Source organism: Corynebacterium nasorum, assembly GCF_022345765.1.
GTDB classification, from domain to species: domain Bacteria; phylum Actinomycetota; class Actinomycetes; order Mycobacteriales; family Mycobacteriaceae; genus Corynebacterium; species Corynebacterium kefirresidentii.
In genome coordinates this window covers 1-57,671 of sequence record NZ_JAKRDR010000015.1, presented here as the reverse complement: position 1 = coordinate 57,671, position 57,671 = coordinate 1, and the positions used below count along the sequence as shown (strand labels likewise).

At 55.5% G+C, this 57,671-nt stretch carries 55 protein-coding genes, 1 tRNA gene and 2 pseudogenes (1 of these 58 running past the window's edge); 23 read left to right on the top strand and 35 right to left on the bottom strand.

Features of this window, described 5'->3' with window-relative positions:
• The 4 genes in view from thiO to MHK04_RS09955 are tightly spaced (at most 24 nt apart) and all read left to right on the top strand, a layout consistent with a single transcriptional unit that may run on beyond the window.
• On the top strand, window positions 1-291 hold the 3' portion of the coding sequence (gene thiO, locus MHK04_RS09970; RefSeq protein ID WP_239208542.1) for a glycine oxidase ThiO. It extends 918 nt beyond the left edge of the window; only the last 291 of its 1,209 coding nucleotides appear in the window; the start codon falls outside the window, past its left edge; it ends in the stop codon at window positions 289-291.
• 24 nt (window positions 292-315) lie between these two features.
• The gene (gene thiS / locus MHK04_RS09965) at window positions 316-519 is read left to right on the top strand and encodes a sulfur carrier protein ThiS (RefSeq protein ID WP_200287553.1); all 204 of its coding nucleotides are present in this window, start codon (window positions 316-318) and stop codon (window positions 517-519) included.
• Between the two features lie 10 nt (window positions 520-529).
• The gene (locus tag MHK04_RS09960) at window positions 530-1,318 is read left to right on the top strand and encodes a thiazole synthase (protein WP_023021625.1); all 789 of its coding nucleotides are present in this window, start codon (window positions 530-532) and stop codon (window positions 1,316-1,318) included.
• Entirely contained in the window at window positions 1,318-2,493 is a 1,176-nt protein-coding gene (locus MHK04_RS09955) for a ThiF family adenylyltransferase (protein WP_200287554.1), read from the top strand. Before MHK04_RS09960 ends, MHK04_RS09955 begins: the two co-directional genes overlap by 1 nt.
• A 137-nt stretch (window positions 2,494-2,630) precedes the next feature.
• Here MHK04_RS09955 and MHK04_RS09950 read toward each other — a convergent pair.
• From MHK04_RS09950 to uvrA, 20 genes and pseudogenes are all read right to left on the bottom strand, one after another.
• Window positions 2,631-2,814 (bottom strand): annotated as a pseudogene (locus MHK04_RS09950) (Trm112 family protein).
• 47 nt (window positions 2,815-2,861) lie between these two features.
• Window positions 2,862-3,899 carry an ornithine cyclodeaminase gene (gene ocd, locus MHK04_RS09945; RefSeq protein WP_005323253.1) on the bottom strand — a complete coding sequence of 346 codons (1,038 nt, stop codon included), beginning with the start codon at window positions 3,897-3,899 and terminating at the stop codon, window positions 2,862-2,864.
• 19 nt (window positions 3,900-3,918) lie between these two features.
• Window positions 3,919-5,436, bottom strand: coding sequence for an amino acid permease (locus MHK04_RS09940; protein ID WP_200287555.1), 1,518 nt, complete (start codon window positions 5,434-5,436; stop codon window positions 3,919-3,921).
• A gap of 218 nt (window positions 5,437-5,654) precedes the next feature.
• On the bottom strand, window positions 5,655-7,085 hold the full coding sequence (argH, locus tag MHK04_RS09935) for an argininosuccinate lyase (RefSeq protein ID WP_239208544.1): 1,431 nt from the start codon (window positions 7,083-7,085) through the stop codon (window positions 5,655-5,657).
• A 6-nt stretch (window positions 7,086-7,091) separates the two neighbouring features.
• Complete coding sequence (locus MHK04_RS09930; protein WP_023021630.1) at window positions 7,092-8,312, bottom strand: argininosuccinate synthase; 1,221 nt, start codon at window positions 8,310-8,312, stop codon at window positions 7,092-7,094.
• Window positions 8,313-8,393: 81 nt separating this feature from the next.
• Window positions 8,394-8,876, bottom strand: a complete 483-nt coding sequence (locus MHK04_RS09925) for an arginine repressor (RefSeq protein WP_049358438.1) — start codon at window positions 8,874-8,876, stop codon at window positions 8,394-8,396.
• A gap of 3 nt (window positions 8,877-8,879) precedes the next feature.
• Window positions 8,880-9,800: an ornithine carbamoyltransferase gene (gene argF, locus MHK04_RS09920; RefSeq protein ID WP_200287557.1), complete on the bottom strand. Its 921-nt coding sequence runs from the start codon at window positions 9,798-9,800 to the stop codon at window positions 8,880-8,882.
• Window positions 9,797-10,975 (bottom strand): acetylornithine transaminase, encoded by a 1,179-nt coding sequence (locus MHK04_RS09915; RefSeq protein ID WP_239208546.1) that lies wholly within the window; start codon window positions 10,973-10,975, stop codon window positions 9,797-9,799. The genes argF and MHK04_RS09915 overlap by 4 nt, the downstream gene beginning before the upstream one ends.
• On the bottom strand, window positions 10,972-11,907 hold the full coding sequence (argB, locus tag MHK04_RS09910) for an acetylglutamate kinase (RefSeq protein ID WP_239208548.1): 936 nt from the start codon (window positions 11,905-11,907) through the stop codon (window positions 10,972-10,974). Before argB ends, MHK04_RS09915 begins: the two co-directional genes overlap by 4 nt.
• A gap of 13 nt (window positions 11,908-11,920) precedes the next feature.
• Window positions 11,921-13,090, bottom strand: coding sequence for a bifunctional glutamate N-acetyltransferase/amino-acid acetyltransferase ArgJ (gene argJ, locus MHK04_RS09905; RefSeq protein WP_023021635.1), 1,170 nt, complete (start codon window positions 13,088-13,090; stop codon window positions 11,921-11,923).
• 16 nt (window positions 13,091-13,106) lie between these two features.
• Complete coding sequence (argC, locus tag MHK04_RS09900; protein ID WP_023021636.1) at window positions 13,107-14,150, bottom strand: N-acetyl-gamma-glutamyl-phosphate reductase; 1,044 nt, start codon at window positions 14,148-14,150, stop codon at window positions 13,107-13,109.
• Window positions 14,151-14,299: 149 nt separating this feature from the next.
• On the bottom strand, window positions 14,300-16,813 hold the full coding sequence (gene pheT / locus MHK04_RS09895) for a phenylalanine--tRNA ligase subunit beta (protein ID WP_239208550.1): 2,514 nt from the start codon (window positions 16,811-16,813) through the stop codon (window positions 14,300-14,302).
• A 23-nt stretch (window positions 16,814-16,836) separates the two neighbouring features.
• Window positions 16,837-17,883, bottom strand: coding sequence for a phenylalanine--tRNA ligase subunit alpha (gene pheS, locus MHK04_RS09890; protein WP_023021638.1), 1,047 nt, complete (start codon window positions 17,881-17,883; stop codon window positions 16,837-16,839).
• A 101-nt stretch (window positions 17,884-17,984) separates the two neighbouring features.
• Window positions 17,985-18,788, bottom strand: a complete 804-nt coding sequence (locus tag MHK04_RS09885) for a TrmH family RNA methyltransferase (RefSeq protein WP_239208552.1) — start codon at window positions 18,786-18,788, stop codon at window positions 17,985-17,987.
• Between the two features lie 107 nt (window positions 18,789-18,895).
• Window positions 18,896-19,348, bottom strand: coding sequence for a TM2 domain-containing protein (locus MHK04_RS09880; protein WP_239205580.1), 453 nt, complete (start codon window positions 19,346-19,348; stop codon window positions 18,896-18,898).
• A 155-nt stretch (window positions 19,349-19,503) separates the two neighbouring features.
• Window positions 19,504-19,887 (bottom strand): 50S ribosomal protein L20, encoded by a 384-nt coding sequence (gene rplT / locus MHK04_RS09875; protein ID WP_005323264.1) that lies wholly within the window; start codon window positions 19,885-19,887, stop codon window positions 19,504-19,506.
• A 55-nt stretch (window positions 19,888-19,942) separates the two neighbouring features.
• Window positions 19,943-20,137, bottom strand: a complete 195-nt coding sequence (gene rpmI / locus MHK04_RS09870; protein ID WP_023021641.1) for a 50S ribosomal protein L35 — start codon at window positions 20,135-20,137, stop codon at window positions 19,943-19,945.
• A 36-nt stretch (window positions 20,138-20,173) separates the two neighbouring features.
• A complete protein-coding gene (gene infC, locus MHK04_RS09865; protein WP_080970442.1) occupies window positions 20,174-20,695 on the bottom strand; it encodes a translation initiation factor IF-3 in 522 nt (173 codons plus the stop codon).
• A 270-nt stretch (window positions 20,696-20,965) separates the two neighbouring features.
• Window positions 20,966-21,814 (bottom strand): serine hydrolase, encoded by an 849-nt coding sequence (locus MHK04_RS09860; RefSeq protein WP_239208554.1) that lies wholly within the window; start codon window positions 21,812-21,814, stop codon window positions 20,966-20,968.
• Between the two features lie 8 nt (window positions 21,815-21,822).
• The gene (gene uvrA, locus MHK04_RS09855) at window positions 21,823-24,663 is read right to left on the bottom strand and encodes an excinuclease ABC subunit UvrA (protein ID WP_239208556.1); all 2,841 of its coding nucleotides are present in this window, start codon (window positions 24,661-24,663) and stop codon (window positions 21,823-21,825) included.
• Between the two features lie 65 nt (window positions 24,664-24,728).
• Here uvrA and MHK04_RS09850 point away from each other — a divergent pair, with 65 nt between their 5' ends.
• From MHK04_RS09850 to MHK04_RS09835, 4 genes are all read left to right on the top strand, one after another.
• Window positions 24,729-25,331, top strand: a complete 603-nt coding sequence (locus tag MHK04_RS09850; RefSeq protein ID WP_239227054.1) for an MBL fold metallo-hydrolase — start codon at window positions 24,729-24,731, stop codon at window positions 25,329-25,331.
• Between the two features lie 77 nt (window positions 25,332-25,408).
• On the top strand, window positions 25,409-26,425 hold the full coding sequence (locus tag MHK04_RS09845; protein ID WP_200287573.1) for a DoxX family protein: 1,017 nt from the start codon (window positions 25,409-25,411) through the stop codon (window positions 26,423-26,425).
• 157 nt (window positions 26,426-26,582) lie between these two features.
• Window positions 26,583-28,808: a HelD family protein gene (locus MHK04_RS09840; protein WP_239208560.1), complete on the top strand. Its 2,226-nt coding sequence runs from the start codon at window positions 26,583-26,585 to the stop codon at window positions 28,806-28,808.
• A gap of 20 nt (window positions 28,809-28,828) precedes the next feature.
• Window positions 28,829-29,845: an App1 family protein phosphatidate phosphatase gene (locus tag MHK04_RS09835; protein WP_023021648.1), complete on the top strand. Its 1,017-nt coding sequence runs from the start codon at window positions 28,829-28,831 to the stop codon at window positions 29,843-29,845.
• A 67-nt stretch (window positions 29,846-29,912) separates the two neighbouring features.
• On the opposite strand, the gene MHK04_RS09830 is transcribed toward MHK04_RS09835, so the two are convergent.
• From MHK04_RS09830 to rpsA, 7 genes are all read right to left on the bottom strand, one after another.
• The gene (locus MHK04_RS09830; protein WP_005323273.1) at window positions 29,913-30,353 is read right to left on the bottom strand and encodes a universal stress protein; all 441 of its coding nucleotides are present in this window, start codon (window positions 30,351-30,353) and stop codon (window positions 29,913-29,915) included.
• An 83-nt stretch (window positions 30,354-30,436) separates the two neighbouring features.
• Window positions 30,437-30,889: a universal stress protein gene (locus MHK04_RS09825; protein WP_023021649.1), complete on the bottom strand. Its 453-nt coding sequence runs from the start codon at window positions 30,887-30,889 to the stop codon at window positions 30,437-30,439.
• 131 nt (window positions 30,890-31,020) lie between these two features.
• Window positions 31,021-33,114 carry an excinuclease ABC subunit UvrB gene (gene uvrB / locus MHK04_RS09820; protein ID WP_200287577.1) on the bottom strand — a complete coding sequence of 698 codons (2,094 nt, stop codon included), beginning with the start codon at window positions 33,112-33,114 and terminating at the stop codon, window positions 31,021-31,023.
• 40 nt (window positions 33,115-33,154) lie between these two features.
• Window positions 33,155-33,517 carry a DUF4259 domain-containing protein gene (locus MHK04_RS09815; protein ID WP_051138343.1) on the bottom strand — a complete coding sequence of 121 codons (363 nt, stop codon included), beginning with the start codon at window positions 33,515-33,517 and terminating at the stop codon, window positions 33,155-33,157.
• A gap of 67 nt (window positions 33,518-33,584) precedes the next feature.
• On the bottom strand, window positions 33,585-34,193 hold the full coding sequence (gene coaE / locus MHK04_RS09810) for a dephospho-CoA kinase (protein ID WP_239208562.1): 609 nt from the start codon (window positions 34,191-34,193) through the stop codon (window positions 33,585-33,587).
• 81 nt (window positions 34,194-34,274) lie between these two features.
• Complete coding sequence (locus MHK04_RS09805) at window positions 34,275-36,323, bottom strand: glucose PTS transporter subunit IIA (protein WP_239208564.1); 2,049 nt, start codon at window positions 36,321-36,323, stop codon at window positions 34,275-34,277.
• Between the two features lie 298 nt (window positions 36,324-36,621).
• Window positions 36,622-38,082 (bottom strand): 30S ribosomal protein S1, encoded by a 1,461-nt coding sequence (gene rpsA, locus MHK04_RS09800; RefSeq protein ID WP_023021654.1) that lies wholly within the window; start codon window positions 38,080-38,082, stop codon window positions 36,622-36,624.
• Between the two features lie 249 nt (window positions 38,083-38,331).
• Between rpsA and MHK04_RS09795 the strand changes: the two genes are divergently transcribed.
• Window positions 38,332-39,063, top strand: a complete 732-nt coding sequence (locus tag MHK04_RS09795; RefSeq protein WP_023021655.1) for a class I SAM-dependent methyltransferase — start codon at window positions 38,332-38,334, stop codon at window positions 39,061-39,063.
• Between the two features lie 9 nt (window positions 39,064-39,072).
• The gene (locus tag MHK04_RS09790) at window positions 39,073-39,543 is read left to right on the top strand and encodes an RDD family protein (RefSeq protein WP_200287585.1); all 471 of its coding nucleotides are present in this window, start codon (window positions 39,073-39,075) and stop codon (window positions 39,541-39,543) included.
• Here the strand turns inward: MHK04_RS09790 and MHK04_RS09785 are convergent.
• The 3 genes from MHK04_RS09785 to polA form a co-directional block, all read right to left on the bottom strand.
• A complete protein-coding gene (locus MHK04_RS09785) occupies window positions 39,507-39,863 on the bottom strand; it encodes a hypothetical protein (protein WP_200287587.1) in 357 nt (118 codons plus the stop codon). The two genes, MHK04_RS09790 and MHK04_RS09785, sit on opposite strands and share 37 nt — an antisense overlap.
• A 74-nt stretch (window positions 39,864-39,937) precedes the next feature.
• Complete coding sequence (locus MHK04_RS09780) at window positions 39,938-40,792, bottom strand: DNA glycosylase AlkZ-like family protein (protein ID WP_239208566.1); 855 nt, start codon at window positions 40,790-40,792, stop codon at window positions 39,938-39,940.
• A gap of 88 nt (window positions 40,793-40,880) precedes the next feature.
• On the bottom strand, window positions 40,881-43,529 hold the full coding sequence (gene polA, locus MHK04_RS09775; RefSeq protein WP_239208568.1) for a DNA polymerase I: 2,649 nt from the start codon (window positions 43,527-43,529) through the stop codon (window positions 40,881-40,883).
• Window positions 43,530-43,678: 149 nt separating this feature from the next.
• Here polA and MHK04_RS09770 point away from each other — a divergent pair.
• Window positions 43,679-43,752: transfer RNA gene (locus MHK04_RS09770), tRNA-Leu, on the top strand.
• A 128-nt stretch (window positions 43,753-43,880) separates the two neighbouring features.
• Here the strand turns inward: MHK04_RS09770 and MHK04_RS12300 are convergent.
• Entirely contained in the window at window positions 43,881-44,783 is a 903-nt protein-coding gene (locus tag MHK04_RS12300) for a tyrosine-type recombinase/integrase (protein ID WP_367404181.1), read from the bottom strand.
• 201 nt (window positions 44,784-44,984) lie between these two features.
• Window positions 44,985-45,404, bottom strand: a complete 420-nt coding sequence (locus MHK04_RS09765) for a hypothetical protein (RefSeq protein WP_239208570.1) — start codon at window positions 45,402-45,404, stop codon at window positions 44,985-44,987.
• Window positions 45,405-45,639: 235 nt separating this feature from the next.
• Here MHK04_RS09765 and MHK04_RS09760 point away from each other — a divergent pair, with 235 nt between their 5' ends.
• The 12 genes and pseudogenes from MHK04_RS09760 (at window position 45,640) to MHK04_RS12220 (ending at window position 54,613) form a co-directional block, all read left to right on the top strand.
• Window positions 45,640-46,002: a hypothetical protein gene (locus MHK04_RS09760; protein WP_239208572.1), complete on the top strand. Its 363-nt coding sequence runs from the start codon at window positions 45,640-45,642 to the stop codon at window positions 46,000-46,002.
• A gap of 10 nt (window positions 46,003-46,012) precedes the next feature.
• On the top strand, window positions 46,013-46,222 hold the full coding sequence (locus MHK04_RS09755) for a helix-turn-helix domain-containing protein (RefSeq protein ID WP_238801830.1): 210 nt from the start codon (window positions 46,013-46,015) through the stop codon (window positions 46,220-46,222).
• Window positions 46,219-46,596, top strand: a complete 378-nt coding sequence (locus tag MHK04_RS09750; protein WP_239227052.1) for a hypothetical protein — start codon at window positions 46,219-46,221, stop codon at window positions 46,594-46,596. The genes MHK04_RS09755 and MHK04_RS09750 overlap by 4 nt, the downstream gene beginning before the upstream one ends.
• 57 nt (window positions 46,597-46,653) lie before the next feature.
• Window positions 46,654-46,983, top strand: coding sequence for a hypothetical protein (locus tag MHK04_RS09745; protein ID WP_238801829.1), 330 nt, complete (start codon window positions 46,654-46,656; stop codon window positions 46,981-46,983).
• Window positions 46,976-47,845, top strand: a complete 870-nt coding sequence (locus MHK04_RS09740) for a helix-turn-helix domain-containing protein (RefSeq protein WP_239208574.1) — start codon at window positions 46,976-46,978, stop codon at window positions 47,843-47,845. Before MHK04_RS09745 ends, MHK04_RS09740 begins: the two co-directional genes overlap by 8 nt.
• A complete protein-coding gene (locus tag MHK04_RS09735) occupies window positions 47,845-48,201 on the top strand; it encodes a hypothetical protein (RefSeq protein WP_239208576.1) in 357 nt (118 codons plus the stop codon). The genes MHK04_RS09740 and MHK04_RS09735 overlap by 1 nt, the downstream gene beginning before the upstream one ends.
• A 97-nt stretch (window positions 48,202-48,298) precedes the next feature.
• Window positions 48,299-49,000 carry a hypothetical protein gene (locus MHK04_RS09730; RefSeq protein ID WP_239208578.1) on the top strand — a complete coding sequence of 234 codons (702 nt, stop codon included), beginning with the start codon at window positions 48,299-48,301 and terminating at the stop codon, window positions 48,998-49,000.
• Between the two features lie 68 nt (window positions 49,001-49,068).
• Window positions 49,069-49,458, top strand: coding sequence for a single-stranded DNA-binding protein (locus tag MHK04_RS09725; protein ID WP_239208580.1), 390 nt, complete (start codon window positions 49,069-49,071; stop codon window positions 49,456-49,458).
• Window positions 49,455-49,727: a hypothetical protein gene (locus MHK04_RS09720; protein ID WP_239208582.1), complete on the top strand. Its 273-nt coding sequence runs from the start codon at window positions 49,455-49,457 to the stop codon at window positions 49,725-49,727. Before MHK04_RS09725 ends, MHK04_RS09720 begins: the two co-directional genes overlap by 4 nt.
• Before the next feature lie 106 nt (window positions 49,728-49,833).
• Window positions 49,834-51,405 carry a replicative DNA helicase gene (locus MHK04_RS09715; RefSeq protein WP_239208584.1) on the top strand — a complete coding sequence of 524 codons (1,572 nt, stop codon included), beginning with the start codon at window positions 49,834-49,836 and terminating at the stop codon, window positions 51,403-51,405.
• An 831-nt stretch (window positions 51,406-52,236) separates the two neighbouring features.
• Window positions 52,237-52,620 (top strand): hypothetical protein, encoded by a 384-nt coding sequence (locus MHK04_RS09710; protein ID WP_239208586.1) that lies wholly within the window; start codon window positions 52,237-52,239, stop codon window positions 52,618-52,620.
• A gap of 651 nt (window positions 52,621-53,271) precedes the next feature.
• A pseudogene (locus MHK04_RS12220) lies at window positions 53,272-54,613 on the top strand (IS256 family transposase).
• 115 nt (window positions 54,614-54,728) lie between these two features.
• Here MHK04_RS12220 and MHK04_RS09700 read toward each other — a convergent pair.
• From MHK04_RS09700 to MHK04_RS09690, 3 genes are read right to left on the bottom strand one after another with little or no spacing between them, the layout of a single operon-like run.
• Window positions 54,729-56,441, bottom strand: a complete 1,713-nt coding sequence (locus MHK04_RS09700; RefSeq protein ID WP_239208588.1) for an ABC transporter permease — start codon at window positions 56,439-56,441, stop codon at window positions 54,729-54,731.
• A gap of 41 nt (window positions 56,442-56,482) precedes the next feature.
• Window positions 56,483-57,121: an ABC transporter ATP-binding protein gene (locus MHK04_RS09695; RefSeq protein WP_239208590.1), complete on the bottom strand. Its 639-nt coding sequence runs from the start codon at window positions 57,119-57,121 to the stop codon at window positions 56,483-56,485.
• A complete protein-coding gene (locus MHK04_RS09690; protein ID WP_239208592.1) occupies window positions 57,114-57,578 on the bottom strand; it encodes a glycoside hydrolase family protein in 465 nt (154 codons plus the stop codon). The genes MHK04_RS09695 and MHK04_RS09690 overlap by 8 nt, the downstream gene beginning before the upstream one ends.
• Between the last annotated feature and the right edge of the window lie 93 nt (window positions 57,579-57,671).

Below are 57,671 nucleotides of genomic sequence, written 5' to 3'. Positions count from 1 at the left end.
ACGCTTCTTCGAGACGCCATCCGCGTGGTTCCTGGGCTAGAGGATTGCGAGTTCATCGAAGCCATCGTCGGCGCCCGGCCCGGCACACCAGATGATCTGCCCTACCTTGGCAAGGTGCGCGACGGGCTGGTGATCTCCACCGGCTACTTCCGCCACGGAATCCTGTTGTCCGCCTTTGGGGCTAAGGTAGGTGCCCAGTTGGGGTTGGGCACCTACCCCGCCAACGGGTTGGAGATAGACATCTCTGCCTGCGATCCACTACGCCAGGCCCGATACAGCCCACCCCGATAGCCACAAAAGAAAGGAATAAGCACCATGGAATACACGCTTAATGGAAAGCGCCGCAGCAGCGAGGGGCATATCACCGTGGCTGCCGTCGTAAAAGCAGAGACCGGCGATGCCTCGCCGAAAGGCGTCGCCGTGGCCGTCAATGGCGACGTGATCCCAGCCAGCGACTGGTCTTATGAAGTTACCGACGGCGATGAAATGGATATCCTGATCGCCGTGCAGGGCGGGTAGGGCTTTACTCATGCTTTCTATCGCAGATAAACAATTCGATTCGCACCTAGTGATGGGAACCGGCGGGGCAAGTAGCCAGGCTATGTTGGAACAATCCTTAGTTGCCAGCGGTACACAGCTGACCACCGTTGCCATGCGTAGGCACAGTGCCACGAGCGCTAGCACCGGTGGGGAATCCATCTTCGAGCTCTTGCAGCGATTGGGCATTGACGTGCTGCCCAACACTGCTGGGTGCCGCACCGCCCGGGACGCAGTAACAACCGCCAAGCTAGCCCGCGAGGCGCTGGGCACCAATTGGGTGAAGGTGGAAGTTATCGCGGATGACCATACGCTTCTGCCCGACGTGGTAGAGCTCGTGGATGCCTGCGAGATGCTGGTTGCTGAAGGATTTGTGGTGCTGGCATATACCAGCGACGATCCGATCGTCGCCAAGCGTCTAGAAGACGTGGGCGTGGAAGCGGTGATGCCTTTAGGCTCGCCCATCGGCACGGGCCTAGGCATCCTGAACCCGCACAACATCGAGCTGATCTGTTCGCGCACCCATGTTCCCGTGCTGCTGGATGCCGGTGTGGGCACGGCCTCCGATGCTGCACTGGCCATGGAGCTGGGCTGCGATGGCGTGCTTTTAGCGAGTGCTATTAACCGCTGCCAGGACCCCATGGCGATGGCCACTGCAATGAAATACGCCGTGGAAGGTGGCCGGTTGGCCCGGCAAGCTGGCCGCATTCCGAAACGGCAGCACGCCGTGGCCTCGTCATCATTCGAGGGGTTGGCTAGCTGGGAAGACAAAGTCCTGTAATGAGCCCACTGCCCCGTGAAGAGTTGTACAGAGTAGCCCGCCAAACCCTATTGCCTGGCTTCGGCATCCCCCAGCAAGAGGCGCTGCACGGCACCCACGTGTTCGTCATCGGCGCTGGCGGATTGGGCTGCCCCCTGATGCAGCAGCTAGCTGCCGCCGGTGTTGGCGAAATCTCTGTGATCGATGACGACACGGTGGATCTCACTAACATCCACCGCCAGATCCTGTTCGGCACCCACGATGTGGGAAGGCCCAAGGTGGACGTCGCCGCCGAAAAGCTCCGGCAGCTGCAGACCGGCATCGTAGTACATGCGATTCGCGACCGTTTTACCGTCGACAATGCCGTGGGCTACCTTCGTGGGGTGGACATCCTAGTGGATGGTTCTGACACGTTTGCCACCAAGTTCCTAGCAGCGGATGCTGCGGAGATCACAGGCACCCCGCTGGTGTGGGGCTCGGTGCTTCGCTACCGGGGCGACTGCGCAGTGTGGTGGTCTGGGCCCGGCGCCGAGTCCGGCGTGGGCATGCGCGACCTCTATCCCCTGCAACCCGACCCAGATTCCGTGCCGGATTGCGCCACCGCCGGTGTGCTGGGCGTAACCACCAGCGTGGTCGCGGGCTTGATGTCCACCGAGCTAATCCAGTTCGCAACCGGCATGAACCACGACCGGGTGGGCTTGTTGAGCATCTACGATGCCCTGACCGCCTCCATCACTCACTTCCGCGTGCCCCACGACCCGGCACGCGAGCTAACCATACAGCTGCAGCAAGACTACGGTAGCGCAGCTTGTGCCGTGCCGGATGCCGATGCTGCCGCTGCCGCTGCCACTGCCCCCGAGATGTTCGAAGATCTGCGCGACGGTGCCACGGCCATCGACGTGCGCGAGGCCGGGGAGGCTGCCATAGATGATTTCTTTTTTGCTGCCGGCACAGAGCATTACCATTTACCAACCTCCGTGTGGCAGGACGATCCAGAGGTGGCGCGCTGCCTGCTCGATTCCCTGCAGGCCGAAGGGCAGCGCAAAGCGTGGGTATACTGTGCTTCCGGCAAGCGATCGGCCAACTTCATCTCGACCTTCGCCGCGGATGCAAAACAGCGTGGTATTAATATGCTAAACGTCGCAGGCGGCATAACAAGCCAGCCCGCAGCGTTCCACGGAATACCTAAGCACTAGCTAGACAATGATGTCGATGACAAGGTGATTCGGGTTTTCCGGTAGGTCCACCTTGAACTTCGCGTTGGATTCATAAAAAGGTGCTGGGGAGTCACCTGTTTAGCACAGAGTATCCAGACTTTACATAGAATCCAGATTCAGGAGGGCCATTTCATCGCGTGGCCTACCAGAATTACTGGAACGTCATCTTCAATGGGATAGGCAATGCTAGGAACGCTCATTGACAAGGACTTGCTTATCTTCCGGATATATCAACAGGCCCTTGTCCTGCGGACGGACAAGTACCTCGAGCAACTTTGGGTCAAGACTCTTACATCTAATCCCAGCGGGTAGAGGGAGAAGTAAAATCCCTCTACCCCACCTTTGCTTTAAAGCAAGGACGGAACGTTAGCAACCAAGGAGAACAGATCCTTAGGATCGTCCGGGTTGGCAATGATGTCGATCTCGGACTCCAAGTCGGTTCCCTTGACGGAATCACGCAGGTAACGCAGCGCGGAGAAGTCGTTGATTGCGAATCCGACATCATCGAAGAGGGTGATCTGCTCATCGTCATCGCGGCCGGTGGCCTGGCCGGTGAGCACCTGGTAGAACTCGACAACCGGGAAGTCTTCGGGCTTCTGCTGAATTTCGCCCTCGATGCGAGTCTGCTCCGGGAACTCCACGAAGACCTTGGACTTGTCCAGAATGGAGCTTTCCAGCTCGGTCTTACCTGGGCAGTCACCGCCAACAGCGTTGAGGTGGACACCTGGGGCGACGTGGCGCTCGGCCAGAATCTGGTTTTGTGCCTTGTCTGCAGTGCAGGTGGTAATAATGTCTGCGCCAAGAACTGCCTCGTCGACGCTAGAGCAGGCAGTGATATTAAAGCCCAGTGGCTCCAGATTGCGCTTGAACTTCTCTACCGCCTCAGGGTCAATGTCATAAATAGTGATGTCCTCGATGCCCATCACGCCACGGAAGCCCAAGGCCTGGAATTCAGACTGGGATCCGGCACCGACCATGGCCATGCGCTTGGAGTCCTTGCGTGCTAGGTGCTTTGCCACCATGGCGGAGGTTGCGGCAGTACGCAGTGCGGTAAGCAGCGTCATCTCGGCTTCGAAGGTGGGGTAGCCATTGTCGACGTCGGCAAGCACGCCAAAGGCGGTAACGGTCTGGAAACCACGGGCCGGATTGGACGGGTGGCCGTTGACGTACTTGAAGGAGTACTCCTTACCGTTAGAGGTCGGCATGAGCTCGATGACACCGAATGGGGTGTGGGAGGCAACGCGCGGAATCTTGTCAAAGCGCTCCCACTCGCGGTAGTCAGCCTCGAGGTAATCCACCATTCCGGTAATGATGTTTTCAACGCCCTCGCGCTGAATCCAGCGCGCCATATTTTCTACGTCTACGAACTTAACAGCGTGGTTCATAAGAATTCCTTTCCTAGTTTTAATTCTTCGGGTGAAGGTCTGTTTGCGGTGCGGCCGGGAAGCTGGAGGTTGGCAGGTGCTTGGCCTTCCTCTCTTCCGCGATTGTACGAATACGGTCGCGCCATGCGTACCACATTGCCATAAAGACCGGAACGAGGAGCAGAGTGGAAGCAAGCGCATAGGTTCCGATTGGATAGTCAAAGGCCATCAGGATAATGACTAGGCCAATGAAGATGAGTACGGCCCAGTCGCCGCCTTGACCGAATGGTGATCGGTATCCCGGCCGCGTGTAGCGTCCACTCTTAGCCAGGTGTACAAACTTGAGGTGCGAGAGCGCAACTGCCGCCCAGGACGCCAATGTACCCAAGGCTGCCAGGTTGAGCACGATTTCAAACGCCATCTCCGGCACCACATAGTTGAGGAAGACGCCTACCAAGCCCACCATGGCCGCCATGACGATGCCGCCGTAGGGAACACCAGACTTGGACATGCGAGCGCCAAACTTCGGGCCGGAGCCGGAGGTGGACATGTTGTACATAATGCGGCCGGTGGAATACAGGCCAGCGTTGAGCGAGGAAATCGCAGCGGTGATAACGACAAGCTGGAAAATCGGAGCCGCCGCGCCAACGCCCAGGGACTCAAAGAAGGTCACGAACGGCGAAACATCTGCGACATAGTTAGTGTATGGCAACACCAAGGTCAGCAATAGCACGGAGCCGAAGTAGAAAATCAAGATGCGGAGCAGCACATTGTTGACTGCGCGCGGGATATGCTTTTCTACATTTTTAGTCTCACCGGAGGTGGTTCCAACAAGCTCGATGCCGGCGTAGGCAAAGACGACACCTTGGACAACGATGACGGCAGGCATGAGGCCATTGGGCAGCCAGCCACCGTTATCAGAAAAGAGGCTAAAGCCGGTGGGATCGCCGCTCGGGTGGCCAAGAATAAGGACACCGATGGCCACCAACATGAAGATGATCAACGCGACAATTTTGATGAGGGAGAACCAGTACTCCAGCTCGCCGAAGATCTTCACCGAGAGCATGTTGAATACAAGGATGCCGCAGATAACAACGAGGGCCAGTGCCCACTGCGGAACGGCGTCGAGCCACGACGTGTACTGGCTAAACCACTTGATGTAGATAGCTACGGCTGTGCCGTCCGCCACCAAGGTCATCGCCCAGTTTCCCCAGTACAACCAGCCTGTGACAAAAGCGGTCTTCTCACCGTAGAACTCACGGGCATAGGAGACGAAGGAACCGGAGCTGGGGCGATAGACAATGAGCTCGCCAAGAGAACGCAGGATGATATAGCCAAAGAAGCCACAAATAAGGTACAGCACCGCTAGGAACGGTCCGGCGTCTTGCAAGCGGCTACCGGTACCCAAAAGAAGACCGGTACCAATGGCAGAACCGATGGCGATCATCTGGAGCTGGCGATTGCCCATCCCCTTTTGCAGGCCGTGGTCTTCCGAAGCGTAGACCGCCTTCTCGTGCTCGTGCGGCCCCGCTGTGGGCGGCGGCGAATTTACTGTCATGGGAGAGATCGTCCTTTCATTGACATGAATGCGTCTGTTAGGTCACATTCTCTGCAAGGATAGTACCGCACCACATTGTAACCCACGTCACCGGCACCCCCATTGTGTTCAACAATGCAGTTGGGGGGTTGGGAATAGGGGCTAATCCCCTACCCCCACATCTAGGCATAAAAGAACCGCATGGCCTACGGCCATGCGGTATTCCGAGGGAAAACTAGTTAGCGCAGTGGAGTCTGCGCCCAGGTACGGGCAGCGGCGGCCCGTTCACGTACCTTTTCCCGTTGCTCAGCCACCCGAGCGCCGGCCGTGCCACCCTTGGTGTCACGAGAGGCAACTGCTCCATCGATGGTGAGCACTTCACGGACGCTTGGTTTTAGCCGCTTGTCGACGCCCGCTAGGTCCTCGTCGCTGAGGTCGATTAGGTCCACCCCACGTTCCTCAGCAATCCGTACGCAGGCGCCGGAGGCTTCGTGCGCTTCACGGAAAGGAACACCTTGGCGGACCATCCATTCAGCCAAATCGGTAGCCAGCGTAAACCCGCGCGGAGCCAACTCGCGCATGCGGTCCTCATGAAACGTCAGCGTCGATACAAGACCGGTCATCGCCGGCAGCAGCAGGTTAAGCTGTGTCACCGAGTCAACGATTGGCTCCTTGTCTTCCTGCAGGTCACGATTATAGGCCAGCGGCTGAGCCTTCAGCGTGGACAAAAGCCCAGTGAGATTGCCAATAAGGCGGCCAGTCTTGCCGCGGGTAAGTTCCGGCACGTCCGGATTCTTCTTCTGCGGCATGATGGACGAACCCGTCGACCAAGCATCATCAAGCGTGACATAGCCGTATTCCGGTGTGCACCAATAGATGATTTCTTCCGAGAGGCGGGACATATCCACCGCGATCTGCGCCAAAACGAAGGCAGTCTCGGATGCGAAGTCACGAGCCGCAGTGCCGTCCAAGGAGTTTTCAGCAGCGGAGTCGAACCCTAGCTCTTCTGCAATCGACTCTGGGTCGAGCTGCAAAGATGAACCAGCAAGCGCGCCAGAGCCATAGGGAGACACGGCTAGGCGCTTGTCCAAATCCTGCAGGCGCTCGATATCGCGCAGAAGCGGCTGCGCATGGCCCAAAAGTTCGTGTGCTAGCAGAATTGGTTGCGCGGCTTGCGAGTGAGTCTTGCCCGGCATGATGGCATCGGGATGGGATGCGGCTTGATCGGCCAAGGCATCCACCAAGTCGCTCACCTGGGCGGCGGTATCACGAATGGCATCGCGTACCCACATGCGAAACAGCGTCGCTACCTGGTCATTACGCGAGCGGCCAGCACGCAGGCGACCGCCTACTTCCGGCCCGACAATCTCAATGAGCCCGCGTTCCATCGCACCGTGGACGTCCTCATCTGTCGGCGCCGGGCGGAATTCGCCAGAATCCACCTTCTCCCCTAGCTCGGTGAGACCGGCGAGCATGGTGTCCAGGTCGGCGTCGGATAGCAAGCCTGCCTTGTGCAGCACTTTGGCATGCGCCTTGGAGGCTAATACGTCATAAGGCGCGAGGACCCAGTCAAAGTGGGTGGATACAGAGAGGGCAAACATTGCCTCGGAGGGTCCGCCGGAAAAGCGGCCGCCCCACAGGGCACCTTCATTAGTCTTATGTGATTCCATATGCTTCTACTTCTGGGCGCTGGTCGGGAAACCGCCATCGCGGTCGCGCTGATTGGAAATCTGGGTAGACAGGCCGTGCAGCTGAACAAAGCCCTTTGCGGCGGTTTGGTCGAAGGAATCGCCGGTGTCATAGGTGGCAAGATCAAAGGAATACAGCGACTGGCCAGAGCGGCGCCCGGTCACCGTGGCGGTGCCGGCGTGCATGCTTAGGCGAATATCGCCGGTGACGTTTTCCTGAGATTCCGCAATGAAAGCGTCCAGGGAACGCTTCAGCGGCGAATGCCAGAGGCCGTCGTAGACCTCCTCGGACCAACGAGCATCGGTGAGGCGCTTGTAGCGAGCCAACTCGCGCTCCACAGTGACATCCTCTAGCGCTTCGTGCGCTTGGATAAGGACCATTGCACCCGGAGCTTCGTAGACCTCACGGGACTTAATGCCCACCAAACGGTCCTCGACCATATCTAGGCGACCAATACCCTGTGCACCTGCGCGGCGGTTGACCTCTTCAATGATCTGCAGCGGGGACATCTTTTGGCCATCTACCGCCACGGGGATGCCCTTTTCAAAGGAGAGGATAATTTCATCCGGGGCATTGCCCAGACCCGGGTCCTCGGTGTAGGCGTATAGGTCCTTTGTCGGTGGATTCCACAGATCCTCTAGGAATCCAGTTTCGACGGCGCGGCCCCACAGATTCTGGTCGATAGAAAATGGCGAGGAGGCGGACTGCTCAATTGGCAGGTTGATCTCCTCCGCAAAGGCGATGGCCTTATCGCGGGTCCACGCATAATCACGTGCAGGAGCGATAATTTCGAGAGAAGGATCCTGGGCACGGAAAGAAACCTCAAAGCGTACCTGGTCATTGCCCTTGCCGGTGCAGCCGTGGGAGACGTGGGTGCCGCCAAATTCCTGGGCAGCCTTAACAAGGTGCTTGGTAATGAGCGGACGGGAAATGGCCGATACCAGCGGGTATTGCTTCATATACATGCCGTTTGCCTGAATGGTGGGAACGCAGTACTCCTCTGCGAACTCATCCTTGGCATCGATAACGATGGACTCTACGGCACCGCAGTCAAGTGCACGCTGGCGCACCGATTCCATATCCTCGCCACCTTGACCCAAGTCCAGGGAAACGGCAACAACATCGCCGCCGGTCATTTTTGCCAGATACGGAATAGCAACAGAAGTATCAAGGCCACCGGAGTAGGCCAAGACTACGCGTGCGGACATGGTAAATCTCCTCGATCTATTGGAAACAATTCATTTAAGTACATAATATACGACGGTGGTAAGAATTTCCACTCCCACCGTCTAAAGATTCCGCGTGGTAAGCGTCACGGCCAAATCTGCGCCTGTGACACCCTCGCGCGCCAAGACGAAAATGGTGTCATCACCGGCGATACAACCAATGACATCGTGCAGCCCTACCCTGTCAATAAAACTAGCCAGGTACTGGGCCGCGCCCGCTGGCGTGCGCAGCATCGCAATATTGCCGGAAGAATCATGGGATACCACCAATTCATCGAGCATGCGTCGCAGCTTTTCGCGGGGCCCTCCCACCTGATCTTCAAATTGCTCCAGCTCACCGCCGACCATGTAATAGGAACGGCCGCCATCACGCTTTACCTTCTTCGCTCCCAACTCATCCAAGTCACGGGACAAAGTGGCCTGCGTGATGTCAATGCCGTCTGCGAGAAGCAGCTCGGATAGCTGCACCTGGCTGGTGACGCGATTGCGGTCCAAAATCTCTAGAATCTTGGCCTGCCGAGCATTGCGGGTGGTCGGGGTGTTCATTACTTAGTTGATCTCCTTATTTACTTCGAGCAACCAGACGAGAAGCGCCTTCTGCGCATGCAGGCGATTTTCCGCTTCATCGAAGACTCGCGACTGCGGACCATCGATCACCTCAGTCGTGACCTCGTTTCCACGGTACGCCGGCAAACAATGTAAGAATATTGCATCCTTATGTGCTTTGCTCATTATGGTCGAGTCAACCTGATAAGGCAGGAACGGCGTGTGCCTATCACGACCATCATTTTCCTGTCCCATAGAAACCCAGGTATCCGTAATCACGACGTCTGCGCCTTCTACTTCATTGACATCATCAGTAATGGTGATATTGCCCCGCTGACGCGCGCGGTCAATGAATTCCTGGCGAGGCTGAAATCCCTCTGGCGCAATGATGGAGACGTCCATACCGGCCGTGGCAAAACCGATCATGTACGAGTTGGCCATATTATTATCGCCATCGCCTAGGTAGACGGCCTTTTTACCCGGCAGATCACCTAGATTCTCGCGACAGGTCAGCAAATCAGCCAGGATCTGGCAGGGATGTAGGTCATCAGAAAGCGCATTAATCAAAGGTACGGTAGCAGTCTCTGCCATCTGGAGCAGATTGTCGTGCTCAAACGTACGCCACACAATGGCCTCCACGTACCTTGAAAGCACCGCCGCCGTATCTTGAAAAGATTCCCCCTTGCCCATCTGGGTTGTAGAAGTGTCGACGGTAATACCCCTGCCGCCCATATTCGCTACCGCGGTTTCAAAGGAAAAGCGGGTGCGCGTAGACGTTTTATCAAAGAGAACCGCCACGGTCTTGGGGCCTTCTAAGGGGCGCTCTGCAAAGGGCTCCTTCTTTAGCTTTTCAGCTAAATCTAAAACCGTCGCTTGTTCTTGTGGGCTGAGATCATCGTCAGCTAGGAAGTGCCGCAAGCTCATGCCAGTTCCTCCAATATGGTTCCGAGAGTTGATAGTGCTGTGTCGAGTTCATGCTGGGAAATGACCAAAGGTGGGGTTAGTCGAAGAACATTCTCGTTGGGAGCGTTGAGAATAAGCCCGTGTGCGAGCCCGTCCCGCACGGCCTGCTTAGCCACCGGTGTGCTTAATACAAGGCCCAGCATAAGACCTCGGCCGCGCACACGATCTACAATTGAAAATTTTTCACATTTCTGCCGCACATAGTCCCCCTTGCGGGTCACCTCTGCGAGCAATTCCGCATCTACGGTGTCAAGAACTACGTTTGCCGCAGCGCACGCCACGGGGTTCCCGCCAAAGGTGGTGCCATGAGAGCCGGGCCCAAAAAGACCCTTGGCACGCCCTCGGGTAATCGTTGCGCCGATGGGTAGTCCGGCACCTAAGCCCTTCGCCATAGTGATAACGTCCGGTTGAATTCCTTCTACCTCGTGGGCAAAGAACGTCCCGGTACGGCCTACGCCTGTTTGTACCTCGTCAACGATTAATAGGACTCCGTATTCATCGCACAGCTCGCTGACCTCTTTCATGAACCCCGCAGGGGCCGGAATGACGCCAGTTTCTCCCTGAATAGGTTCCAGGATTATGGCCGCAGTGTCCTGGGGATCTTGTTCCACCAGCTGACGCAGATACTCCACATCCCCGAACGGATAGAACTCCACTCCTCCCGGCAACGGGCGGAAAGAGCGCTGTTTATCGGGCTGACCGGTCAAGGCCAGTGCCCCCATGGTTCGTCCATGAAAGCCGTGCTCGGCAGCGAGGATTCGCCGGCGCCCGGTCAGGCGAGCAAGCTTAAATGCAGCCTCATTGGCTTCGGCGCCAGAGTTACAGAAGAACACTCGGGCGCTATCGTCTCCCACCCGCTCAATCAGCTTCGCTCCCGCATCCAGCACTGGCTGAGTGGCGAAGAGGTTCGAGGTATGCGCCAAAGTGCGCGCCTGGTGGGATACCGCCTGTGCTACGTGCTCATTGCCGTATCCCAAGGAATTAACCGCAATGCCTGCTAGTAGATCAATATAGGACTTACCGTGCTCATCGTTAAGCGTCGCCCCTTGGCCGGAGACGAGACCTATGGACGGTGTGCCATAGGTATCAACGACCGTCTCCGACCACCGCTGTGTCAAGCTCTGTGGCTTGTTCATGCTGCATCATCCTTCCTGAAGATGGTCCCTTCGGGGTAGTCGTGTTGCTTATAATCATCTGGCAGCACCATGGTTCCGACTCCACCCGGGGTTAAAAGCTCTAGCAGCACCGAGTGGCCAATCCGGCCGTCGATAACGTGCGCGGCCGATACCCCGCCTTCTACTGCCTTGAGGCAAGATTCCATCTTGGGAATCATGCCAGAGTCCAGTCGGGGAAGAAGCCTGGAAAGTTGACCACGTTCGATCTTGGACACGAGGGATTCGCGGTTTGGCCAGTCAGTGTATAGGCCTTCCACATTGGTGAGAATGACCAAACGCTCTGCCCCGATTGCGCTAGCCAAAGCCCCAGCCGCGCTATCGGCATTGATGTTATAAATTGCGCCGTCCTCTCCCGGTGCGATGGTCGAGACCACTGGGATGCGCCCAGCGTCGATAATGTCCATCACGGCCGTGGGATTGACCTCTACGATGTCTCCGACCATCCCAATATCGGTAGGTTTTCCATCGACTTCCACCAACCTTTTGGTGGCCCGAAATAGTCCCGCGTCTTCGCCAGAGGTCCCCACCGCATATGGGCCGTGCGAATTGATGAGGTTGACTAATCCGCGACCTACCTGCCCAAAAAGCACCATGCGAACTACTTCCACGATCTCCGGAGAGGTCACGCGAAAGCCGCCTCGAAACTCCCCTTCTATACCAAGCTTGTGGAGCATGGAGTTGATCTGTGGCCCACCACCATGCACCACCACCGGCTTAACGCCCACGGTGCGCAAAAAGACCATGTCCGCAGCAAAGGCAGCTTTAAGTTCTTCGTCCACCATGGCATTGCCGCCGTATTTCACCACTACGATGGTGTCCCGATAATGTTGGAGCCACGGGAGGGCATCCGCTAGGACGGTGGCGCGCTCTTGATCACTAAGCCCACTAAACATTTTCATCTCCTCCCTAGGAGCTATACGCCGAATTGATTTCCACGTAGGCGTGAGAGAGATCCGTGGTCCGCACGAACGCAGACCCAGTACCTCCCGTTCCAAGGTCCACGTAGACATCGATATCAGTCCCGCTAAGGTCCACCTCGCGCGCGCCGGGTACACCCGTCGAGGCACGACACACCGGCTGGCCATTGAAATAGACCGAGATATTTTCCGGGTCCATTTCTGCATCTGCCATCCCCACCGCCGCAAGGACGCGCCCCCAGTTCGGATCAGAGCCGAACATGGCGCACTTGAACAGGTTGTCGCGGCCCAAGGTGCGCGCGGCGTTGAGGGCCTGATAGTCGGTGGCAGTGCCTTCCACAGTGATCTTGACGCGCTTGGTTACACCTTCTGCATCTGCTTGCAATTGCTCCGCAATGTCTGAGCAAACCGCCAGCACCGCCGTTTCAAATTCTTCTTGGCTGGGCGAAACACCCGAGGCCCCAGAGGCCATGAGGATCACCGTGTCATTAGTAGAAGTTGATCCATCCACGTCGAGGGTGTTGAAGGTCTGCGACACGGCCTTGTCCAGGGCACTCTGGAGGGCAGCGGCGCTTGCGGCGGCGTCGGTAGTAAGGCACACCAACATCGTCGCCAGCGAGGGGGCCATCATGCCCACCCCCTTGCCCATGGCCCCAACGGACCAGCCGGCCCCAACATAGGCGGCTTCCTTAGTTACGGTATCGGTGGTCAAAATAGCCTCGGCCGCTGCGTGAGCATGGTCCGCGCTGCCGCCTAGGGCCTTCGCCACAGCGCCTGCACCAGCCAACGCTTTTTCCATAGGCAAAGGCTCGCCTATAAGCCCGGTCGAACAGGCGGCAATATTTCCTTCTGGAAGGGACAAGGAGTGGGCAACCTCGGCTACCAGCGCGGAGGCATCCGCATCGCCCCGCGGGCCATTGCACGCATTGGCGTTTCCAGAGTTAAAGACAATAGCGGCAAGCTGGCCATCGGCCACCGCCTTGCGGGAGAGTTTCACCGGCGAGGCCACAACACGATTACGGGTAAATACCGCCGCCGCATCAAAGCGTGGTCCATTATTGACAACTAATGCCATATCGGGTTTGCCTGAGGGTTTAATCCCCGCTGTGGTAGCGCCGGCGCTAAAGCCGGCCGGGCCAGTAATTCCTGCTGCATTCATAATTTTCTCCTAGTTTTTATGGGGCCACGGCCGCTTGCGGCAAGCCCAAAGTTTCATCCCAGCCGAGTATTAGGTTCATACATTGCACGGCGGCGCCGGCTGTTCCTTTGCACAGGTTGTCCAGTGCTGCGGTAACCACGAGGCGTCGGGCGCGTTCATCCACATGGGCTTGGAGGTGAACCATATTGGTACCTACAACGTTTTGGGTCTCGGGCTGCTGACCGGCGGGAAGCACGTGACAGAAGGGCTCTTGGGCATAAAACTCACCGAATGCAGTCTCTACTTCCCGCTTGCCGACGCCCTCTTTCATCCCCGCCGTTATGGTCGCCAAGATGCCTCGGGTTAAGGGAGCTAGAACCGGAGTGAAGCTGACGTCAAGCTTTTCCTGCGCAAACGGCTGCAGATTTTGCACGATTTCCGGGGTATGTCGGTGCGTGCCGCCGGGCTTATATGCCTTCAGGTTTCCCATAGTTTCCGCGCCGAGTTGCGCCACGGAGGCCTTCTTCCCGGCTCCGGAAACACCGGTAATAGCAATCACCGAGAGGCTCGGCTCAATGAGTTCGTGGGCAACTGTCGGCAAACCTGCGAGGGTTACCGCCGTGGGAAAACACCCCGGCACAGCTACCCGGTTGGCATCGCGCAGCACTTCCCTATTGCCTGGAATCTCGGGGATTCCATAAGGCCAATGCCCGGCGTACTCTCCGCCATAAAAGGCGTCCCAGTCCTTCTTATTGCGAAGGCGAAAATCGGCCGCACAATCGATCACTGTGGTCTGCGGCCCCACGTGCTGAGCAATCGCCGCAGAATGACCGTGTGGAAGGCCCAAAAATACAATGTCGTGCCCGCGAAGATTTTCAGCGGTCGTGCCCACAATGGCACGGTCTGCCAGCTGCGGGAGGTGCGGCATAAGCTCAGCGACCTTCTTCCCTGCGGTGGAATAGGCAGTTAGCGCCCCAATGCGTAGTTCGCCGCCAAGATACGCCGGGTGCGACAGCAGCAGGCGAAGGATTTCGCTTCCCGCGTACCCGGTCGCACCTGCTATTGCTACTGAAATCGTCATAGAAGGGACTATAGCAATAAATACACCCAACCGTATGTTATTCAGTCAGATTGTCCGATTCCGCAGGTAAATGAACGTCGAGTAATGAAAATAATGTATGAAAAAGGGGGAAGTGAGTTAAATCTCACCGCCCCCTGAGCAGGGTTTAACTACGCGCGCATTTCTGCGCCCAGGCGCTGCTTAGCCAATTCCGCCGCCGCCATGCGGTGCTCGTTGACTTCGTCATCCGTCAACGTGCGGTCCGCGGCGCGGAATAGAAGCTGGAAGGCCAAGGACTTCTTGCCATCTCCTAGCTGCTCACCACGGAAAATATCGAAGAGTTCGACGGACTCGATGAGCTCTCCTGCTCCCTCTTCCACGATGGCGCGCACACGCTCGGCGGGTACGTCTTCATCCACTACCAAGGCAATGTCTTGGTGCAATGCGGGGAACGAGGACAACACCGGTGCGGGGAACTTTTCTTCCAACGGCATGGCGCTAATGTCCAGCTCCATAGCGCACGTGCGCGCAGGTAGGTTCAGGGCCTCCAAGACCTGCGGGTGCAGCTCACCAGCATGGCCCAGTACTACGTCGGTGCCAGCCACCTTCACGGCTGCACAGCGGCCAGGATGCCACGGCAGAACCTGTGCTGCCTCCAGCTCAATATTCACACCAGCGGCGCGGGCGACCTGACGGGCGGATTCGATAGCATCGGCGTAGCTATATGCACGGCCCTCGCCCCACGGTCCTTCATGCTCAATATTGCCCGTAGCCACCGTAGCAACGTGAAGCGGCTGCTCAGGCAGGGTATCAAGGAGCTGAGAAACCACCTCTGCAGAAGGTCGCTGTTCTACGGAAGGCATAGGGGATGCCGCAGCGCGCTTGAACGCCACCTGCTGCAGCCCATACAGGGCGAGATCGCTGCGGCCACGAGCCACATTGCGGGCGATGGCCTCCAACATGTTCGGCAACAGCGTCGTAGACAAGATGGCCTTATCCGCCTCAAGCGGATTTTGCACTTCTACGGTGCGGCGGCGAGCATCATCCTTGTCGAGGCCCCACACATCAAACGTATTATTAGCCACGAACGGTGCAGGCAATACCTCGGCATAGCCGGCATAGGCAAGACCATGTCCGATAGCCCGACGACGCTTCTGCGCCGGGGTTAGCCCGCGGCCGCCGGCCGGGGTAGGCAGCACGGCAGGAATATCCTCCAAGCCCTCAAGGCGCAGAATCTCCTCGACGAGGTCAACATCCATTGCAATATCGGTGCGCCAGGTTGCTGGTGTTACCTGCAGTTGCTCACCTTCATCCCCGACGGTGCAGCCGACTTCTTCAAGACGGGAAATAACGGTCTCACGGGAGTAGTCAACGCCGGCATATTCACTGGCTTTTGCGGTGCGCAGAGCAATGGGCTCGCGCTTGGCGACGTCCCCGATAAGCGTACGACCCTTTTCAATGGTGCCGCCTGCTAGCTGCTGGAGCAGCGCACATGCGGTGTCTAGGGCGACCTCTACGATCGCCGGATCTACGCCGCGCTCAAACCGGCGAGAGGATTCGGAAGACAACTTATGGCGGCGAGAGGTACGCGCGACGGTAATCGGATCCCAAATAGCAGATTCGAAGACAACGTCTGTGGTCTCCGCCGAGATTTCAGAGGTAGTCCCGCCCATCACGCCGGCCAAGGACTGGATGCCATTGTCATCACAGATGACCACGTCTTCTGCAGAAAGTTCTCGCTTTACATGATCCAGAGTCTCAAACTTCTCCCCCTCCGCTGCGTTACGGACAACGAGGTTCCCCTGAATCACGTTGGCGTCAAAGGCATGCATTGGTGCGCCCAAAAGCAACATCACATAATTAGTAATGTCCGTAGGCAGATTCACGCTGCGTTGGCCGCAGAGCATTAGCTCGCGTTCCAGCCAAAACGGGGTGCGTGCCTGCGGGTCAATGCCGCTGACCTTGCGGAGGCCAAAGCGCTGTGCCTTGGTTTCGGGGGCCACAGTGACGTCGATAAGCGAGCCCTGCGCCTCCGGCACAGCGGAGGTATCTATGCCAGCCGCGGAAGGATCCTGGGCAATATCGGCAAACTCCAGATCAAAAGCGGAGGCAATCTCGCGGCTCAAACCGCGTGCGGAAAGTGCATAACCACGATCTGGGGTGATGTTTACGTCAAAGTCGGTATCGTGCAAGCCGATAATCGAGCGCGCATCCTCGCCCACTTTATCGGCGACTTCATCGCCTAAGACGATGATGCCGTTGGCTTGCGCGCCCAAGCCGAGTTCAGCGCCGGAACACATCATGCCGTTTGAAATGTGATCGTAGGTCTCGCGTGCCGCGATCTTGAAGCCACCAGGAAGCTCCGAGCCGGGAAGCGCAACGACAACATAGTCATTCAGGCGAAAATTGCGAGCGCCACAAATGATGCCTTGCAGTTCGCCTGTGCCATTAGCCTGGCCTACATTCACCTGGCAGTAGCGAATGGGCTTTTTAAACTGAGTGAGCTCTTCAATCTCTACGACCTGGCCAATAACCAGCGGCCCCGTGCTCTCTGGAACAGCGGCGTATCCCTCGGTCTCAAAACCTACGCGCACGAATCCAGAATCGATATCGGCAGCGGAAACGCTCCAACCGGGGTTCTTAGCACCGAGGATGCGGGTAACCCAGTCTTGGGAAATAAGCATTAGTGTGTCTATCCTTTCTGGGTTTAGGCCTGTACGCCGAACGGTAGAGTAAAGCGAACATCGCCTTCGACCATATCGCGCATATCGGTCAATCCATTGCGGAACTGCAGTGTGCGTTCAAGGCCCATGCCAAAGGCAAAGCCCGTGTATTCCTCTGGATCTACGCCTACGGCGCGAAGAACATTGGGGTTGACCATGCCGCAGCCGCCCCACTCGATCCAGCCAGCGCCGCCCTTTTTATTGGGGAACCACACATCGACCTCGGCCGAGGGCTCAGTAAATGGGAAGTAGTTCACGCGCATACGCGTAGTAGTTTCCGGCCCAAAGAGTACTTTGGCCAAGTGCTCTAGTGTGCCGCGCAGGTGAGCCATGGTCAGGCCTTTATCAACGGCCAATCCTTCTACCTGGTGGAAAACCGGGGTATGGGTGGCATCCAGCTCATCTGTGCGGAATACGCGCCCCGGGCAGGCAATATAAAGCGGCACGTCGCGCTCCAACATGGTGCGCACCTGTACCGGGGAGGTATGGGTACGCAGCACCTGCCTAGAACCCTCGCCCGAGACGTGGAACGTATCCTGCAAGGTACGTGCTGGGTGGTCCGGCTTGAAGTTCAGAGCATCGAAGTTAAAGTACTCTGCCTCGATTTCTGGGCCGTCCGCAATTTCCCATCCCATGCCGACGAAAATATCAGCGATGCGCTCAGACAACGCGGTAATCGGGTGAAGGGCACCGGTCTGGGTGCGGGTGGTAGGAATCGTGACATCTACGGTCTCGGCTCGCAACTGCTCCTCGCGAGCTTGCTGTTCCAAGACATCCTTAACCTGAGCAAAGCGCTTTTCCATCTTGCCGCGGGCCATGTTGACGGCCTTGCCGGCGCTTTTGCGCTGGTCCTTGGGCAGCTGCCCCAGCGATTGGCGAGCCTGCGGAATATAGCCGCCGTCTCCTAGGTGTTCACGGCGGGCAGCAGCCAACTCATCAAGTGTTTCGGCTGCGTCGAAGGCTGCGATAGCCTTATCGGCCGCGGCCCCAAGAGCCTCTTCGGTCAATTCGATCTGCGGTGTATCGGACACGTATTTCGTACCTTCTTCTCGCGCGAAAACTAACGCGTGCAATCTTACTCTGTTGCGGCTAGCGCGACCGCGCCAGGGACCCCCTTTTCATTCGGGTCACACTAGTTATCCGCTTGCGCCTTAGCCGACTCATAAAGACAAATGCTTGCGGCAGTTGCGAGGTTAAGAGATTCTGCGCGTCCACGCAGTGGAATCCGCACCCGCATGTCTGCTTCCTCCAGCAGCTCGCCGAGCCCGTGTGCCTCATTGCCAAATAGCCACGCTGTTGGCTGAGACAAGCCTGCCTCCGCTAGGTCCACTTCACCGTCGGCAGCAGTTGCCACAATCTGCATGCCCGACTTACGCAGCTGACCCAACACGTCTTTAATATTGGGGTCCCGCGCTACAGGTACGTGAAACAGCGAGCCGGCCGAAGCGCGCGCTACTTTGCAGCTGAGGGGATCAACGGTCTCACCTGCGAAGATGACACCATCGGCGCCCATTGCATCCGAGGTTCTAATCAAGGTGCCGGCATTGCCCGGCTCAGAAGTCAGCACGGGAACGGAAACGAGGCTTGGTTTGCCGTTCAGGATTTTGCCCGCGGACCAGCGCACCGGATTGCAAAGCGCAAAGAGCCCCGTAGTCGTGGCTGTATCGGAAAGATGCTTAGCCGCCTTATCGGTGATGGGATGGACGTACACTCCCATGTAACCGCATGCAGTGATGATGTCACCAAAACGATCTGCCGCCTTCTCAGTAACAAAAACGTCGACTGCAGCGCCGGTAGATACCGCCGCGTCTACCGCATTCTCTCCCTCAATGAGGAATTGCTTCGCCTTCTTCCGGTTAGCCGCACGGTGCAGCTTAGCTGCGTTAACAATGCGCGGAGTGCGTTCAGTAAAGGCAGAGTCAAAATCCAAATTCATGGCTACTACCCTACCTGCCAATTCCTTCTTCTCAGACTCACCCCTGAGTCCCTTATAAGAACGAAAATTCCTGTTGCCGCACGGCAACAGGATCGCACAGGTAAGTTCTACTTAGCGAGGGGGACGCCGCGGGCGTCCTTGTCGTAATCACCGGCACCGGCGATGATCATGATGAACTCAATAAACACCCAAAGACCGAGGATGGCCCAGAAGGCGAATCCGAGCAAGAACCAGAAGGTAGCCCAGCCCAAGATATTGAGCACCAACTGTGACACGCCGAAAGTCGTACGGCCAGTGTAGAAGTTGTGTGCGCCGAAAGAGCCTAGGAAAAAGCACAATAGCAAGGTGGCGATCCACGACTTCTGCTGGCCCGGAGCCACATACTGTTGCTGCACCGGGTAAGCACCCATGTTGGGTTGCGGTGCATAGCCTTGGCCATACTGCGGCTGGTAGTTAGCTTGCTGGTTATAAGGGTTGTACTGCTGACCATGGTTATTGTAATCGGACGGGCCAGAGTACTCGCCATTATCAGGTTGGTAGTCTCCGTTTGGATTCGTCATAGGAAATGTTCTCCTGGGTCTCGGCTTTCACGGGGTCTGGGATAAATCTAGCATGTGAGGCCGAGCACCCTAGTTAAACAAAGGTAACGAAAACCAAAATGCCCGCATACCCCGGTTAACAAGGCCGGAGAATGCGGGCACGAAAGCTCTAATGATTAGGCAGCCTTAGGAGCGTTTACGTCCTCAGGCAGAGCAGCCTTGGCAGCCTCGCACAGTGCGGAGAATGCCTCGAAGTCATTAACAGCAAGCTCAGCGAGGATCTTGCGGTCAACCTCGATCTCAGCCAGGCGCAGGCCGTGGATGAGGCGGTTGTAGGTGATGTCGTTCATGCGGGCAGCAGCGTTGATGCGCTGGATCCACAGCTTACGGAACTCAGACTTACGGGCGCGGCGATCGCGGTAAGCGTAAGTCATGGAGTGCAGCCACTGCTCCTTCGCCTTACGGTACAGGCGGGAACGCTGGCCGCGGTAGCCCTTAGCGGACTTCAGAATCGCGCGACGCTTCTTCTTGGCGTTAACTGAGCGCTTTACTCGTGCCACAGTGATACTTCCTTAATTCAGATTGTGATGGCGGATGTGGGTTGATTCGGCGCTACTAAGCGCGGCCGAGCAGACGCTTTACGCGCTTGGTGTCAGGCTTTGCGACTGCCTCGGTGCCCTTCAGGCGGCGGGTACGCTTGGACGGCTTGCCTTCCAGCAGGTGGCGGCGGCCAGCCTGCTCACGGCGCAGCTTGCCGGAACCGGTCACCTTGATACGCTTGGCGGTGCCCTTGTGGGTCTTCTGCTTCATGAGTATTAAGTCCTTAAATCCTACGTGGAATCTGGTCTACTTCTTGCCCTTGCGAACCGGACCCAAGACCATGGTCATATTGCGACCATCCTGCTTGGGGCGCGACTCAACGACGCCAACTTCGGCAACGTCATCAGCCAAACGCTCCAAGAGGCGGAAACCGAGCTCCGGGCGCGATTGCTCACGACCGCGGAACATGATGGTCACCTTGACCTTGGATCCCTTCTCGAGGAAGCGGACTACGTTACCCTTTTTGGTCTCATAATCGTGATCATCGATCTTTGGACGGAACTTCTGTTCCTTCACCACGGTTTGCTGCTGGTTCTTACGGGCCTCGCGAGCCTTCTGAGCCTGCTCGTACTTGAACTTGCCGTAGTCCATGATCTTGGCCACTGGGGGCTTTGCCTTCGGAGCTACCTCGACTAGGTCAAGGTCAGCCTCGTATGCAAGCTTGCGAGCATCATCGGTACGGACGATGCCCACCTGTTCACCACCGGGGCCTACCAAACGGACCTCGGGTACTCGGATACGCTCATTGATGCGAGCTTCAGCGCTGATTGTGGTTCTCCTCGATTAGGGGGTGTATGAGTTAGTAGTTCACCTACCGGGACCACAAACGAAGCAAACCCGGTCTGCCATAGACAGCCGGGAGTTCTCACAGTGCCAAGCATGAATGCTTGGTTACCTTTACCTTTATCCTACGAAGCGTGTTCGCGGCATCGGGTGGGAGAAGCTCCGCTTGTGACCCACGAACCTCGACAAGGCGTCATGGGCGGTAGTGCCTTTGACACTAGCAGCTCCTCCCCCTCCTACCAAATTGCTACGTTCCTAGCGGGTTTTACAATGGGCGACTGCTTTAATGTCCCCTGCATCTACCCCAGTATCCACGATATCTACCAGCTGATGGGCGAGGTACTTAACCGCTGGTTCGGCATCGGCGTAGTCCTCCCCGTCCATCACGACAGATAGCGCTACTCCCACGCGCTTTCCATCCACCTCATGAACTCCAAACTGACGGTAGGTGTACTCGTTTTCTTCCTCATCCAGACCCCAACCACTTTTCGCACGGGTTCGCGGCTGCGCAGACAGACCTACCCTTTGCCAGGACACAATGTCTTTGAGCACCTTGTGGACGTAGTCCGCTTCTGGAATGCACGGCAGTTCAGCGCCAAATACTGCTTGGTCCTTTAACTCCCAGGTGGAATATCCAAAAGCGGAGTCATGAATATCTGCGTGTGATCCGTAGTCGTCGAGTAAAGCTTTGACCGCATTTTCTGCCGAGCCCTCGCGCCATTGCACCTGCGACCACAAGGCAAAAGCGGCATCATTATCAGATTCCTTGATAGCCAAGTCCACCAAGCTTTTATCCGCACCGTCTTTGAGCGCCGCAATGGCGATGGGCACCTTGATGGTGGACCACACTGGCCCCTCACCTTTATCGCCCGCCGCAAAAGTGTCTTCACCTGCGGAAATGGCGACCCCTACCTTTGCATGATACTTCTTTGCGGTTTTGTCCACCGCACGGTCAAGCTGAGCACGCACCTCAGCTGGATCCGGCACCGCAGAGGTAGTCGTTGACACTGGGGCATCTTCTATCTTGGGGTCGCTAGAGCAGGCACTCATGGTACACAGACCGAGAGCTGCGAGCAGGCTAACTACAAGGCGGATATTTTTCACGCTTTGCCCTACTTCAACATGCCCTTTAGGTAGCCACCGGTATAGGAGCCATCTACTTGCGCAACGTCTTCAGGGGTTCCCTGCGCCACAACGGTACCGCCGCCCGCACCGCCTTCCGGGCCCATATCAACAATCCAGTCCGCTGCCTTGATGACATCAAGGTTATGTTCAATAACAAGCACCGAATTACCCTTGTCCACCAAGCCTTGGATAACCAGCATCAGCTTGCGAATATCCTCAAAGTGCAGTCCAGTAGTCGGCTCATCCAGAATGTAAATCGTCCTACCGTTGGTACGCTTTTGCAGCTCGGAAGCTAGCTTGACGCGCTGCGCCTCGCCGCCGGAAAGCGTAGTAGCAGCTTGGCCGAGGCGTACATAACCCAAGCCGACGTCGACAAGCGTGGCAAGGTAGCGGTGAATGGAGTTGATGGGTTCAAAGAAGTCCGCTGCCTCAGAGATTGGCATGTCTAGAACCTCGGCAATGTTTTTGCCCTTGTAGTGCACCTCCAAGGTTTCGCGGTTATAGCGTGCTCCTTCACACACCTCACACGGCACATAAACATCTGGAAGGAAATTCATCTCGATCTTGATGGTGCCATCGCCCTGGCACGCCTCACAGCGCCCGCCCTTGACATTAAAGGAGAAGCGTCCAGCCTTGTAGCCGCGGACTTTTGCTTCCTGGGTTTCGGCAAAAAGGTTACGGATTTTGTCAAAGACACCCGTGTAGGTCGCCGGGTTAGAACGCGGGGTACGGCCAATCGGACTTTGGTCAACTTGCACCAGCTTATCTAGGTGCTCCACACCTTCGACGCGCTTGGCACGGCCGGGAACCTGGCGGGCGCGGTTAAGTTTATTGGCCAAAGTCTTAGCCAAAATCTCATTGACCACGGTGGATTTACCCGAGCCAGACACACCAGTAATGCATACTAGGACTCCCAGCGGGATTTCCACGTTGATGCCCTTGAGATTATTCTCCCGCGCACCCACTACCTTCAGGGTGCGGTCCTTATCGATCTCCCGGCGGTGGTCCGGTACGGCAAGCGCCTTTTTGCCGGAAAGGTACTGGCCGGTGAGGGACTCTTCTACCTGTTCGATTCCGGCTGGTTCACCTTGGTAGACCACTTCGCCGCCATATTCGCCCGCACGAGGGCCCACATCGACGAGCCAATCTGATTCCCGGATGGTGTCCTCATCATGTTCGACCACGATGAGGGTGTTTCCAATATCACGCAGGCGTTGCAGGGTCTTGATAAGCCGCTGGTTATCGCGCTGGTGCAAACCAATGGATGGCTCATCGAGTACATAGAGGACTCCGGCCAAGCCGGAGCCAATCTGAGTAGCCAGACGGATACGTTGCGCCTCACCGCCGGAAAGCGTAGACGCGCCGCGATCGAGCGTGAGGTAATTCAAACCGACGTCCAGGAGGAAACGCAGGCGGGCTTGAGTCTCCTTAAGCACTGCCCCGGCAATGATTTCCTCACGGTGCCCCAGCACCAGGGAGTCTAGGAACTCAGAGGCGTCTTCAATAGAGAGCGCACAAAGCCCGGCAATGGACTGCTCACCGTGAGTCGTGGAGGCCAAGCGGACGGCCAAGATCTCCGGCTTCAGCCGGGTGCCCTTACAGGTGCTACATGGCACGCGGCGGGTATATTGCAGCAGGCGATCCTTTTGGGATTGAGAATCGGTAGTTTCCAGCTTGCGGTGAATAAACCCGGTAGCGCCTTCAAATGGGGCGGTCCAATTACGCTGGCGCCCGTAACGGTTCTTATATCGAACCTGGACTTCCTCATCGGTGCCATAGATCAGCGCGTGGCGCTGTTCCTCGGTTAATTCACTCACCGGAGTTTTGGGGTCAAACCCCATAGCCTTGCCTAAACCCTCTACTAGCTTGACAAAGTAGCGGGAATTGGGGCTGGAGTGCCACGGTTGAATGGCATCTACAGCTGGAGCATCTGGATCCGGAATGAGCAGATCAACATCAACTTCCAATTTGGTACCCAGGCCATCACACACCGGGCAGGAGCCAAACGGAGCATTGAAGGAAAAGGCACGGGGCTCGTATTCTTCAATGGTCAACGTGTGGCCATTCGGACAGGCCGCCTTCTCCGAATAGGTATGGGTGAGTTCTTCCCTATCCACGAACTCAATGGTGACTAGACCATCTGCCAAGCGCAGCGCTGTTTCCACCGAATCCGTTAAGCGTTGCTTTTGCGAGGCCTTTACCTGCAGGCGATCAACCACTACCTCAATATTGTGCTTGATCTGCTTCTTCAACTTGGGCGGATCGCTTAGCTGATAGGTCTCCCCGTCCACTCGGACGCGGGAATAGCCCTGAGCGGACAAATCCTGGAAGAGATCAACAAACTCGCCTTTGCGCTTGCGCACCACCGGTGCGAGCACCTGAAACTTCAGTTTCTCTTCCAGCGCCAGCACGGCATCGACGATTTGCTGTGGCGTTTGGCGCTCGATTACGGCATCACACTTTGGGCAGTGTGGCGTTCCGGCACGGGAGAAGAGCAAACGCAGGTAATCATAGATCTCCGTAATCGTGCCCACCGTAGAACGCGGATTATGGTTGGTGGACTTTTGATCGATAGACACTGCGGGTGACAGACCGTCAATAAACTCCACATTAGGCTTGTCCATCTGCCCCAAAAACATGCGGGCATAAGAACTCAAGGATTCTACGTAGCGGCGCTGGCCTTCTGCGAAGATGGTGTCAAAAGCCAGCGAAGATTTACCAGATCCGGAAAGACCAGTAAAAACAACCATTTTATCGCGAGGGATATCGATATCCACGCCCTTGAGGTTGTGCTCGCGGGCACCGCGCACCACCAAACGATCAGCCACTGTGCTCAGACCTCCAGTACTAGGGATTGCAATCTTCCCTCGAATGTACCCGTAGGCTGGGACACATGACTAACGAGCTTCAGTTACATCAGATTTCTGTGTCCGAGATGGACAATAACTGCTACCTTTTGCAGGCGGGCGAAGAAGGCTTGCTTGTCGACGCCGCCGATGACGCCCCCGCACTCCTCGACATGGCCCAGAAGGCCGGCGTTAAAACCACCGCGGTACTAACCACCCACCGCCACTGGGACCACGTACGCGCACTCAAAGAGGTTCTCTCTGAGACCGGCGCTATCCACTACGCGTCCTTCCTTGATTCTCCGGCTATCCCAGCCGAGGTAGACGTTGAGCTCCGCGAAGGCGACTCCATCAAGTTCGCGGGCCTCGACCTCCCCATCATCATCTTGCGCGGCCACACCCCAGGCGGCGCCGCACTAGTTACAAACATCGATGGCGTAATTAATCTTTTCGTGGGCGATTCACTCTTCCCGGGCGGCTTGGGCAAGACCACCCCTGAAGGTGACTTCGTACGCCTGTATAAGGACGTCACCGCGCGCATCTTTGATGAGTTCCCGGACAATACGATCGTGCGCCCCGGTCACGGCAAGTCCACTACCTTGGGCGAGGAGCGCCCCAAGCTGGAAGACTGGTGGGAGCGCCGCTGGTGATCCAGTGGCCAATTTCCGCGTACAATGGTCTAGCACACGATAGGTCTAAAACAACGAGCTAAGGAGCTTTAAGGACTATGATTCGCAAGCTTGCCCGCCCCATGCTGGCATCTGTATTTGTATGGGAAGGCGTAGACAACCTGCGCAACGCGTCCGAGCATGTAAAGGAAACCGAAGGTTTCCTCAAGAGCGTGCGCAAGGCCGTTCCTTCTGAGTACCAGGGCTATATTCCCAATGACCCGGAACTGGTTACCCGCGCTATTGGCGGCGCTAAGGTAGGCGCCGGCTCCACCTTGGCTCTGGGCAAGGCACCGCGCACCTCCGCTGCGGTTCTGGCCGCCGCAACTCTGCCCAACTTGATTGCTAAGAACAACTTCTGGGCTGCAGATAACAAGGAAGACAAGGAAACTCGCCGCAACGGCTTCCTTACCAATACCGCTTTGCTCGGCGCCTTGTTTATCGCTACCCAGGACACCGAGGGCAAGCCTTCCCTTCGTTGGCGCGCACAAAAGGCTGGTCAGCGCACGAACAAGAAAATTCAGCAGGCGCTGCCTACCAAGTCTGAGTCCGAGCAGAAGCGCGAAGAGCTCTCCGCCCGTGCCAACGAGGTTTCCACCAAGGCCGGCGACTGGATCAACGAAACCTCTGCAAAGGCACAGGCTTATGTAGATGACAACAAGGATGACTGGCAGTCCACCGGCCGCGGGTTGCTCGATACCGCAAAGTCTTACGTTGACGATGCCAAGACTTATGTTGAAGACAATAAGGACGATTGGCAGGAGTCTGGCCGCGATTTGCTGGGCAACGCAAAGTCCTTCATTGAGGACTCTGTCGATAATGCCAAGACCTATGTTGAAGATAACAAGCGTGACTGGCTTGAGGCCGCACAAGCCAATCGCGACACCGCCCGTACCGGTGCTGTAAAGGCCGCTACCAAGGCTCAGGCACGTGCAGATAAGGCCGTCGCCAAGCTGGATGGTGCGAAGTCCAAGCGCGCAAGCAAGAAGGCTTCCAAGCATGCTGAGAAGCTGCAAAAAGAGGCAAATAAGAAGATTGAGGCAGCAATCAAGAAGCTGGAAAAGCGCTCTAAGTAGCCACAACTTCTGCGGCCGAATAACTCGGCAGTGACACACGGCCCAGCCTTATGCTGGGCCGTTGTTCTTTGTCATGGCAGGGTCTAAACTCATCTCTCCCCTTGCCGGACAGCGTGCCCGGCCCATCCCCATCAACGTCCAATTACCAAGGAGTCACGTGAACTCAGCATCCAATAGGCACGCGGCGGCTGCAGGTTCCTCGGAGCGCACAGCCATCGCTACTGAGCAAGATTATGTGGACGGACTATTTTCGCGCCTCGACGATGAGGTGGCGGCAGCCAATAAAAGGCTTAATGAGGTACAGGCGGATGTAGATCCCTCCACGCCGGACGCGGACGCCTTGGTGCGCCGAGAAACCGAATACCACGGGCTGCAGGCAAAACTTGATCGTCTCAATGTGGCCCAAATGGGCCTAGTCTTTGGCCGCATTGATATCGACGCTCCCGGCGATAATCCCACCCCCGAAGGCCTAGACCGCCGCTACATCGGCCGCATGGGACTAGATGCACGCGAAGATGACTATCGCACACTGCTTTTAGACTGGCGTGCCCCCATGGCGCGCCCTTTCTATCTCGCTACCACGGCCCAACCGGAAGGCGTCCACACCCGTCGCCAAATTCGCACCAAGGGACGCACCGTCACCGGAATACACGATGAGGTTCTTTCCGGCCCCAGTGTGCGAGAAGAAGAAGCAGGCGTCGCGAGCGAATCGGCGCTCTACCACGCCATGCAACGGGCACGTACCGGCCACATGGCGTCAATCGTGGAGACCATCCAGCGAGAGCAAGACGAGATTATCCGCGATAACACCCGCGGCGTCATGGTAGTAGAAGGCGGCCCAGGTACGGGTAAGACCGCTGTTGCTCTGCACCGTGTGGCTTACCTGCTCTATACCCACCGCGAACTACTTTCTGCCACGGGTGTCCTCATCGTGGGCCCTAATAGCAGCTTTTTGGACTATATTTCACGGGTGCTGCCAGAACTGGGCGAGACTGGCGTGGTGCTATCAACCATCGGCGGGCTCTTCCCCGGAATCGAACCAGAACACGAGGAAGACCTCGTCGCTCGCGAAATCAAAGGTAGTGCCGCCATGGTGGAGATTCTCTCCACCGCGGTCAAGGACTATCAGCTTCTTCCTGCCGCCCCATGCGAGCTGGCAATTGATGGCCTCAGCTTAAGCGTTACGCCCGGCATGGTGAAAAGAGCCCGCACTCGGGCCCGGCGCTCGCGAAAGCCACACAATGAGGCTCGCGGTGCCTTTATTGAGCACCTCGTAGAAGACCTTGCATTGCAGATGGCTGAAAAGGTCGGGGCGGATCCGCTCGGCGGGAAGAACCTCCTTTCGCGCGCCGATATCGATCAATTCCACGATGACCTTGCAGAAGATACGGCCGTTACTGCATTGATCGATGAGTTCTGGCCCGAGCTCCACCCCACCGACGTGCTTGCTGGCCTATTCTCCTCACCTGAGCGCATTGCCTCTGCTGCCCGCGGGTACGACGATGAAACTCAAGAGGCGCTCTACCGAGAACAAGGGCGAGCATGGACAGATTCGGATGCCGCCCTCCTAGATGAGCTAGCCGTCCTCATCGGCCTGCCCAACCCTGAGGAAAAGAAGGCAGCCGATGATGCTGCGTGGCGCGAACAAGTGGCAGAAGCAGAAGACGCCCTAGATATCTTGTCTTCTTCCGAGTCCACAGATAATGACGATGACATGTTTGAAGCGGAAATTCTTTCTGCCCATGATGTCATCGACGCCGAGACCTTGGCACACCGTCAGGAGGTACGCGATAAGCGCACCACTGCCCAACGCGCCCGCGAAGACCATACGTGGGCGTATGGTCATATCATCGTGGACGAAGCCCAGGAATTAACTCCCATGGAGTGGCGGATGCTCTTTCGTCGTTGCCCTTCACGGTGGATGACCTTGGTGGGCGATACTTCCCAGACCGGCTCACCGGCGGGTGTTGATGATTGGGGCGAGGCTCTGGAGCCGTTCGTGGCGCAGCGCTTCCGCCACCATTTTCTCACCGTCAACTATCGCACCCCGCAGCCCATCACTGAGCTGGCTAATGGACTATTAGAGATGATTAACCCTGATGCCATCCCGGCTACAGCCATCCGTGATGGCGTGCAGGTGCGCCGACTTGCACAGGGCAGCTACACCCCTGGTGTACACAGGGAGGCAGACGGCAGGCTCACAGCAGTTATTGACGCCGCCACGGCAGAACGCTTTAAAGGCTTAGAGTTTGACCATGTGGTGGTACTCGATCCGCAGAGGATCGTCGATGCCTCCCCGCAGGGTTTGCAGAATCTCTATGTCTGCATCACTCGTGCTACCCAGTCGCTTACCCTCGTCGGTGACTGCGGCGAAGTTCTTTAGGCTCCCGTAAGCTTTAGGCCATGGCCTTATCTGACATTGCGCGCAAAACTGAAAGCTCGCTGAACACCTTTACTTTGAAGCGTTCTCTACGGCGGGGATGGAAGCCCCAGATTGTGGGCTATACCGGGTATGGCACCACCGAGCAAGTAAGGGTTGTTGGCCGCGTACTCATGCACGATCCTGATGAAGGCAAAAAGGATTCCTGGGGTGAACGCGGCTACCAGCAGTTTCTTACTATTCAGGTGGGAAACCACGACATTTCAGTGACTATTGGTGAAAAGACCGTCGCGGGCACAACCAATAGCAACGGGTACGTTGACATCCTCGTTCACGAACATGGGTTAGAACCTGGTTGGCATACGGCAACGATCGAGGCCGCCAACGCGCAAGCCGTGGAAGTCCAGGTGCTCATCGTGGATCCGAGCGCCAAGATTGGCATCATCAGCGATATTGATGACACGGTTTTAGTTACGTGGCTGCCACGTGCGTTGACAGCGGCGTGGAACTCTTGGGCTAAGCGCCCCAGCAAGCGACAGGCCGTTGCTGGAATGGCCGAGTTCTATGCTCAGCTGCAACAGCGATTCCCAAAGGCCCCAGTGTTCTATCTTTCTACGGGAGCATGGAATACTTTTGGCTCGCTGAAAAAATTCCTGTCCCATCATAATTTCCCCGCAGGCCCCATGCTGCTCACGGACTGGGGCCCAACTGAGACGGGCCTTTTCCGCAGCGGACAAGAACATAAGCGGGTTCAGCTACGCAATCTACTCATTGCTTACCCGGACATGCAATGGATCCTGATCGGCGATGACGGACAGCACGATCCATTGACTTACGGCGATGTGGCTAACGAGCACCCGGACCGGATTCACTCCGTGATCATCCGCAATCTAAGCCCGCAGGAGCAGCTGCTCTCGCATGGCTCCCTGAGCCCCCTGGCAGATGCCAATGAAGAGGGCCATTTCACAATCCCACTGATTCAGGGCGCAAACGGCAGTGCCCTTGCCGCAGCCTTCAACGCCGCGCACCCCACGGAGTAAGCAGCGCTTAACGACGAAACCCGCCTTGGCCTCTTTAACAAGACCAAGGCGGGTTCAATCACCACATTTAGCTGACAGTGTGAACGATCATCACGTCGCAGTCCGACTGGCGAGCAACGTCTGCAGGTACGGAGCCCAGCAGGCGGCCGGTCAGGGAGTTGATGCCGCGGTTACCCACGATGAGCAGGTCAGCATCGTTGTCATTGACGATGGACATCAGGGCCTGCACCGGAGTACCAGGGCGAACAGCGGTTTCGACCTTAGAAGCACCGAACTTCTCGGCGTGAGCCTTGGCGTCCTTCAGGTTAGCCTCGGCCTTCTCATCGCCCAAAATGGTAACGGAATCCTGGCGCAGGGTCTTGGAAGCCTGCTCCTGGTTCTCGTAGTAAGCACAACCGATGATCAGATTGGAATCGAATGCGGCGGCAATCTTTGCTGCTCGCTCTACAGCGAGGAGGGAAGACTTAGAACCGTCAGTACCGACAACGATCGAGTTGTAGTCGCTCATGATGACCTTTCTTTGTGGGAATGTACCCGGTGTGTTTATTTAGCCTGCAGGGGCATTACTGCCAGTGTAACAACGAGAAACGATTAACGTTCCTCGGTGGTATTAACTACGACGACGTCTACCGTTGACTTGTGGGTTAGTTCCGTTGGCACAGAACCGAAGACTCGACCACGGACGGAATTCACGCCGCGGTTGCCCACAACGAACAGGTCCACATCATAGTCCTGGCCTACTTCTAACAAGGCTTTTACTGGGTCTCCAGATTTTCCTACGATTTCAATGTGCTCCGCACCTTCCGATTCGGCGATACGGGTGGCATTGGTCAAATAGGTCCCAGCCATGTCCTCACTTACAACGGGCAGACCGGCTTCGTCGCCCCTCGGAGCGCCAAGCATGGATCCAGCGTGGTTATAAAAGGCTGAGATAATAATCAGCTTGGCGTCGTACGCCCGTGCCATGGACGCCGCTGCGCGAACCGCGCGCAGGGAGGTTTCAGAGCCATCGGTGCCGACGGCAATGTTTTTATAGGTAAGCATCATTCTCCTTGCAGTTGAACCATTTCACAGTGACAACTAAACGGCGCTTCTGGCACCTATTCAGTATAACTAGCGCAGCCGTTTAGAGAAGCACCCGCAGAATCAATCAGCACACTTTTAGGGGGAGAAAACTAAATCCCCGCTTCTTTCAAGCCGCGCAACTCCTTCTTCAAATCGGCAATCTCATCGCGTAGGCGGCCGGCCAGCTCGAATTTGAGCTCACGCGCGGCTGCACCCATTTGGGCCGAGAGGTCGTCGATAAGCGCCTGCACCTCATCGGTAGCCATACTAGAAATATCCCGCTTTTCCACCATGGCGGAAGGATCGGAATTAGCCTCCTCGTCTCCGCCGTCTTCATAGACCTGGTCAAGGATATCCGCGATCTTTTTACGCAACGGCTGCGGATCAATGCCATGTTCCCGGTTATAGGCAATCTGCTTCTCACGGCGCCGTTCCGTCTCCTCAATTGCCTCTTGCATAGAGTCGGTGATTTTATCGGCATACATGATGACCTCGCCAGACACGTTACGGGCAGCACGGCCAATGGTCTGAATGAGCGAAGTTGTAGAGCGCAGGAAGCCTTCTTTGTCCGCATCCAAAATGGCAACGAGCGAGACCTCAGGAAGGTCAAGGCCCTCGCGCAGAAGGTTAATGCCCACGAGAACATCGAATTCTCCCAAGCGCAATTGCCGCAATAATTCGACGCGCTGCAAGGTATCGATATCCGAGTGCAGGTAGCGCACCTTTATCCCCTGCTCCAACAGATAGTCAGTAAGGTCCTCTGCCATACGCTTAGTCAGCGTGGTCACCAACACACGCTCTTGCTTCGATATGCGAGTGCGCACCTCATCAATGAGGTCATCAATCTGCCCTTTGGTGGGCTTGACAGTAACCTTCGGATCCACCAGACCAGTCGGGCGAATTACCTGCTCTACGTATTCGCCATCCGAGGACGTAAGCTCGAAATCGCCTGGGGTGGCGGACATGTATACGGTTTGTCCGACCCGCTGTTCAAACTCATCAAAGGTCAACGGGCGGTTATCCACTGCGGACGGCAAACGGAAACCGAATTCGACCAAGTTGCGCTTGCGCGACATATCGCCCTCGAACATGCCGCCAATCTGTGGAACTGTAACGTGTGACTCATCGATGATGGTGAGAAAATCCTCTGGGAAGTAATCGAGTAGCGTAGCCGGCGCTGAGCCAGCCGGACGACCATCGACGTGACGGGAGTAGTTCTCGATACCGGAGCAGAAACCTACCTGCTCGATCATCTCCAGATCGTATTCGGTGCGCATGCGCAGACGTTGCGCTTCAAGCAGCTTGCCGCGGTTTTCTAGATCCTCCAAGCGCTCAGCCAATTCCTCTTTAATCGCTGCCACGGCCTTTTCCATGCGTTCGGGCCCGGCCACGTAGTGCGTGGCCGGGAAGATGCGAACCTCATCTACTTCCTCTATGACATCGCCAGTCACGGGGTGAATGTAATACAGGGAATCGATATCGTCGCCGAAGAATTCAATGCGCACCGCACGTTCCTCGTAGGCCGGAATGATATCTACCGTATCGCCCTTGGCGCGGAAGGTGCCGCGGGTAAACCCCACGTCATTGCGTTCATATTGGATATCCACCAGCAGTCGCAGGAACCGATCGCGGTCCAGCTCCTCATCAACAGAAATGATTACCGAGCGATCCAGGTAAGACTGTGGAGTGCCCAAGCCATAAATGCAGGACACGGAAGAGACTACGACCACGTCCCTGCGAGACAATAGTGCCGACGTAGCCGAGTGGCGCAGGCGCTCTACGTCCTCATTGATGGAGGAATCCTTTTCAATATAGGTATCGGTCTGCGCAATATATGCTTCTGGCTGGTAGTAGTCGTAATAAGAAACGAAGTACTCTACTGCGTTATGCGGCAAGAGCTGGCGCAGCTCGTTCGCTAGCTGCGCAGCCAGGGTTTTATTGGGCGCCATCACCAACGTGGGCCGCTGCTGCTTTTCGATGAGCCACGCGGCGGTGGCAGATTTACCGGTACCGGTAGCACCCATCAGCACAACATCGCGCTCATCACGGTTGAGTCTGTCATTGAGCTCTGCGATGGCGGAGGGCTGGTCACCAGCCGGTTCATATTCAGAAACGACCTGAAACTCGCCCGGGGTGCGCTCGACCTCGCTGACAACGCGGTGCTCGGAATTTGGAATAAGGGGATGTTCAGCAGCAAAAGCCATACCCACTACTCTACTGTTTAGGTGGCGCGCCTAGCTACGTTCAGGGCAAGGAGTTCTGCGCGGTGCGAAGCCATTCTTCCAACTCGCCAGTGGTCTCCCACAGCGCATAAACGGAAGACGTCTCGGGCCGCATCGCACTATTGATGCGGCGGCGCAGCCAAGCCTTTGACTGCGGCGTGTACAGGGGCGCGAGATCCTCGCGCTCGATGCCTTCCGGCAGTGCATCAGCCTTTAATTTCAACAAGGCGCCGAGTGCAATCATAGTTTCTGCGTCATCCGAGTCGATAGGCTCTGTGGAACATGATTGCTGAAAGCTTTTGAGATCGAAGGAACCATCCCGCAAGCTCGCGAGTAGTTCTCGCGCCGCGTGATTATCAAAAGGCCCAGTATCCCACGTTCCCACGGCGGGTAGCTTAAGCTGCCCAGGTTAACGAGACTTCGAAATGGCGTAAACTTTAGCTACCCAATGGTTAAATCTTCGGTGACTCCGCTTCAATGCGGTCCAGGACCTCAGTCGTTCGCACACGTAGCTGGTCAAGCGTGCCGTTATTATCAATGACGTGCGTGGCCGCGGCAAGCCGCACCTCATCCGGTACCTGTGCCGCAATGCGACGGCGCGCATCTTCCTCATCTATCCCCCGAAAAGCCACCAGCCGACGGACGCGCTCTTCAGGATCCACATCGACCACAATGACGTAGTCCATGTCTTTGTCCAGGCCATTATCCACCAACAGCGGCATATCATAAACGGCGAAGTCACAGCCATCTCCACGTGCCGTCGCAAATTGCCGCTGTGTCTCCTCTTGGATGCGTGGATGGGTAATAGAGTTCAGCAACTCAGTGTGCTCTTTGTCCGCAAAGGCCCGGCGTGCCAATTCCTTGCGGTTAAGGCTGCCATCCGCCAGCAGGATTTCCTCTCCGAAAGCTGCGGCCAACTCGGATAAAGCAGGCTTCCCAGGCTTCACAACGTCGCGTGCAATGCCATCGGCGTCGACCACTCGCCACCCGCGTTCACGGCACAAGGATGCAACTGTTGACTTACCGCTGCCAATGCCACCTGTAAGGCCAATGAGTTTCATGGTCGCCACCCTACGCGAAAAGGAGCCCCACCATACGCGATGGTGGGGCTCTTCATTGCAATTCAGGAGAAAGCGTCTCTTTTACTCTGCGTCCTCCGCCTTTGGAGAAATGTGCAGCAACACATCGCTCGAGGAAACCTGGCCAGGCTCGCCGGTGACAGTTCCAAACTTGGTGGCGTTAGTAACTACCACAGGGGTAATCAGGTTATAGCCTTTGGAGCGGATAAATTCCGGGTCAAAGGAAATCAATTTATCGCCTGCGGAAACGCGTTGCTTCTTTTCCACATGGACTTCAAAACCTTCGCCTCCCAGCTCCACGGTGTCGAGACCTACGTGAATGAGTAGCTGTACGCCGTTGTCCAAGCTCAGTCCTACCGCATGGCCAGACTTTTGAACGGTGAGCACCTTGCCGTCGGCAGGCGCAAAGACCGCATTGCCCGCCGGCTGGACCGCCATACCCGGGCCCAGCTTTGCCGCGGCGAAAATGGGATCCGGAACTTCCGATAGAGCGACCGCCTCGCCCTCGAGGGGAGATTCCAGCGCAATAGCATCTTTCCCAGCCTGCTTAGTGGCCACGCCGGCAGCAGCAGCGCCTGCGGAGCTGGCGGGAACGGCGCCGCCCTCGATCGCGGGGTCCGTACCATTGCCCTTAAGGAACTTCATCTCTGCGCGAGCAGCTGCATCGTCAACAGTCTCGCCTTGTTCGCGCGCAATGCGCTCCAAGTCAGCTTGCTTTTCTTCTGCCGTGCGGTAGCCGAAGAACAAGGTGAGCAAGAAAGAAGTAAGGAATGCAGTCGTAATACCAAGGACATAGCCCAAATGCGGGGTCATGGCACTGGTGGTCAACGCCGAGGTAAAGACGAAGGCTTCTGCACGGACGTCGAAAAGACCGATGATTGCGCCACCCAAGGCACAACCTGGCAGCAACCGATAGTAGCTGCGGCGGAAGCGCAACAAGATGCCGTACAGGGAAGGTTCCGACACGCCACCTAGGATGCCCGCTGCAAACGCACCGATGGAAACCTGGCGCATAGCATTGTTCTTCTCCTTGAAGGAGATGACCATGACCGCGCCGACGACGCCGAAGCAGGCGAAGTTCCATGCGCCCATCGGTCCTTGAATGAAGTCGTAGCCGTAGGTGGCGATGTTCTGGATCATGATGACGTTCAGCGGCCAGTGCAAGCCCATGGGAACGAGGAACGGGTAAAGCAGCGGAACAACTATAGCCAAGATGAATGGAGAGAAATCATTGATTTGATAAAGGACCCAGGAAATGCCGTTGCCCACGCCAATGCCGAACGGGCCAAGGAGGAAGGCCGTTGCCGGAATCATAATTAGCAGGGAGAAAAATGGTACGAAAACCATTTGTACCGCACTTGGGATAATCTTCTTCAGTCCCTTTTCCACCCAGTACAGGCCGATTGCAGCCAGAATCGGGGGAAATACCTGGGAGCCATAGGAGTTAATAACCAACGGCAGGCCAAAGACATTAGCGGTATCTCCTGCTTCGCCCAGGGACAAAAACTCCGGGGTAAGAAGTGCCGCTGGGATAGCGGCGGAGACCCACATGTTCGCACCCAGCTTCTGAGCCGCGGTCGCACCCACCATTACCGGGAGGAAGTAAAAGACCGACTGGAACATGGCGTGAGCCAAACGGAAGCCTTCCGGCTGCTCATCCAGCGGCGCACGGAAGTCCTGAATACCAAAGGTGTCCGCCAAGATCAGCAGCATGATGATGAGCGAGGCGCCCAACAGTGCCCAGAGAACTGGGCGGAAGGTATCAGAAAGAAACTCGAAGCAGTAATCTACCCAGTCGTACTTGCCACGAACGCCGTCGTACTCCTTCTTGGAGGACGCCGTTTTCTCACCGGAAGCGTGTACACCGGGCTGCTTGATGATTTCGTTGTAGTAGTCAGCAACGCCGCCACCCATGACTACTTGGTAGCCGTGGGCGCCTTGTGGCACGGTGCCTAGCACCGCTGGGTCGCTGTCGAGCTTTCCTTTATCAACTTTCCCCGCATCAGCAAGTTGGAAACGCAAGCGCGTCGCACAGTGCGTCAGCGACGTAATATTGTCAGCGCCGCCGATACTTTCAACGATGTGGGCGGAAGTGTCCTTGGTAGATGCCACTTCTTACTCCTCAGTTCAAATACCACTTATAACCAGTGCAGCACTGGCTATAACGTCATAGTTGAGTATAAGAGGATTCCCACATGAACAAAAGCCCGTTTTGTGGGCTTGCCAGGAGATTTTTGCCTCCCCCTTCTTAACTGCGCTGGTCAGCCACTTAAAAACCTCAAATGGCTCAGCAAACGTTTGCAGGGCCTGTCTCAAAGATCACAAAAGCCGCGCCCACCCCGTCTATATGACGAAGTGAACGCGGCCTTGAAGCTTAGCTCTAAACTCAGCAGGGAACTAAGCGGAAGCTTTAGTTGCCAGCGAGCTTGTCGCGCAGTGCGGCGAGCTGCTCGTCGGAAGCCAGGGAGCCGCCAACCTCTGCCTGAGTCTCGGATGCCGGAGCTGCATCAGAGGAATCAGAGGAGTAGTTGGAGGACTCTGCAGACTCAGCAGCCTCAGCGGCTGCGGCGCGGTTGCGCTCGATCTGAGCAGTGTGCAGGTTGAAGCGACGCTCGGACTCTGCGTAACGTGCCTCCCAAGCCTGACGCTGCTCGTCGAAGCCTTCCTTCCACTCGTTGGTCTCAGGGTCGAAGCCCTCAGGGAAGACATAGTTGCCCTGCTCATCATAGGAGTCAGCCATGCCGTACTTGGACGGATCGAACTCTTCGGTGTAGTCCTCGTCTGCCTGCTTAACAGACAGGGAGATACGACGACGCTCGAGGTCGATGTCGATGACCTTGACCATGACTTCCTGGCCAACGGTGACAACCTGGTCCGGAACCTCAACGTGGCGCTGAGCCAGCTCGGAAATGTGAACCAGACCCTCGATGCCCTCCTCGACGCGAACAAAGGCGCCGAATGGAACGAGCTTGGTGACCTTGCCCGGAACGATCTGGCCCACAGCGTGGGTGCGGGCGAATACGCGCCACGGATCTTCCTGGGTAGCCTTCAGGGACAGGGAAACGCGCTCACGATCCAGATCAACGTCGAGAACCTCAACGGTTACCTCGTCACCAACGGTGACAACCTCAGATGGGTGATCGATGTGCTTCCAGGACAGCTCGGAAACGTGAACCAGGCCGTCGACTCCGCCGAGATCGACGAAGGCACCGAAGTTGACGATGGAAGAAACAACGCCCTTGCGGACCTGACCCTTCTGCAGCTGGTGCAGGAACTCGGAACGAACCTCGGACTGGGTCTGCTCCAGGTATGCACGGCGGGACAGGACAACGTTGTTGCGCTGCTTGTCCAGCTCGATGATCTTTGCTTCCAGCTCCTGGCCGATGTACGGCTCCAGGTCGCGGACGCGACGCATCTCAACCAGAGATGCAGGCAGGAAGCCACGCAGGCCGATGTCCAGAATGAGGCCGCCCTTGACAACCTCGATAACGGTACCGGTGACAGGCTCTTCCTTGGCCTGCAGCTCCTCGATGGCGCCCCAAGCGCGCTCGTACTGCGCACGCTTCTTGGACAGGATCAAGCGACCTTCCTTGTCCTCCTTGGTGAGAACAAGTGCGTCAACCTCATCGCCGACCTCGACAACCTCATCTGGGTTGACGTCGTGCTTGATGGACAGCTCGCGAGAAGGGATAACGCCTTCGGTCTTGTATCCAATGTCCAGCAGTACCTCGTCGTGGTCAACCTTGACGACGGTGCCCTCGACAATGTCACCATCGTTGAAGTACTTGATGGTGGCATCTACAGCTGCGAGGAAGTCCTCTGCGGTTCCGATATCGTTGATCGCAACCTGCGGGGTGTTAGAAGATGGCATATTAAGAAATGCTCCGAATAAATGTAGGAAATCGAAATTGGACAACTGCGCGTCTCTCGAAAAAAGCTTGCTAAGCTGCCCAAAGCAGCAAAAGAAAAGTATTCGATCCCGCCTCGTGATTGCTTAAAGCCTTCCTACAACGGCTTAGAACAACCCGTGGCATAGACACGCCCGTTCAACCCTACATCTGTCCAGCTTAAAGGGCAAATACAAGACGCAACTTTTTCTCCAAGGAGTTCTTCCCCCACCGTGATTTCCCCATCACAAGCAAATCAGGTCTACTGGGATGGCGACGCCGCTAGCTACCATGCCGAGCACCCCGACTATCTTTCTTCCTTCTATTGGTGCCCAGAGATGCTCCATGAGGACCAAGTGCACCTGCTTGGCGACGTCTCGGATTCTTCCGTCCTCGAAATTGGCTGCGGGTCCGCACCGTGCACCGAGTGGCTCCAAACGCGTGCCCGCTTTGCCACTGGCTTCGATATCTCTCGCGGCATGCTCAACCACGCTGCTGGTGCACTTCCCTTGACGCAAGCCGATGCGCTGTCGCTACCCTATGCTACAGAGTCCTTCGACGCTGCTTTCTCTGCGTTCGGCGCTTTTCCCTTCCTCGCTAATCTCGACTTAGCGCTACAGGAGGTCTCCCGGGTTCTTAAACCAGGCGGTCGTTTTGTCCTCTCAGTCACCCATCCCATGCGCTGGATCTTCCCCGATGATCCTACCGATTTAACGGCTGATATTAGCTACTTCGACCGCGCCTATCTGGAACAAGACCGCGATGGCAACCTCACGTATGCGGAGTTTCATCGCACCATCGCCGATTGGTTCCAGGCCCTGCAGAGTAAAGGCCCGTTCCTTATCGAGGACATAATTGAACCCGAGTGGCCGCAAGACCTTAGGATCACCTGGGGCCAATGGTCTCCGGAGCGCGGCGAAATCTTTCCCGGCACGATTATTTTCGTCTGCAGCAATTCCCGCTAACCTATGGGCATGGTTTTGGACCGGATTGGCTTATTGATACGACGTGGCATTGCCTGGTGGATTGACAGTTTCCTAGCCGCTGCCATCGTCATGGTGGTGCGGTGGGTAGTAAATGCGGCAGCCGACCATCCGCTTACTGGAGAGACCTTAGAACTCTATAATGCCATTGCCGCCGCCGTGGTCTTTTACGTCTATCGGGTATGGGTGGAAGCCGCGAAATCCACCTCGCTAGGTAAGTGGTCCCTCCAGCTAGAAATCATTGCCACCCACCCAGGATTTTTCACCGCTTGCCTGCGAAACTCCTGGCTATTGCTAACAATGCTGACGCTTTCAGGTTGGTCGGGTGTTATGCCCCTGCTACTGGCAATTTTAAGCATCAGCATGCTCGCTTTTGGCCAAACTCCCTTCGATATGCTGGCCAATTGCCTGGTGGAGCGCCGACCTCAGATAGACACGCCTTCTTTTCGTGGCCAGAGGTAATAAACAAGGGCGAAAATAACCAACGCAGCAAACATCCACTCGGATGGAAAGAGGAACGCAAGCGCCGTGGAAACGACCATCACCCCAGCGGCCGTTAATCTCCTGACCTTAGGGTTTGGCGCCACACGGGCGATGCTCATGGCTGCCACAAAATACGCTACTGCGAAGAGTCCATACCCGATTCCATAGGCCCTATGCTCTTCAAGGAATTGGTCTAGCCCGAGGTCATTGATATCGGCTGCAAGGAAATTCACTTGCATGGCCCACAAACTTTCAAAAAAGCGGAGATTCCATTTATTTATTTTCTCTTCCAGAGTCACTGCGCAGTATTTCCCTTCCTAGTTTCTCCATGTGCACGCATAATTTTTCCGCACAGAGAAGGCTACCTAAAAACTTATTGCGCAGTTCGCCACAACTTCTGAACTTTGGGCTCGGCGTAGCCGGGGATACCCAGATTCTCGATAGCTTGTTTATTCCACGTCCCACGAACCTGGCCGTCCACCACAATGGCGCGGCGAAATACACCGCGGTTTCCAGGGGCAAGTATCTCGTGAACTTCTGAAGTCATCGCAAATGACCGATCTCGGTATCCCAGGATGTACTCGTCGAAGGCTCCCAATAAGAGCACCGAGCGCTTCTTTCGTGCTTCGGCCATATCAATTACCTCTATCGAGACAAAGTCCGGGGATTCTTCTCCACACCGCACAATGTCCGGCGGGAGGTTTTCAGCCGCTGGTCTAATTAGTTTTTGCGGTAGCTTTGTCCACCAAGCAAAGTCCCCCAACGTGACTTGGCCATGAGTGCGAAAATACCGAGTCATCAACTCTGTGGTAGCGGCGACTTTGTCGCCGTTGTAAATCTCCTCTAACCCCGGCAAATCGACCGGTGTAATCAGCTGATCAGCTCCGGAGTAAACGGCGTGACCGCCTTCCATTGCTACACGCACAACGTGCCAGAAAGGCACACCCGGCAACGCTGTGGCAGCACGTTCTTTCAGCTCGGCACGCGAAAGCGGACGATCAATGAGCTTGTTTACCTTTGCCACTAACTCTGCGTCGCCCTTGCGCCGTTTAGCACAGAGTTCAGTTATCCAGCCTATGTCCTTGACAGAAGCCGCAAAAAGCGTATGACGCATGGGATACCCACGCACAATATTTCCGGCATCTGAGTGGTCTTGCGCCCGCAAGGCCAGCGATCGGCGCACGGAGTGCAGGTCTTGGCCTTGCATAACGCCGAAAGCCCGGATCACTTCCTCCGCACTCTCCCACCGCTGAACGGTTAAGCCTTGCGAGGCAAGCCTAAGGCGCGCCTTTTCTCGGCGAGAGAAAGAAGCTGCGCTAGTGGGCTGCGGCATCCCAATCCTTGCCTGAACCAGCGGAGACCTCCAGCGGCACGTTGAGCTCGATAGCAGAGTCCATCTCCCGCTCGAGAATTTCACGTACCTGGTCAGCCTCGCCAGGAGCGACCTCAACTACCAATTCATCGTGGACCTGTAGCAGCACGCGGGACTTCATGCCCTGCAATGCGCGGTCAACGCGAATCATTGCCACCTTGATAATGTCTGCCGCGGTACCTTGAATCGGTGCATTTAATGCGGCTCGCTCTGCGTTCTCGCGCGCTAGGCGGTTATCGGAGTTGAGCTCGGGCAAGTAGCGGCGGCGGCCGAAGAGGGTGGCTGTATACCCATCCTTACGCGCCTGGACCACAACTTCATCGAGGTATTTCTTTACCCCGCCAAAACGCTCGAAGTAGCTTTCCATGATGGACTTCGCTTCCCCAGCCGGGATGCCCAATTGCTGGGATAGGCCGAAGGCGGACAGGCCATAGACCAAACCATAAGACATTGCCTTAACGCGGCGGCGCAGCTCCGGCGTGACTTGGTCGACGGGGACGTCGAAGACTCGGGAGCCGACGTAGTTATGCAGGTCTTCGCCGTCCTTATAGGCCTCGATAAGCCCGGGATCTGCCGAGAGGTGTGCCATCACACGCATCTCAATCTGCGAATAGTCCGCGGTCATGAGTTCTTCGTAGCCCTCGCCTACGATAAACGCGGAGCGAATCTGTCGCCCAGCTTCGGTGCGCACCGGGATATTCTGCAGATTTGGCTCCGTCGAGGACAAGCGGCCAGTCGACGTCACTGTCTGATTAAACGTGGTGTGGATGCGACCGTCCGGCTGCACGGTCTTGATTAGACCTTCGAGGGTGGTTTTCATCTTTTGGTACTCACGGTGAGCCAAAAGGTGGTCTAAGAATGGGTGGGGATTCTTAACCGCGAGCTGTTCAATCTCCTTAGCCGCGGTAGAATAGCCGGTCTTTGTCTTCTTGGTCTTGGGCAGATCAAAAGTCTCAAAGAGTACGGTTTGTAGCTGCTTGGGTGAGTTGAGGTTGAGCTTATCGTCACCGGCAAGCTCGCGGGCGGCACGCTCTTGTTCGGCGACCTGCTCTACGAAGGCATCCTTTTGTGTTTCGAGAATGTCTACGTCAACAGCAATGCCGGTAGCTTCCATGCGCGCCAAAATGGTCACCAGGGGCAGCTCCAAGTCGGTATAAAGTTCGAAAGAATCAATCTCTTGGAGCTCTGCAGTGAGCCTTTCCGCCAATTCCATAATGGCTGCGGCTTGGTCCACCAAGGTGGAATCATCCAACAGGGAAAGCTGCTCCGTGGCGGCGCCGAGGGTCTTTTGGAGGTGGCGTTGGTAGACGTCGGCAAGCGCGTAAGTGCGTTGACCGGGCCGCAGCAGGTAGGCGGCAATGGCCGTGTCGTGGGCAATGCCGGCTAGCTCAATACCCCGACCGGCAAGCATATGGAAGGCGGCCTTCGCCTCGTGGAAATACTTCGGCGCATCGGAGGCCAGCCACTGCGCTAGGGCCTTATCGTCCGCGGCAGAAAGGTCGCCCAACTCCACTTGCAGCCCGTGGCGTTCCTGGTCTACGAAGGCAATGGCAGAAGCATCGCCCTGTCCTGGGTTTCCCTCGCCTTGGACATAGACCGCAACATGCTCTCGGCCTGGCAGCCACTGGGACAATGGCTCATCGTCGATGACTGTCTCTAACTCTTGGATTTCCTCGGTCTGCTCCGCTGCCTCAGCGCCGTCATTGGGAATGGCGGCCAGTACGCGATCGCGCAGGTTGGTGCCAAACTCGAGGTCATCGAACTTAGCGGCAACGTCCGCAACCTTCGCCTCCTGGAAAGCCAGATCGTCAGGGCCAACCTCTAGGTCCATATCCGTGATCATTTGGGTGAGCTTGCGATTCATCTGCACCTGATCGATGCGCTCGCGGAAATTATTGCCCACCACGCCCTTGATTTCTTCGGCGTGCTCAACCAGTGATGCCAAGTCCCCGTATTTAACAATCCACTTAGTCGCCGTCTTCTCGCCCACCTTGGGAATGCCCGGCAAATTATCGGACGGATCACCGCGCAATGCAGCAAAATCTGGGTACTGCGCAGGTGTGAGACCATACTTCTCTTCCACCGCGGCGGGCGTAAAGCGGTGGAGAGTGGATACGCCCTTCATGGGATAAAGCACCGTAGTGGAATCGTTTACCAATTGCAGGTAATCGCGGTCACCGGTGACGATGAGGGTCTCATAAGCCTGCGCCTCGGTCGCCAGCGTGGCGAGGATGTCGTCGGCCTCGAAGTTCTCGCGGGAGAGGGTGGTAATCCCCAGCACCTCGAGCACCTCGCGGATGATGTCAACTTGGCCCTTAAATTCCTCCGGCGCGGCTTCACGCTGCGCCTTGTAGTCCGGGAACATTTCGGTGCGGAAGGTCTTTCGCCCTACATCGAATGCCACCGCGATGGCATCGGGCTTCTCCTCCGCCACGATATTGGAAAGCATCGATAGAAAGCCATATACGGCATTGGTGTGCTGGCCGCCCGAGGTAGAAAAGTTATCCACCGGCAGGGCGTAGAAGGCACGAAAGGCCATAGAGTGGCCGTCAATGAGCAGAAGTCGAGGCTGTTTAGTAGTCACCTGCCCCATCCTAGAGAAGCGAGCCGATATACGAACACCCCGGTGCACATTTATTGGATGACGTGGGCATTCCCCCGCTTCCCCTACCCAATTAGGAATTCCCCTAGTCCCTGCGCTACTATTTTCACAGTCACAGGCAGCAAGCCTTGGCACTGTGCGCCCCTGTAGCCCAATTGGCAGAGGCAACGGATTCAAAACCCGTCCAGTGTGAGTTCGAGTCTCACCAGGGGCACTTTTCGTAACAACCCTCTGACCGGGAACCTCCTGGTAGAGGGTTGTTTCTTCTTGTTACGAAACAGCAGTCATTGCGATCATAACGATCATTGCGATCAGAAAATGTTGTCAGATGTTGTCACGGAATCAGGCCCACAAATCAGACATTTTCGCAGACACAGACCCTAAATCATCGTCAAAGAGGTCAGCATAAGTATTTAGTGTCATAGCCGCGTCCTCGTGCCCCAACTGACGGCTCACCACCAAAACGGTTGCCCCCGCACTAATCAGTAGAGACGCCGCGGTGTGCCGGAGTCCATGTGGGGTGATGTGTGGGAACGACGGGTCTTCGGCCTGTAGACGCGCCACAGCCTCCGTGAACCATGATCCTGAGCTCGGAAGACGCATGGGAGTAGTCGGGTCTCCAGGGCTGTGGAAAAGATACTCCCCTGGTCCCACAGCTGCTACACGTGCCCTAAGATCGTCGGCCACCACATCAGAAAACGCCACAGTACGGGTTTTGCGTGTTTTTGGTGGACCGACGACGATTTTCCCACCCACGGTAGTGGCAGAACGCCGGACAACCAGCCTGCGAGTATTAAAACTGACGTCCTCAGGGGTAAGGCCAGCCAGCTCACCGAAACGCAGCCCTGTGGTGGCTAATACTCGAACCGCATCCCCGTGCCGAGAACACTCGTCAGCGAGCCGTTTAACCTGGGAAACGGTCAAATACACTTTTCGGGGAGGGTTTTTCTTGGGCAGCACAATCCCCTGGCAGGGTGATTTGGGGATATACCCTTCTTGAACGGCGTACTCCAGGATCGCGGAAAATAATCCATAAATAATCCGTACAGTTTTTCCGGATAACCCGTCCTCCGCATACAGGGAATTCACCCACTCCTGCACACCTGACCTGCTGAGTTTCCCCACAGCCGAGTTCCCCCACCGCGGGGTGATCCGGTGTCGGATGTACGTGCCGTTGCTACGAGCAGAAGACTCAGCCCAAGATAAGGACTTGGCCTCGTGCCACGCAGCAATGATGGTAGACATAGGAGTCCTGCCCCTCTGCGGGTCCACCCACGAGCCTTCCACCTGGTCAACGAGCATTTTCGCGGCCCACACTTGTGCGGATCGTGCGCTAGAAAAACCCCGCTTTGTACGCTGTTTCTGACTCTCCGGATCACGCCACAACACGCGGTACCGGAGTCCATTTTTGGTTTTGTATTCGCTGATAGAAGCCAATTGTCGCCCTTAGAACGGTTCGTCAAAATGGTCAGCGTCGGGGTCCAAGCCACGCAAAACATTGGAGAGTTTCACCGCGGCGGTAGTGATTTTTGAGGCGTAGGCATCGGCCAGACGAATATCTACCCCCTGTTCGGGGGTAAGTTTCCTCTTAGCATACCCGCTGACCTGCTCTTCTGTAATAAAGCCAAAAGACACAAGGTGTGATACCGGGTCCGACTCGGTCACCTCTGCAAGCTCAATGACCTCTCCCGCAGTGAACCCTGAGCGGAGTCGATTAATGAGCTGTGCCCTGGATATGTGCAGGTCAGAAGCTATATCTTCTTGGGTAACAGCTCGATAGGGGTAACAGAATTGTCTGATGTGTAACAGCGTGACCTCGCGGCTTCCGTTTACCAGACGGCGTGAGTTTCCGACGTGTTTTTCCATGAGTTATTTGTGATACTCCTCACATATGGCGATACTTTATTTGTGTAAAAATCAACCCTTACCGGGCGACACATTAATTGAGTGTACACATACTGAAAAATAAAGGTCAACATTTTGTGATTCTGGTATTGCACTACGACAAATATTTGGTACTATGGAGTCATACCGATCAGGAAGGAAACATTCCAGAATCGGTACACCACACATCCACCACTGCTCAGAAAGGAAAAGGAAAATGAGCAACACCACCTACTACGGATCTCTTGAAGAAATCGCAGGGTCCACCCGCGAGGGCCTCGGAGAATGGGCAGACGAATACGACGTGGACGCAATCGTCGCAGAGGCCTACGAATGGGAGTGCGTCACAGACGACCGCGACGGAGATCGCTGGATTGTGAAAGAGGGCTTCCGCATGAAAGACAAGTACGCCGACGAGGACACCGGCTTCGACGCTTACTGGGCCATGGTCGAGGAGCACCACATCGACACCCAGGACGAGGACGAAGAAGACTCCGACCCGCAGGACGATCCCGCCCCGCAGCTCCAGAACCCGTTCCTGGATATGCTCCAAGCCGAGGTCCTGCCGGGACAAAAGTAAAGGAAAAACAATGGCAGTATCACAGCTAATGCAGCAAAAATACCCAGATTCAGTTTTGCTCACCACAGCCCAGATCTCCGCCGCCACCGGAATCTCCACCACCACCATCCGCCGCGCAGTACGAGAAGGAAAACTCCCGGCCTTCGAAGCTGGGAAAATCATCCTCGTAGAACCGCACGCAGTAGACGAGTGGATCACACCCTTGGGGGACGCAGCATGACGATCGAGTCAGACGCCAGGGCGTGGAGGGCCAGGGCCCAGAAAGTCGGCCTCCGCCCCGTGCAGCTCCACTATGACTACCACAACTGCATCACAGGCCTAACGCTAAATCCGGGCCTCGTCCTGCAGGTACACGTCAAAGTGTATCCGCGGATCAAAATGGGAAAACCCGGCTGGAAGAACCAGCTAGAGAAGGTTTTCAAGGAACAACTAGGTCTCAGGCCCATCAGCTGGCCGCAGTCTCCAAAATCAAAATTGGTCGGGGCCGTGCCTACCACCGTCAGCATGGTTGACGAGCTTGGAGAACTAGAGGCACGAGGCGACGCCGCCGCCTTCCAGCCCCTGGTCGATAGCTTCGGCACCCCCATCTTCTAAATCACACCACACCACATAGGAAGGATCATAATGTCTACACCTATAAAATTCACTCGGTTGAGTGATATTCCAGACCCGAACGCCACACCAATCCCACAATTCGACACAATTGACGACGTTTTCAAGGCCGTCACGCCGTTTATGCGCCACCAGATGCATGAGTGTCTGCAAGACGCACTGACTCACGCCCGCGAGTTTCGTCAAAAATCCGTCACCCAATCGAACACATTGACAAGAATGTTCGAACGTGAGGAGGCCGCAATCAAGGCCCTGGGGCGAGCTCTGTACCCGTACGTGCAGGACGACGAAGACGCAGGCAGGCCTATGTACCCGATCGCTGAGTATCACGAAGCTCAGGCCAAGAAGGGCGGTGCCCACCGTGGCTAAGGTAATCGTAAAGGACGTTCCAGCAGGTAACTACGTAAAAATCCACAACTCTGTGGCCCAGGATGGATTCTTGACCCCCGGTGAAAAAGCAGTTTTCCTGTACTTAACCAGCCTCCCCTCTGGGGCTAGTGCTAGTCACGACGATATTGCTAATGCGCTGCAGGTCAGCCGCAATACTGTTCGCAGCTACGCTAATGCCATGAGAGAAAAGGGGGTCATTCGGTACGCGCATTCTGGTGGGAAATCCGGTCATGCGTACATCTCCGTATACACGGTGGAGGCTGATCCTGATAAGTGGATGCGTGCAGATTCTGAACGTGCAGATTCTGAACGTGCAGATTTTGTACGCACAGATTCTGACCGTAACTACGATCAAAATTTGCACGCACCTACGGTCAAAAATTGCGCGCAAATGGGGTCAAATTCTGTGCATGTATATAAAGACTATAAGACTAAGTTAAAGACTAATAAAGACCAGTCTTCTTCTTCGTCTTCTGAAAATTCTGGAACTTCGGAATCCTCTCGACCTGACACCACCTCCGACGAGAATTTTCACACCGCATGGGACTCCCTATCGGATTATCCCCGCATTGGCAAGCTCTCTACCTGCAAAGAGATTTATTCTCAGCTGGTCAGCGAGGGTAACGACCCAGAGAAAATCGCGAAAGGCGTGGCTGCAGTGGCCGAGAACTTCGAGGGTGATGAGAAATTCCGGCCTGGCTTGGAACGTGTTTTGAAAACAGGTCAGTGGGAGAAAGAGCTGGTCAAGGCTAAGAAAAAGGAGGCTAAGGATCAGGAAATGGTTGATCTTATGGCCGGTATCGAGCGGGCGATTCGTCGTCAGGCAGGAAAGGAAGACTAATGTCGAAATTTAAGAAGAGCAAGGAAGAGTCTGAGCTGCTAGTGGCCCTTATTGCGCAGGTTATTGAGACCCAGTGGGGCAGGCAAATTCTTCCCGAGGGCGATGGTCCTGCGGAGAAGCTGCAGCGCGAGGCTTTGGTGGAGGCTGTGTGGCGTGATACGAACCCGGTGTGGGCATGGCAGGAGGCTTTGAAGGCCCTGGTGGTGGAGGGTACTGGGTCTGGTAAGCCGCCGCGTTTTGGGGACGTTCGTGAGCGTGTGAAGAGCTTTTTGAGTGATCCGAAGTACCGGCGTCGTCAGGAATTGCTCCAGTGGCACCGGGATCGTAAGTCGGAGCAACTCGGCTACAGAGTCTAAAATCAACCCCTAGCGTCCCGCCTGACGGAGTTTCAGGACTCTTGTGGACACGGGTACCAGAGAAGGGGGTTAAATCAATCAGAATGGAGAATAAACCATGCTATCAGCGTCTCAGCTGCGTATGGCACGTAAACATATCGTGGAGGGAAAAGGTTTCTACGCCATGGCCCTCCAACCGGGAAAATGCACCGCACCCTGGGATTTTGAACACACAGCCGGGGATAAATACCGGACCGCAGAGTGGCACTTGCAGTTGGATTCAGGCCAGTGGATGACGGGGTTCTTGGTTTTCGAAAACGACGAGGACCTGCAGAAACGCTTGTGGATCATCCAGAAAAAGTGTCTACTTCGCCCCGTGCGACTCTACATCGACGACACATGGGAAGAGGAGTACGAGCCGACAATCCCAGCGTTCCTGGGTTGCAATGCGACACGCGGTCTGATCAGCCCAAAGCGCGGTTTTTATGACCACCACTGGCCTGACGGCGGAGCCCCAACGTGGCAGCAAATGGTTCGGCCACTGAGCCTAGCAATCCCGGTCGATAAGAGTAGAACAGATTTTCTAACACTGGCTTATCGACACCGAGCCACCATCACCGCCGTGGACGTTTGGGAGGACGGGGAATGGAGACCCGTGTGGTCCTCACTCCCCCACCGCGCCGGGTTCGATCTAGCGCCACCGAATGAATATTATGCACAGGGGTATGCGGAGAAGAACGACGGCTTTTGGGACGATCCATACGACTGCGGGGATCGTGAGATGTTCGGACTGATCGGAGACCAGATTTTGTCACAGTGACGCTATAATCACCACCAGTAACACCACTAAATTTTTTCACCACCCCCATTTTTAAGGAGATTCACACCATGTCCAATCGTCTATCAGCAGCATTCACCGGATTCCTAATCAAAGATCCGGAGCTGATCACGACCAAAAAAGAGAATGACGATCGTCCGCTCGCCAAAGTAACTCTTTTCTACACGGAAAACTCCCCGGTCAGGGACCAGAACGGAAACATCACAGCCTGGGAAGAAACGGCGTCGGTCGCAGTAACAGCCTTTGCTCGCGGTAACTGGGCGAACAATATCGTCAACGCCTTGCGAAAAGGTGACCTCGTGACAGTGTCCGGATCGTGGCACTTTGACCAATGGACTGACGAAAAACACCGGAGCAGTACAGGGTCCCACGCACGTCTATCACCGTTAATGCCGACGACGTCAGCGTTAGTCTCAAGAACCCTGCGGTCAGCGTCGTGAACGCGTCTATGGTCAAGGCCTCCAAAGAACAAGGGAAGCCACTGCCCGCGGTTGAGACTCGCCCGAAGACGGAGGCCACCACGACCTCAAAGTCGGAGTCTCTGTACACCACTACTACCAGTGATCCGAAGACCACCGCCACCAGCATCGATCCGTCCACACCACCGGAGGGGATCGAACCGCATGATAATGATCCGTGGGATCAGGCCCAGAAGGAGAAGAATTCTGATAACGGGAAGGACGAACCAGAAAAGAATCCTTGGGCTTAATTGAATTGTTGGAGTCGTAGCCGGGTCACACCACACAACCGTTTTGGCTACGGCTCCATCATATGACACCAGCATTAAAAATGCAACATTGAATTGGAGAATTAAAATGGAAGACTTCTACGACGCATGGGACACCCCCACCGAAGACTTTTTTGACACCTACTCCGATTCCCTATACACCACCACTACCCTAGAAAAATCCGGACCAGAAACCAGCAGCACCACCACAGCCGAAACGCGACTCCTCGGAGCAGCACTCACCTCGCCTGATTGTCTCGACACACTCGTCGAAGAACTCGAACCGTGGATGTTATCTCCTGGGTTGCACCGCCATATCTACGCCACCGTACAAAAACTACACGCCGATGGTGTAACGCCCAGCCCCGAAATCGTAGAAGACCAAGTAATCAGGCTCTACGGCGACGTCCACGCACACCTACCCGCCCACCTACGGGATTACGCGTCGCAGGCCACTGACCTCGGAACGTTACAGTCTTTGTGTGACATCGTAGCCAACGAGGGGAAACGCCGACGCTACGCAAAAACCTTCAAACAAGCACGCGAAGACCTACTAGACCCCACTCGCGAAGTGGACGACACACTCGCCACCCTCCTCTCCGACGTCGAAGAAACAGAAGCTGACCAGCAGAAAACTGGCTACAACGCCTCGCAGGCCATGGACGCGTGGGAAGCGTCATATGAGGACGATACACGTGGCCTTAAGTTCCACATCCCCCCACTGGACGAACTGTTTTTTGGTGGCCTCAAACCAGGTAATCTTGTTGTCATAGGTGCCGCGCCGGGTGCCGGTAAGACGACGCTCGCCATGGACTTTATGCGACGCAATGCCGCTAGGTCCGTGCCTGGGTGCTTCTTCTCGTATGAAATGGATGTAACGGAACTAACGGAAAAGCTGATTTCCGCGACCGGCAATATCCCATACGCAAAACTGCGAAAAAAGCAGCTTAGCCTGCAGGAACGAGAGGGGGCAAAGAGCGTAGCCCAGAAGTTGTCCCAACAACCGTTCTGGGTCTTTGACGAAACGCTGACACTGGAGCAGGTCATGGCCGTTTCCCGTATCTACCAGCGCAAAGAGAAAATCAAGTACATCGTCGTAGATTATGCAGGCCTTGTGCCAGTAACCAACGGGTCGCGGCTCACTGAGCTGGAGGCTCTAAGTCGTGTGACGCGTGAGCTCAAGAAACTCGCCAAAAGCCTGGGAATCGTTGTGATTCTTCTCTCACAGATGAACCGTGACACTAACAAGTCCGGAACCCCATCGATTTTCGGTTTCCGCGGGCCAGCCTCCCTAGAGCAAGATGCCAATGCCGCGTTGTTGTGCTGGCGATCTCGTGATCCGGAAGACTCCGACACTAGCTTGCATATCAAAGTTGGAAAAAACCGCGGTGGTGTCGAGGGCGAAGTGGCAGTGGACGCACAGCTTGGATACTCCCGTTTCGGCGTTGGTGGATTTCCTGGTCAAAACATCGACGAGTCCATGGTCGACGCGTGGGCTGAGGGTCGAGACCTGTGGCTCGGGGCTGCTGACGATGAGGCTAAAGAGGCCGCTCGCCAGAAGATCCTCGACCGCTTTGGCCCTCAGCAGTTGCAGTGGCTAGAGGGTGGAGAGAAGCTGGAGGCTATGGAGGATATGGGGGCTGATCTTGATGAGCAGTAGCCATATCCGCCCAGGTAAACCCTATATTTACACCAGCCCCGTGCCCAGTATTCTCGAAGACCAGCACACCGGATGGCTGTACCGCTACTACGACGCCACGGGAGATCTGCTGTACATAGGGTCACGATACAGGGCGACGGAGGCCGCGATAGGTGGCACCATCACTGGGCGGCTCGAAAAACGCAGGAACCGTAGGCGGTTGATGTGACCACGGTCATGATCGTCCCAACATTTGGGGAGAAGCCGTCAGTTCTTGAAAAATCCGCAATCATGGCAGAAAACCCATTGTGCAATAAAAATGTGCCGGTTGAGGCCAAGTCATACCGGTACGAGCACCGTGATAGGTACAAGAATTTAAGCTTGCGTTCCTTCCTGATCAGCGCATACACGTATGGTCTCGACTGGCTACCTGGCTGGCTCGGATCAGTACCGGAGTCCCATTATTATGACGATCCGTGGATAACAGACCCTGACGCTAATAGGAGGTGGAACCCTTTTGCCGTTAGGGCGGGCGGAAGGTTTGTGAACGAGTTTAGTCCGACAAATCTACATGTCAGCGCTCATGCAGCCACGTGAGGTCGAGGTACGTCAAGGTATCTGCGCCCTGGCAATGTAGAGCTCGCTTGCGCATAGAAGTAACCCGCTAGGTCACACCGGCCTAGGGGGTTAGTAAAGAAAACTGGAGAGTTATGCTGCAATGTCATCATTACTGCTGCAAGACCCAGTATATCACACTGATAGGCGGCCACAATAAGAACTTTAGTTGTTTTCACGATCGGGATGTGGGATCATAACATCCGACCCTCTCAACAACCAAAAACTAGGAGCAAAATGTTCGACCTTTTCGCCAAAACCCGCACCGACGCAGTAGACGATTTGCTCACAGTATCCAAGCGTTTCACAGAGGTGGCAGTGCGTTATATCCGTGATCTACTAGCACTAGAAGGCCACGACGTACCCGATTCCGTGCGAATATGGCAGCTGGAGATCATCATTGAGCAGGCTGTACTCACCACCGGAAGACACACGGATGGCCACAGCCAGGTCGTGTACCTCGCCATGGACGATGGTGATGAGATCGGCTGCATGGTGAGTGTGGCTTCGGACGAGAAGTATGACAGCTATGGGCACCAGATCTACCTTGACGAGGACAGGATCCTGGCCCATATCAAAGCTGGTGACCTCGCAGTCAGCGGGTTACACCTATTGCAGTGATATACTGCACCTATGAGTAATGAACGTGAAACCCAACTAAGCAAGCACACGAAAACTCCAGCCCAGCTACGCCACTCCCACTACTGAAGAAAGAAAGTCGCACGCGAGCGGCGCAGAATTACTGTAACTCCGAGCTTGGTGGCATGGAGAATTACAGGCGAACAACCTATTATAATGCTACTTGCTGGGAGCAATGCTGAAGCCCGTTAGCTCTAGACCCGTAATTGGCATTCTATTTTGCCTATCACAGAACAATAACAAACGGATTTACTGTGGTGCCTTAAACGATTATCCGCAGGTCAAACCGTTTTTACACGATAAAAAACTAAAAATGGGGTGGTGTATTCCTATATAGTTTGTCGACCTCGCAGGTGGATTAGCTGGGGTTTACCCTGTTGGCTGTTTCGTTTTTGGTGTTTAAGCTGCTACGCCTTCCTACGGCAGGATGGGATTGAAATGCCCCGGATTTTGCTCCTAGACATTTGCCTTAAATTCTATTATTCCCTGTAGCAGGTTCTGCTTCCACAATTCGGTTTCCACCTCGGCCGAGGTTCGATATTCCAAGCTCTGACGGAGCCTAGTCTAGTTCCACCAGAGAGTGTCTGATCGTTTGTGTGCGGGTTCCTAACCTGCATGAGGAGATGGACCAGGATGACTACTGTGGCGAGACGAGATCCGGCTGATAAGGCCAAGATTGATGCGATTGAAAAGAAGCTTCTTGCTAACCCTGACATCGCGAAACTGATTGATGACCTCGGTACGTCCACCACGGAAGCTATTGACCTAGTTCGAGGCATGCTGCAGGCGTCGATTACCAGGGGACTTAACGCTGAAATGGATGCCCACCTAGGCTATGAGCCTGGCGACAGGAGTGCTAAAGCTGCTGCTAGAACAGACAATCGCCTTAACGGATCGTATCCAAAGAACGCGGATTTTGACTACGGGCCAGCCATCGTCGATGTCCCTAGAGATCGGTTCGGAACATTCTTACCGACCATGGTTCCTAAAGGTTCTAGGCGTTTGACTGACGTTGATGACATGATCGTCAGCTTGTATGCCGGCGGGATGACAATTGTGGACATCCAGCACCATATGGCAACTGCGATGCGGGTTGATAATTCCCATGAGACGATTTCCGCAGTCACCGATGCCGTCCTCGATGAGGTCGCGGTTTGACAAAACCGCCAGTTAGACGAGTTCTACCCGGTCATTTTTCTCGATGCGTTGCGCATTAAAGTCCGCGACAGCGGCCGAGCAGTCAACAAATCCGCGTACATGGCTATCGGCATGGGCCTCGACGACATGAAGCACATTTCGGGTTGTGGATTGCCAAAGAAGAAGGCGCTTCATTTTGGGCGCAGGTATATTCCAATGTTTCCAACCGTGGGGTCAAAGACGTCTTTGTCGTCTGCTGTGACGGGCTTAAAGGACTGCCAGAAGAAGTAGAGGCAACCTGGCCGAACTCTATGGCGCAAACCTGTATCGTGCACCTGATTCGCGCAGCTAACCGATGGGCGTCTTATCAGAACCGCAAAACCGTCTCTCGTACGCTTCGCGATATCTACACCGCTGCAGATGAGTCCACAGCATGGCTACTTTAGACGAATTTGAAGCCTCTGAACAAGCTCAAAAGTATCCACGCTCAGTCAAGGTTTGGCGGGGTGCTTGACAGCGTTTTCGTACCATTTCTGCAGTTCCCACCAGCAGCAAGGAAGGTAATCTATACAACGAATTTGATTGAATTACTCAACAATTAACTGCGTGAAGCCCCCGAAACAGGGTGCAGTTCACCAACGATGAATCAGCACTCAAGACGCTGTGGCTGATGATCCGCAACATCGAAGACAAACGAGCTCCAAAGCGGGCGAAACAAGGCAAACGAGTCTCAGCGACAGCCGGCAGACTCATGGAAAGAGCCCGAGTTTCCGGCCGGAAACAGGCCATCAACCAAATGGTTGTGGCCTACCCCGACCGCTTCGACAAATGCCTATAAACCTAACCTCACGCGATACAGCTTGACAGTTAACTATGCAACCAAAGGCGATGGCGAAATAGTAATAGGCGTGGTCCCCAATGACCTTTAGTTGCGAATTCAGCAACGTGACCGATTACCTAATATCTTCTTTTGGCGACTTCACAAAATTACTACCCATAGCAGCCAAGCCGATAACGACTACCAAGAATAGGATAAGACCGAACGGAAGAGAGGGAAAGTGCACCACCAATCTGTGCGCAATTAGAGAATCCATATACGTGCTTAGGAACCAAGCTGATCCCAGCGAAAGCAACACTGCGAAGGCCGAGGGCACACAATTAGCCAATTTTCTAATGCGATAGGCTTCAGCGGCTGGTACTCCCTGTTCCCAAATTGTTCGCGCATACCGAATGAGTCTCCCCTGCTGGGCTAACGCCAAGCCGAAAATAAGGACCGCTACTCCAACAATCACATAAGCAAATAGCGGTATAAACTCGCTAGTACCCGTACCGTTTGGACCATAAAGCAACCGATCAGGAAGTTTTTCTGCCCACTGCTTGGCGCTCACAACTGATACTCCCTCAGTAACTCCGATGTCGGGAGGGGCCGAAAATATTGCAACCGAATACGTACCCCCCTCATCGCTTTGCCAGGCAGGATCCGACTGAGAGTTAAAGGTTTGATCCCATGGTCGCATCCAAGTCTGATCAAAGGGAGATCGAGGCGCTTGACCGACTACGTCCTTGTTTTTTACCAAAGAATCGATAGTTCCATCTCGATCCTCCACTAGAGTGTAAACAGCCCCTTCTTCCAGGCTGGAAGGCTTAAACTGTCCCGCATCTTCAATAGCAGGGACCCAATTTAACACGCCCAAACAATCCTTCGAATGCTCTCGACAAGCCATTCTTACCTCCGCAAGGCCATCTGTCCCCTCAGAGGCCGGAGCCGCCACAAATACATCGTCAACATTATCAGCCAATGCCTGTCGGGCAGAAAAAAGGGCCGAATCGTTCGAAATAAATAGAATTATTGGGAGCAAGACAAAAATGCAAGCCATCCGCAAAACCGTCGTGGGAATGAATGAACGCAAAAGTCGAATAGCCAACACGAATGGGGTCCAACCACGACGACGTAACGAAAAACACTCAATCAAGTACAGAATTAGTGCATAAATAATTACCGAGGCAGCACTAACCAAGAAAGGAATGCCATAGATGAAGAGTAGAGGCCAGCGGCTCCCTGGCGCAGCATGTGGTATAAGGAAAAAGATGGCGATCCCTATCACACAAGCAATAATCCCCAACGGATAATGAAACAACTGTGAAGCTTGTGGACTACTTGGGCCTGCGCTTCCATCAACATGCTTCTCCCTTAACTCAGCTAGAGAACCCGTTTCTTGCCATAGGGGAAAAATAGCCAGCACCGACGTAGCTAACCACGTAACAAAAGCCACGAAGAATGGTGACGGGAAGCCAGAAGGCAAAGTAATACTAACCCCAGAATATATAAAAGAAAAGAGCGGCTGAATACACATTGGCACGAGGAAAGCATTAACCAAGGAAAAGCATGCAATCACAACTACAGTTTCACACACCAACGCGTAGCGAATCTTCGACAAAGGAAATCCAAACAGCCGAAGGGCCCTATAGTGCGCTCTTCTCCCCATAATGACGTGCCTAATACAATACTTAAGCGCTAAACTGAATGGGACCAGAGAAACGACAGCCGAATACATCAGGCCCATCGATAACGACTCAGTAACTTCCTTCGCCCCTACAGTTGAGATCAATAAGGCGATAAAAAAAGTAAGGATGAAACAAGTTGAAAGAAATGGGACACTCTCCACGGTCGTGTCCTTTCGAATCTTCGATGCCAACGAGCGATAATTCACAGAGAACCCCCAATTTCAAGACTGCAATCAGCAAACTCAGCAACGCGTTCATCGTGGGAAACTATCAAAGCAATTGCTTGACCAGATTGAGCATATTGCGCAAGGCGATTCAGGACAATATATGCGTTTTCCTCGTCAAGTGCGCTAGTCGGTTCGTCTGCAAGAATAAGTCGAGGTTGTTTAGATAGCGCTGCTGCAACGGCTGCACGCTGGCGCTGGCCCCCGGAGAGCTCGCTAGGTAAACAATCAGATACCTCAGCAATCCCGAAATTCGTAAGCAGAGAACTGCCGTCCGTCGAGATTGATGAAACACCAGAAAGACTCCGTGCAAAAGCTAGATTTTCTCCTACGGTTAGACAAGGAATCAAGCCCGCGTCCTGGAACACTACGCCCATAGATTGAGCCCTGAGCGCATCACGTTGTCGTCTCGAAATTGACCAAAGACTCTTTTCACAAAGCTTGACCTCCCCTGATAAAGGGGGTTGAAGCCCAGCGATTGTCTTGAGGAGAGTAGTTTTACCCGCCCCCGATTTTCCTCGAATCCAGTGGACACTTCCTTCCGAAAAGTGTCCGTCTATACAAGCAAGTGACTTTCCTCGCCTCGACGATATTTCTAAGTTACAAAGCTCAAGCATTCTTTACTCCTAATTCTGGGAAAGGGATCCAATCCCCCGGTTGACAAATTTCCTTGGTAAATGCGTGAAGCACTCCAGCTGTTCCAAATGCAAAGTCAAGAGTGAACCTTTCATTGCGGTCTCCAAGGCAATAGACAGCTCCGTCCATCTCCATGCATTGTTTTTTCAAAAGTATTTCTTGATTTCGAAGCAATTGCCCTCCCACTTGAGAGCCGAAAACCTGATTAGCTCTCTTTAACGACCAATAGCAGCCTGCACGACCGTAAAATAAACCCGCTGTGGCGAAGTACCTTGAGGAACAGGCTTCTATTAAGCCCGAAAGTTGCTCATTGGTGGCAACCATTCTGCGTTTCTTTGCGAGCTCGGTTAATGCCCACAAAACACCAGCGCTTCCTTCTGCCAGATACGGGAGTAGCCTGTCCCCATCATCGGCGGAATCAAGCGGTGGATGCGCCACGCTTGAATAGTTCGTTAAGTATTTCACGTGGGGTTGCGCCGCCGAGGATTTGTCGGGGTGTTTCGTTGAGCTCATTTTGCACCCACGCGACAT

Bases quoted from the DNA above. Each gene is read 5' to 3' on its own strand.
- thiS (WP_200287553.1), top strand. From the start codon at position 316: ATGGAATACACGCTTAATGGAAAGCGCCGCAGCAGCGAGGGGCATATC.
- MHK04_RS09960 (WP_023021625.1), top strand. From the start codon at position 530: ATGCTTTCTATCGCAGATAAACAATTCGATTCGCACCTAGTGATGGGA.
- MHK04_RS09955 (WP_200287554.1), top strand. From the start codon at position 1,318: ATGAGCCCACTGCCCCGTGAAGAGTTGTACAGAGTAGCCCGCCAAACC.
- ocd (WP_005323253.1), bottom strand. From the start codon at position 3,899: ATGAACCACGCTGTTAAGTTCGTAGACGTAGAAAATATGGCGCGCTGG.
- MHK04_RS09940 (WP_200287555.1), bottom strand. From the start codon at position 5,436: ATGACAGTAAATTCGCCGCCGCCCACAGCGGGGCCGCACGAGCACGAG.
- argH (WP_239208544.1), bottom strand. From the start codon at position 7,085: ATGGAATCACATAAGACTAATGAAGGTGCCCTGTGGGGCGGCCGCTTT.
- MHK04_RS09930 (WP_023021630.1), bottom strand. From the start codon at position 8,312: ATGTCCGCACGCGTAGTCTTGGCCTACTCCGGTGGCCTTGATACTTCT.
- MHK04_RS09925 (WP_049358438.1), bottom strand. From the start codon at position 8,876: ATGAACACCCCGACCACCCGCAATGCTCGGCAGGCCAAGATTCTAGAG.
- argF (WP_200287557.1), bottom strand. From the start codon at position 9,800: ATGAGCTTGCGGCACTTCCTAGCTGACGATGATCTCAGCCCACAAGAA.
- MHK04_RS09915 (WP_239208546.1), bottom strand. From the start codon at position 10,975: ATGAACAAGCCACAGAGCTTGACACAGCGGTGGTCGGAGACGGTCGTT.
- argB (WP_239208548.1), bottom strand. From the start codon at position 11,907: ATGTTTAGTGGGCTTAGTGATCAAGAGCGCGCCACCGTCCTAGCGGAT.
- argJ (WP_023021635.1), bottom strand. From the start codon at position 13,090: ATGAATGCAGCAGGAATTACTGGCCCGGCCGGCTTTAGCGCCGGCGCT.
- argC (WP_023021636.1), bottom strand. From the start codon at position 14,150: ATGACGATTTCAGTAGCAATAGCAGGTGCGACCGGGTACGCGGGAAGC.
- pheT (WP_239208550.1), bottom strand. From the start codon at position 16,813: ATGCTTATTTCCCAAGACTGGGTTACCCGCATCCTCGGTGCTAAGAAC.
- MHK04_RS09885 (WP_239208552.1), bottom strand. From the start codon at position 18,788: ATGAATTTGGATTTTGACTCTGCCTTTACTGAACGCACTCCGCGCATT.
- MHK04_RS09880 (WP_239205580.1), bottom strand. From the start codon at position 19,348: ATGACGAATCCAAACGGAGACTACCAACCTGATAATGGCGAGTACTCT.
- rpmI (WP_023021641.1), bottom strand. From the start codon at position 20,137: ATGAAGCAGAAGACCCACAAGGGCACCGCCAAGCGTATCAAGGTGACC.
- MHK04_RS09850 (WP_239227054.1), top strand. From the start codon at position 24,729: ATGACTAACGAGCTTCAGTTACATCAGATTTCTGTGTCCGAGATGGAC.
- MHK04_RS09845 (WP_200287573.1), top strand. From the start codon at position 25,409: ATGATTCGCAAGCTTGCCCGCCCCATGCTGGCATCTGTATTTGTATGG.
- MHK04_RS09835 (WP_023021648.1), top strand. From the start codon at position 28,829: ATGGCCTTATCTGACATTGCGCGCAAAACTGAAAGCTCGCTGAACACC.
- MHK04_RS09830 (WP_005323273.1), bottom strand. From the start codon at position 30,353: ATGAGCGACTACAACTCGATCGTTGTCGGTACTGACGGTTCTAAGTCT.
- MHK04_RS09825 (WP_023021649.1), bottom strand. From the start codon at position 30,889: ATGCTTACCTATAAAAACATTGCCGTCGGCACCGATGGCTCTGAAACC.
- uvrB (WP_200287577.1), bottom strand. From the start codon at position 33,114: ATGGCTTTTGCTGCTGAACATCCCCTTATTCCAAATTCCGAGCACCGC.
- coaE (WP_239208562.1), bottom strand. From the start codon at position 34,193: ATGAAACTCATTGGCCTTACAGGTGGCATTGGCAGCGGTAAGTCAACA.
- rpsA (WP_023021654.1), bottom strand. From the start codon at position 38,082: ATGCCATCTTCTAACACCCCGCAGGTTGCGATCAACGATATCGGAACC.
- MHK04_RS09790 (WP_200287585.1), top strand. From the start codon at position 39,073: ATGGTTTTGGACCGGATTGGCTTATTGATACGACGTGGCATTGCCTGG.
- polA (WP_239208568.1), bottom strand. From the start codon at position 43,529: ATGGGGCAGGTGACTACTAAACAGCCTCGACTTCTGCTCATTGACGGC.
- MHK04_RS12300 (WP_367404181.1), bottom strand. From the start codon at position 44,783: ATGTCTACCATCATTGCTGCGTGGCACGAGGCCAAGTCCTTATCTTGG.
- MHK04_RS09765 (WP_239208570.1), bottom strand. From the start codon at position 45,404: ATGGAAAAACACGTCGGAAACTCACGCCGTCTGGTAAACGGAAGCCGC.
- MHK04_RS09760 (WP_239208572.1), top strand. From the start codon at position 45,640: ATGAGCAACACCACCTACTACGGATCTCTTGAAGAAATCGCAGGGTCC.
- MHK04_RS09755 (WP_238801830.1), top strand. From the start codon at position 46,013: ATGGCAGTATCACAGCTAATGCAGCAAAAATACCCAGATTCAGTTTTG.
- MHK04_RS09750 (WP_239227052.1), top strand. From the start codon at position 46,219: ATGACGATCGAGTCAGACGCCAGGGCGTGGAGGGCCAGGGCCCAGAAA.
- MHK04_RS09735 (WP_239208576.1), top strand. From the start codon at position 47,845: ATGTCGAAATTTAAGAAGAGCAAGGAAGAGTCTGAGCTGCTAGTGGCC.
- MHK04_RS09730 (WP_239208578.1), top strand. From the start codon at position 48,299: ATGCTATCAGCGTCTCAGCTGCGTATGGCACGTAAACATATCGTGGAG.
- MHK04_RS09725 (WP_239208580.1), top strand. From the start codon at position 49,069: ATGTCCAATCGTCTATCAGCAGCATTCACCGGATTCCTAATCAAAGAT.
- MHK04_RS09715 (WP_239208584.1), top strand. From the start codon at position 49,834: ATGGAAGACTTCTACGACGCATGGGACACCCCCACCGAAGACTTTTTT.
- MHK04_RS09710 (WP_239208586.1), top strand. From the start codon at position 52,237: ATGTTCGACCTTTTCGCCAAAACCCGCACCGACGCAGTAGACGATTTG.
- MHK04_RS09695 (WP_239208590.1), bottom strand. From the start codon at position 57,121: ATGCTTGAGCTTTGTAACTTAGAAATATCGTCGAGGCGAGGAAAGTCA.